General features: G+C 67.0%; 45 protein-coding genes, 2 tRNA genes and 2 pseudogenes (1 of these 49 running past the window's edge). 19 read left to right on the plus strand and 30 right to left on the minus strand.

What is annotated here, in order from left to right:
* From MKK58_RS20230 to MKK58_RS20240, 3 genes are all read left to right on the plus strand, one after another.
* Nucleotides 1–924, plus strand: a 924-nt coding sequence (locus MKK58_RS20230) for an IS3 family transposase (protein ID WP_243914264.1), incomplete at its 5' end; no start/stop codon positions are given.
* Between the two features lie 497 nt (nt 925–1,421).
* Nucleotides 1,422–3,791: a hypothetical protein gene (locus MKK58_RS20235; RefSeq protein WP_243914265.1), complete on the plus strand. Its 2,370-nt coding sequence runs from the start codon at nt 1,422–1,424 to the stop codon at nt 3,789–3,791.
* Between the two features lies 1 nt (nt 3,792).
* Nucleotides 3,793–4,824, plus strand: coding sequence for a hypothetical protein (locus MKK58_RS20240; protein WP_243914270.1), 1,032 nt, complete (start codon nt 3,793–3,795; stop codon nt 4,822–4,824).
* Nucleotides 4,825–5,179: 355 nt separating this feature from the next.
* On the opposite strand, the gene MKK58_RS20245 is transcribed toward MKK58_RS20240, so the two are convergent.
* From MKK58_RS20245 to MKK58_RS20280, 8 genes and pseudogenes are all read right to left on the minus strand, one after another.
* Nucleotides 5,180–6,126 (minus strand): IS630 family transposase gene (locus MKK58_RS20245; RefSeq protein WP_243914271.1). Its coding sequence is split into 2 segments (ribosomal slippage): nt 5,180–5,787 and nt 5,787–6,126, totalling 948 coding nucleotides; the frame shifts between segments, so codons are not numbered across the junction.
* Between the two features lie 74 nt (nt 6,127–6,200).
* Nucleotides 6,201–6,944, minus strand: coding sequence for an aminotransferase class I/II-fold pyridoxal phosphate-dependent enzyme (locus MKK58_RS20250; protein WP_243914273.1), 744 nt, complete (start codon nt 6,942–6,944; stop codon nt 6,201–6,203).
* 211 nt (nt 6,945–7,155) lie between these two features.
* Nucleotides 7,156–7,467: pseudogene (locus MKK58_RS20255) on the minus strand (nitrile hydratase subunit alpha); the annotation flags it as partial.
* A 43-nt stretch (nt 7,468–7,510) separates the two neighbouring features.
* Nucleotides 7,511–8,215 (minus strand): ABC transporter ATP-binding protein, encoded by a 705-nt coding sequence (locus MKK58_RS20260; protein WP_243914275.1) that lies wholly within the window; start codon nt 8,213–8,215, stop codon nt 7,511–7,513.
* Nucleotides 8,202–10,154: an ABC transporter permease subunit gene (locus MKK58_RS20265; RefSeq protein WP_243914277.1), complete on the minus strand. Its 1,953-nt coding sequence runs from the start codon at nt 10,152–10,154 to the stop codon at nt 8,202–8,204. The genes MKK58_RS20260 and MKK58_RS20265 overlap by 14 nt, the downstream gene beginning before the upstream one ends.
* Nucleotides 10,154–11,029, minus strand: coding sequence for a branched-chain amino acid ABC transporter permease (locus MKK58_RS20270; RefSeq protein WP_243914283.1), 876 nt, complete (start codon nt 11,027–11,029; stop codon nt 10,154–10,156). The genes MKK58_RS20265 and MKK58_RS20270 overlap by 1 nt, the downstream gene beginning before the upstream one ends.
* An 11-nt stretch (nt 11,030–11,040) precedes the next feature.
* A complete protein-coding gene (locus tag MKK58_RS20275; RefSeq protein WP_243914284.1) occupies nt 11,041–12,351 on the minus strand; it encodes a substrate-binding protein in 1,311 nt (436 codons plus the stop codon).
* A 69-nt stretch (nt 12,352–12,420) separates the two neighbouring features.
* The gene (locus MKK58_RS20280) at nt 12,421–13,437 is read right to left on the minus strand and encodes a carbon-nitrogen hydrolase family protein (protein ID WP_243914285.1); all 1,017 of its coding nucleotides are present in this window, start codon (nt 13,435–13,437) and stop codon (nt 12,421–12,423) included.
* 172 nt (nt 13,438–13,609) lie between these two features.
* Here MKK58_RS20280 and MKK58_RS20285 point away from each other — a divergent pair, with 172 nt between their 5' ends.
* Both MKK58_RS20285 and MKK58_RS20290 read left to right on the plus strand, forming a co-directional pair.
* Entirely contained in the window at nt 13,610–14,605 is a 996-nt protein-coding gene (locus MKK58_RS20285) for a LysR family transcriptional regulator (RefSeq protein ID WP_243914286.1), read from the plus strand.
* Between the two features lie 89 nt (nt 14,606–14,694).
* Nucleotides 14,695–15,322: pseudogene (locus MKK58_RS20290) on the plus strand (integrase core domain-containing protein); the annotation flags it as partial.
* Nucleotides 15,323–15,840: 518 nt separating this feature from the next.
* Here the strand turns inward: MKK58_RS20290 and MKK58_RS20295 are convergent.
* Nucleotides 15,841–18,513 (minus strand): ABC transporter transmembrane domain-containing protein, encoded by a 2,673-nt coding sequence (locus MKK58_RS20295; protein ID WP_243914287.1) that lies wholly within the window; start codon nt 18,511–18,513, stop codon nt 15,841–15,843.
* A gap of 160 nt (nt 18,514–18,673) precedes the next feature.
* Between MKK58_RS20295 and MKK58_RS20300 the strand changes: the two genes are divergently transcribed.
* From MKK58_RS20300 to MKK58_RS20340, 9 genes are read left to right on the plus strand one after another with little or no spacing between them, the layout of a single operon-like run.
* Nucleotides 18,674–19,933, plus strand: a complete 1,260-nt coding sequence (locus tag MKK58_RS20300) for a glycosyltransferase family protein (RefSeq protein WP_243914289.1) — start codon at nt 18,674–18,676, stop codon at nt 19,931–19,933.
* The gene (locus MKK58_RS20305) at nt 19,933–21,213 is read left to right on the plus strand and encodes a glycosyltransferase family 4 protein (protein ID WP_243914364.1); all 1,281 of its coding nucleotides are present in this window, start codon (nt 19,933–19,935) and stop codon (nt 21,211–21,213) included. The genes MKK58_RS20300 and MKK58_RS20305 overlap by 1 nt, the downstream gene beginning before the upstream one ends.
* Entirely contained in the window at nt 21,180–23,147 is a 1,968-nt protein-coding gene (locus MKK58_RS20310; RefSeq protein ID WP_243914291.1) for a glycosyltransferase, read from the plus strand. Before MKK58_RS20305 ends, MKK58_RS20310 begins: the two co-directional genes overlap by 34 nt.
* On the plus strand, nt 23,105–24,994 hold the full coding sequence (locus MKK58_RS20315; protein ID WP_243914293.1) for an ABC transporter ATP-binding protein: 1,890 nt from the start codon (nt 23,105–23,107) through the stop codon (nt 24,992–24,994). The genes MKK58_RS20310 and MKK58_RS20315 overlap by 43 nt, the downstream gene beginning before the upstream one ends.
* On the plus strand, nt 24,991–25,875 hold the full coding sequence (locus MKK58_RS20320; RefSeq protein ID WP_243914295.1) for a hypothetical protein: 885 nt from the start codon (nt 24,991–24,993) through the stop codon (nt 25,873–25,875). The genes MKK58_RS20315 and MKK58_RS20320 overlap by 4 nt, the downstream gene beginning before the upstream one ends.
* On the plus strand, nt 25,872–27,755 hold the full coding sequence (locus MKK58_RS20325; RefSeq protein ID WP_243914297.1) for an ABC transporter substrate-binding protein: 1,884 nt from the start codon (nt 25,872–25,874) through the stop codon (nt 27,753–27,755). The genes MKK58_RS20320 and MKK58_RS20325 overlap by 4 nt, the downstream gene beginning before the upstream one ends.
* Nucleotides 27,752–28,768 (plus strand): ABC transporter permease, encoded by a 1,017-nt coding sequence (locus tag MKK58_RS20330; protein WP_243914299.1) that lies wholly within the window; start codon nt 27,752–27,754, stop codon nt 28,766–28,768. The genes MKK58_RS20325 and MKK58_RS20330 overlap by 4 nt, the downstream gene beginning before the upstream one ends.
* Nucleotides 28,768–29,919 carry an ABC transporter permease gene (locus tag MKK58_RS20335; RefSeq protein WP_243914302.1) on the plus strand — a complete coding sequence of 384 codons (1,152 nt, stop codon included), beginning with the start codon at nt 28,768–28,770 and terminating at the stop codon, nt 29,917–29,919. The genes MKK58_RS20330 and MKK58_RS20335 overlap by 1 nt, the downstream gene beginning before the upstream one ends.
* Nucleotides 29,920–29,932: 13 nt before the next feature.
* On the plus strand, nt 29,933–31,267 hold the full coding sequence (locus tag MKK58_RS20340) for a nucleotide sugar dehydrogenase (RefSeq protein ID WP_243914304.1): 1,335 nt from the start codon (nt 29,933–29,935) through the stop codon (nt 31,265–31,267).
* Between the two features lie 266 nt (nt 31,268–31,533).
* Here the strand turns inward: MKK58_RS20340 and MKK58_RS20345 are convergent, their stop codons facing one another.
* The gene (locus tag MKK58_RS20345) at nt 31,534–32,274 is read right to left on the minus strand and encodes a 3-oxoacyl-ACP reductase family protein (protein WP_243914306.1); all 741 of its coding nucleotides are present in this window, start codon (nt 32,272–32,274) and stop codon (nt 31,534–31,536) included.
* A gap of 81 nt (nt 32,275–32,355) precedes the next feature.
* On the opposite strand from MKK58_RS20345, the gene MKK58_RS20350 reads away from it, so the two are divergent.
* Nucleotides 32,356–33,012: a TetR/AcrR family transcriptional regulator gene (locus MKK58_RS20350; protein ID WP_243914308.1), complete on the plus strand. Its 657-nt coding sequence runs from the start codon at nt 32,356–32,358 to the stop codon at nt 33,010–33,012.
* 236 nt (nt 33,013–33,248) lie between these two features.
* On the opposite strand, the gene MKK58_RS20355 is transcribed toward MKK58_RS20350, so the two are convergent.
* From MKK58_RS20355 to MKK58_RS20435, 17 genes are all read right to left on the minus strand, one after another.
* The gene (locus MKK58_RS20355; RefSeq protein WP_243914310.1) at nt 33,249–34,505 is read right to left on the minus strand and encodes an amidase; all 1,257 of its coding nucleotides are present in this window, start codon (nt 34,503–34,505) and stop codon (nt 33,249–33,251) included.
* 35 nt (nt 34,506–34,540) lie between these two features.
* Nucleotides 34,541–35,857: an amidase gene (locus MKK58_RS20360; protein ID WP_243914312.1), complete on the minus strand. Its 1,317-nt coding sequence runs from the start codon at nt 35,855–35,857 to the stop codon at nt 34,541–34,543.
* Nucleotides 35,858–35,926: 69 nt separating this feature from the next.
* Nucleotides 35,927–36,904, minus strand: a complete 978-nt coding sequence (locus MKK58_RS20365) for an ABC transporter substrate-binding protein (RefSeq protein WP_243914315.1) — start codon at nt 36,902–36,904, stop codon at nt 35,927–35,929.
* A 115-nt stretch (nt 36,905–37,019) separates the two neighbouring features.
* Nucleotides 37,020–37,655 (minus strand): ABC transporter permease, encoded by a 636-nt coding sequence (locus tag MKK58_RS20370; protein ID WP_243914319.1) that lies wholly within the window; start codon nt 37,653–37,655, stop codon nt 37,020–37,022.
* 284 nt (nt 37,656–37,939) lie between these two features.
* The gene (locus MKK58_RS20375; RefSeq protein ID WP_238280634.1) at nt 37,940–38,725 is read right to left on the minus strand and encodes an ABC transporter ATP-binding protein; all 786 of its coding nucleotides are present in this window, start codon (nt 38,723–38,725) and stop codon (nt 37,940–37,942) included.
* An 82-nt stretch (nt 38,726–38,807) separates the two neighbouring features.
* A complete protein-coding gene (locus MKK58_RS20380; protein WP_243914321.1) occupies nt 38,808–39,788 on the minus strand; it encodes a quinone oxidoreductase family protein in 981 nt (326 codons plus the stop codon).
* Nucleotides 39,789–40,201: 413 nt separating this feature from the next.
* Nucleotides 40,202–40,275: transfer RNA gene (locus MKK58_RS20385), tRNA-Gly, on the minus strand.
* Nucleotides 40,276–40,344: 69 nt separating this feature from the next.
* Nucleotides 40,345–40,428 (minus strand) — tRNA-Tyr (locus MKK58_RS20390).
* Nucleotides 40,429–40,496: 68 nt separating this feature from the next.
* On the minus strand, nt 40,497–42,317 hold the full coding sequence (gene recJ, locus MKK58_RS20395) for a single-stranded-DNA-specific exonuclease RecJ (RefSeq protein WP_243914323.1): 1,821 nt from the start codon (nt 42,315–42,317) through the stop codon (nt 40,497–40,499).
* Nucleotides 42,318–42,431: 114 nt separating this feature from the next.
* On the minus strand, nt 42,432–43,832 hold the full coding sequence (locus MKK58_RS20400; protein ID WP_243914325.1) for an NAD(P)(+) transhydrogenase (Re/Si-specific) subunit beta: 1,401 nt from the start codon (nt 43,830–43,832) through the stop codon (nt 42,432–42,434).
* Between the two features lie 3 nt (nt 43,833–43,835).
* Nucleotides 43,836–44,285 carry a proton-translocating transhydrogenase family protein gene (locus MKK58_RS20405; protein ID WP_108035050.1) on the minus strand — a complete coding sequence of 150 codons (450 nt, stop codon included), beginning with the start codon at nt 44,283–44,285 and terminating at the stop codon, nt 43,836–43,838.
* A gap of 17 nt (nt 44,286–44,302) precedes the next feature.
* On the minus strand, nt 44,303–45,442 hold the full coding sequence (locus MKK58_RS20410; RefSeq protein WP_243914328.1) for a Re/Si-specific NAD(P)(+) transhydrogenase subunit alpha: 1,140 nt from the start codon (nt 45,440–45,442) through the stop codon (nt 44,303–44,305).
* A gap of 64 nt (nt 45,443–45,506) precedes the next feature.
* Nucleotides 45,507–45,800, minus strand: a complete 294-nt coding sequence (locus MKK58_RS20415; RefSeq protein WP_243914329.1) for an aa3-type cytochrome c oxidase subunit IV — start codon at nt 45,798–45,800, stop codon at nt 45,507–45,509.
* A gap of 124 nt (nt 45,801–45,924) precedes the next feature.
* On the minus strand, nt 45,925–47,289 hold the full coding sequence (locus tag MKK58_RS20420; protein ID WP_243914330.1) for an ABC1 kinase family protein: 1,365 nt from the start codon (nt 47,287–47,289) through the stop codon (nt 45,925–45,927).
* Nucleotides 47,290–47,402: 113 nt separating this feature from the next.
* A complete protein-coding gene (locus tag MKK58_RS20425; RefSeq protein ID WP_243914331.1) occupies nt 47,403–47,804 on the minus strand; it encodes a type II toxin-antitoxin system death-on-curing family toxin in 402 nt (133 codons plus the stop codon).
* The gene (locus MKK58_RS20430) at nt 47,801–48,226 is read right to left on the minus strand and encodes a hypothetical protein (protein WP_243914333.1); all 426 of its coding nucleotides are present in this window, start codon (nt 48,224–48,226) and stop codon (nt 47,801–47,803) included. Before MKK58_RS20430 ends, MKK58_RS20425 begins: the two co-directional genes overlap by 4 nt.
* 81 nt (nt 48,227–48,307) lie before the next feature.
* Nucleotides 48,308–50,182, minus strand: coding sequence for a M3 family oligoendopeptidase (locus tag MKK58_RS20435; protein ID WP_243914335.1), 1,875 nt, complete (start codon nt 50,180–50,182; stop codon nt 48,308–48,310).
* A gap of 296 nt (nt 50,183–50,478) precedes the next feature.
* On the opposite strand from MKK58_RS20435, the gene MKK58_RS20440 reads away from it, so the two are divergent.
* The 4 genes from MKK58_RS20440 to MKK58_RS20455 all read left to right on the plus strand — a co-directional run bounded on the left by MKK58_RS20440 (nt 50,479) and on the right by MKK58_RS20455 (nt 56,482).
* Nucleotides 50,479–51,972 carry a sigma-54-dependent transcriptional regulator gene (locus MKK58_RS20440; RefSeq protein ID WP_243914337.1) on the plus strand — a complete coding sequence of 498 codons (1,494 nt, stop codon included), beginning with the start codon at nt 50,479–50,481 and terminating at the stop codon, nt 51,970–51,972.
* Between the two features lie 104 nt (nt 51,973–52,076).
* Entirely contained in the window at nt 52,077–54,062 is a 1,986-nt protein-coding gene (locus MKK58_RS20445) for a murein L,D-transpeptidase (protein WP_243914338.1), read from the plus strand.
* 278 nt (nt 54,063–54,340) lie between these two features.
* Nucleotides 54,341–55,843, plus strand: coding sequence for a DUF882 domain-containing protein (locus tag MKK58_RS20450; protein ID WP_243914340.1), 1,503 nt, complete (start codon nt 54,341–54,343; stop codon nt 55,841–55,843).
* A 480-nt stretch (nt 55,844–56,323) separates the two neighbouring features.
* Nucleotides 56,324–56,482, plus strand: coding sequence for a hypothetical protein (locus tag MKK58_RS20455; protein WP_243914342.1), 159 nt, complete (start codon nt 56,324–56,326; stop codon nt 56,480–56,482).
* A 53-nt stretch (nt 56,483–56,535) separates the two neighbouring features.
* Here MKK58_RS20455 and MKK58_RS20460 read toward each other — a convergent pair whose 3' ends face one another.
* The 3 genes from MKK58_RS20460 to MKK58_RS20470 all read right to left on the minus strand — a co-directional run.
* Nucleotides 56,536–56,802 (minus strand): DUF2312 domain-containing protein, encoded by a 267-nt coding sequence (locus MKK58_RS20460; protein ID WP_056180857.1) that lies wholly within the window; start codon nt 56,800–56,802, stop codon nt 56,536–56,538.
* Between the two features lie 84 nt (nt 56,803–56,886).
* The gene (locus MKK58_RS20465; protein ID WP_243914345.1) at nt 56,887–57,195 is read right to left on the minus strand and encodes a DUF1244 domain-containing protein; all 309 of its coding nucleotides are present in this window, start codon (nt 57,193–57,195) and stop codon (nt 56,887–56,889) included.
* A 51-nt stretch (nt 57,196–57,246) separates the two neighbouring features.
* A protein-coding gene (locus tag MKK58_RS20470; RefSeq protein WP_243914347.1) for an N-formylglutamate amidohydrolase crosses the window boundary here: on the minus strand, nt 57,247–57,671 show its 3' portion. 322 nt of this gene lie beyond the right edge of the window; only the last 425 of its 747 coding nucleotides appear in the window; its start codon lies beyond the right edge, outside the window; it ends in the stop codon at nt 57,247–57,249.

Below are 57,671 nucleotides of genomic sequence, written 5' to 3' on the forward strand. Positions count from 1 at the left end.
GTCCCGGGGAAACTTCTGAGCCCCGCGCGCCGACGTGCCTGTGTCGAGCACATCATGCGGACGATGACCGTCTCCGAACGCCGCGCCTGTCGGGCGCTCGGACAGCATCGCTCGACACAGCGCAAGGTACCGCGGGGCCGCGACGATGAAGAGGCGCTGACGGCCGATCTCGTGGCGTTGGCTGAAAAGTACGGGCGTTACGGCTACCGCAAGATCAGTGCGTTGCTGAAGGCGGCCGGGTGGTTCGTCAACGACAAGCGCGTCGAGCGGATCTGGCGGCGTGAAGGTCTGAAAGTGCCGGCCAAGCAGCCCAAGCGGGGACGGATCTGGGACAACGACGGCTCCTGTGTTCGTCTTCGCCCGGAACACCGCAATCACGTTTGGTCGTACGACTTCGTCGAGGCCCGCACGCACGATGGACGTAAGATCCGGATGCTCAACGTGGTCGACGCGTTCACGCACGAATGCCTGGCAATCCGGGTCGCACGTAAGCTCAAGGGGATCGACGTCATCGACGTGCTCTCGGACCTGTTCATCCTGCGTGGCGTACCGGGCCATATTCGTTCGGATAATGGGCCGGAGTTCGTCGCGAAGGCTGTGCAAGCCTGGATCACCGCGCTCGGCAGCAAGATCGCCTACATCACGCCAGGCTCACCGTGGGAGAATGGGTACGTTGAGAGCTTCAACGCGCGTTTGCGCGACGAACTCCTGAATGGCGAGATCTTCTACACACTCAGGGAGGCGCAGATCGTGATCGAAAGCTGGAGGCGTCACTACAACGGCGTGCGCCCACATGCATCGCTGGGATACCGGCCGCCGGCACCAGAGGTGTTCGTGCCAGCGTTCACCGCTTGGCCAGCAGCGCTCGCCCAACCAGCTTCGCAGGCCAAACTACCTGTGGTGCAGCGGCCTACCGCGCACTAACTTTACTTATGGACCACCGCGTGGGGGCCGATCATATCCATCACGCCCGCTTCATCACCCGGCGCGGTCAAGGGCCTGCCCAAATGGCCAAAGTCGAGCTTAGGCGAATGCCATCATCAGCCTATCGCTTGCAATCATTCCATCACGCAGCGCGCTTCACCATCAGCTCGAGTGGGCGAAGTCGAACTGGAAGCCACGCTCCATTGAGCAATCAAACCAATATGCATCTTATATAGATTTATAGCAAGAGCTATAATGCATTCCAGTAATCCTTGACAAAGCTCGATGCACGTAGGACAGCCCCCACACAGATTGAACGAATCACACTTCAAAACATAGCAGGAGACTCTTGCACGAATAAACATACATACGAGTAGGTTATTGCAATTTTCGGCAAACATATTTTATGATCAATTTACGAGTACAAATAGGCATTCTCAAGAGGTCAAACAGTATCAAAGAATGTGTCTCACGGAACTGAAAGGCAAAGAGGCGAAATGAAAAATTTGTTGAGTCGAATATTCCAAAAACGTATAACACATGAACCCATTCATAGCAAAGAGAAAATATCAGAGATAGACCAAGGGACTTATAGGTCTGGCCACGAAGCAAGCTCAGCGCATCAACCTGATTTATCGATTTACTCTAATAACAACAAACCACCTTTGGGGAAGGCGCAGGAGGTCAGTGGGCCCCAAAGTACTGTACGCGCCGTCCTTGAGGAGTATTTCGATGCATCTTTCTATCTCGACTCGAATCCCGACGTGGCGGCGTCAGGTTGCGATCCCTTGGACCATTTCCTGGAGTACGGCTGGCGGGAGTCTCGCAGTCCAAATTCATGGTTCGACACTAAAATCTATCTCGACAATCACCCTCAAGTGCAAAGTCAAGATATAAACCCTTTTTATCATTTTTTACTTAGTGGCGAATGGACGTATAAGGACAATAAATCACAAGAAAGCAATAGTTTTGCCTACAAGAAAAGCGTAGCAAGAGAAACTGAACGGTCGCTGGTTGGGGCTAATTTCGATGCGGCATTTTATCTTGCCTGCAACAGCGACGTCGCTGACTGTGGGCGAGACCCTCTAGACCACTTCCTTGAAATGGGTTGGCGAGAGCGGCGTAACCCAACCCCATGGTTCAGTATTGAGAACTATCTCGATAGCCGTCCAGATGTTGCCGCAGCAGGAATTAACCCGTTTTATTATCACTTGCTCAATTCCGAGAAACCAACGTTTGTCAAAGCGGTATCTGCTGGCACCAATGTTAGCCCTCTTCCCTTTGACTCTGCAATGCAGGATTTTGAGCGTAAAGTCATCGAACCATATTTTGACCGTGACTACTACCTGCTGTCACATGAAGATGTTGCAAAATCAGGGGCAGACCCGCTCGAGCATTTTCTTCAACAAGGATGGCGAGAGGGTCGCAATCCGTCACCGGATTTTATAATCAATGAATACTTAAGGCTTCATGAAGACGTTAGAAGGGCTGCTATAAATCCCTTTTATCATTACTTGATTCAAGGGAAAGCAGAAGGCCGCCCCATTCAGTCTCCAAATTATATAGAAAATCAGATCATCAACGCAGCTCGATCGATGGAAAAACGTAGCGAAGATGACCAGCGGCGTTCGACCTATCGGGTCGGGTTGAGCAACGACGTTTTGACGACCCTGCTGGATCGTCTGCTAACAATCAATCAGAAGATAATCTTCGTTAGCCTCAGCCACGATAATTATACACTGAACGTTGGGGGTATCCAAAACTGCATTGGCAATGAGCAGAAAATCTTAAATGCTAAGGGTCATAGTTATGTCCATCTTTCTCCGGCAGATCCGTCACTCCATTTTAATAGCAAAGTAAGCCGTGAAGGGCTTGTCACAATTATCATAGACGGCGACCGTGTCGGGCATGCTTCCCAAAAGGAACTTACGGTAGCACTTTGCAAAAAATTTGCAGCGCTGCAGGCAGAGGTGTCATTAACTGTACATTCGCTGCTTGGTTTTAGCCTAGACTTTATTCTGAAGTTACACACGTCAGTCAAACCTAGCAGAACGTCCGTTTGGGTGCACGATTTTTCAACTTTGTGCACAAATTACGCTTTACTTCGCAATGACATTGAGTTTTGTGGGGCGCCGGAGGTAGGATCAAGTGCGTGCACGATATGTGTCTACGGTCGAGAGCGTATAGATCATCTTGCAGCAGTGAGGGAGCTATTCGAGGTAACTAGGCCTTTGGTGCTTTTCCCTTCTGAGCCTGTACAAGACGTTTGGCATCAGCGATCAGCTTTCGCTATTACGGGCTCGCGTGTCGCGCCTCATGCAAGACTTCGCCTACACAAAACGACTAGAGCATCAAAGGTTGGCGCTTCTGCTAGAGTTGCGTTTGTCGGAATGGCGTCGCCGCATAAGGGCTGGCACATCTTCCAAGAAATTGTTGCGGCCTGCAGTAAAGATCGCCGTTACACATTTTTCCACTTCGCCACAAATGCTATCGCTCGATCGCCGTCGATCCGCTTCATTCCCACCACGGTCACGATGGAACATCCGGATGCAATGGTGCAAGCTCTCATCGAGCACGATGTAGACATCGTCATACAGTGGTCGCTCTGCTTCGAAACATTTTCTTTCAGCACCCTAGAGGCGATCGCGGCCGGAACAATGGTTTTGGCACGTGTCGACAGTGGAAATGCAGCCAAACTAGTGTTAGCTCATGAGGCTGGGTTCTTGCTTTCTGATAAATTCGAACTTCTAGATCGATTTGTATCCGGCGCATTAATTAGAGATCTCGAGAAATATCGGTCGAAGGGCGTGAGCACGGGAGAGATTGAATTGAACAAAATTGATATTGCTTATACGAGCGAGATTTAAAATGAGCATGCTTGATGTGCATTGCTACACTAGCATATCATTTTCTTATTTATCGAGGGCGCGCTTACTCAGTGAAACTCTACGAAAGCATCATCCTGACTGGGTATTGTGGCTTTGCATATCTGACTTAGAGCCCGAAGGTTTTGCGCTCGACACAACAGATCATGGCTTTGATCATGTGCTCTGGCTAAAGGACCTGCCAATAGAACGACTCGAGAGCTGGATTTTTCGTCACAATGTCGTCGAGATTTGCACTGCGGTGAAAGGTTTTTTCCTGGAGAAGATTCTTGATAGCGGTGCGGATATTGTATTTTATATTGACCCCGATATTGCACTTTTTAACGACCTGATGCCCGCCGTACAAAGGCTTAGCAAAGCCAATATTGTTCTGACCCCGCACTTGGTTGAGCCAGAGCTAATTTCCCGTCAGATGTGGGAAAATGAACGCAGTACCTTGCTTCACGGCACCTATAACCTTGGATTCTTGGGTGTGCAAAACAGTGTTGAGGGAAGGCGCTTTGCGGCTTGGTGGCGGGAACGTCTTCAGTATTACTGTTTTGAGACGGCAGCTGAAGGTATTTACACAGATCAACGCTGGTGCGATTTAGTGCCAGCCTTTTTCGACGGAGTTGATATCATACGCGACTCAGGTTTTAATGTGGCAAGTTGGAATTTGAGTAGCCGTCCCATCTTTTTTGACAAGGATGGGCGAATCTTTGCTGGCTCTGCGCTTCTGCGGTTTTATCATTTTACGAAAATTGCTAACGCCGGTGCAGCTATGGTTGATAGGTACGCCGGTCGAAGTAGCGCCATCTACGAACTTGTAAAGTGGTACCGGTCTTCTCTGGACCGATACGAGGATACGAGATTGAAGGGATATTGGGCTTATGGGGTGTATTCGGACGGAACGTCGATCTTGCATGAACATCGAGTTCTCTATCGAAGTCGGCCTGATCTTCAGGAGGACTTTCCAAACCCTTTTCGGGCCAACAGCTTTCTTCGATGGATTAAAGACAGAGAAACCGCCCGCTGATTTGAACCATTAAAACCAACGCATATTTGTTTTTTGTCGCAGATAGACAAGGTAGAAGCTTATGACAGTCGGCAATACTTGATATATAGTAGAGATAATTCGCGTTATAGCGATGGGTCCGGCTATCCAAACTACCATTTGCTCATAACTGTACTCCTTCTGCTTCGCGATTTATCATCAGCCGAAATGAATAGTTTGACTGCACTGTCAGAGGCTTTGTCCTGGAGAATCGGCGAATTATGAAGCACTGGCTGGCGGCGCGTATTGATGCTCAGAATTCCAATATCGTCGGCGACGGGTAAGATTGGCCTGCCCCTATCCTGTTGCCCAGGGTTGAAGTTAGAGCGTTTTCCACTTACTCCGGATCGTAGCCGGCGGCAGCGAAGTAGTTTGCGCACTCGGTTGGTGTGAAGGCGTCGAGCAGATCGCCGACGACACTCCAGAGCCGATTGACCGTGCGCTCGGCCGCTTTGCGCAGCAGCGCCTTGAGTTTGGCGAAGGCCATCTCAATCGGATTAAAGTCGGGTGAGTACGGCGGCAGGAAGCGAAGCCGTGCGCCGCTGGCCTCGATGGCGGCCTGGATCGCTGTGCCCTTGTGGGCGGGGAGGTTGTCGAGGATGACAGTATCGCCGGGCCTGAGGGTTGGGGCGAGCACCTGCTCGACGTAGGCCAGGAACCACTCCCGCGTCATCGGTCCGTCGAGCACCATGGGCGCGCTCATCCCCGACAGGCGCAAGCCCGCAACGAACGTCGTCGTGAGCCAATGGCCATGCGGGATGCCCGAGCGCAGGCGCTGACCGCGAGCACAGCGACCGCGCAGGCGCGCCATGCGGGTGGAGAGACCCGTCTCATCGATGAAGATCAGGCGCTCAGGATCGAGGTCGGGCTGTGCGGCAAACCACGCCTCACGGGATGCGGCCACGTCGGGGCGATCCTGCTCGGTTGCGTGCGCTGACTTTTTTTCCACGTCACCGCGCGGCAGGCGAAGAAACGCCACAGCGTGCCCAATCCGACCGAGACGCTGCGCTCGGTACGCAGGCGTTCCTGCATCTCGGCCAGCGTGATGTCGTCCTTCTCTTCGGTGAGGGCGAGCAGAAAGGCTTCATGCACGTCGAGCTTGGAGCCGGGTGGACGGCCCTGACGCTGAGCCCGCGTCTCTCCTGTCATCGTCGCATGCGCGGCCCAGCGGATCACCGTAGCGACGCCGACCCGATAGCGCAGGGCCGCGGCCCGGCGGGACAGACCTGCTTCCACCGCGTCCAAGACGCGAACACGCAGATCGTGACTGTAGGCACGGGCCATGGCGATCTCCCTGACGAACCTTCAGGGATCAACGCTCACCTGGCCGCAACGACTCAGGGATCGTGGAAAATGCTCTAGATCGCCGCCCTGAACCGGACGGTCGAGGGTGCTCCCGAGGCGGGTAAACCCGCGAGTTTTTCCAGCCCTTCGCTGAGTGATCTTCGGTCGGGGGCCCCGTTCACGCAGACGCGCACGCTCTCACTCTGATGCATCGCGGAGACCTCGAATAAGCTGAGTGGTGTCACCCCCACACCGATCTCCTCAGCGGCTTGCGTATAAGCTTCGGCAGACCAGGCGTTCCAGAGGTTTAGGCGGACGTAGAACGTGTTGGGATGAGCCATGATGGGCCGTTCCGGCAGTACGGATGCCACGAGCGCCTGTCGCGCTTCGGTTTCTGCGCGCAAATCGCTGACAACGTCATCGATCTGCGGGGACATCAGAAGGCGGGTTGCCCATTCCGCGGTGAAGGGAGACGCCATCAGGGTGGTGGCACGAAGGGCGATCCCGAACGCGTGGATCAGATGACGCGGTACTTTCATGAAGCCTATGCGCAGTCCCGGACCGGCGCGCTTCGACAGGCTCGAGATATGAACGACGCGATCCGGAGCGGACGCCGCCAGCGGTCGCAATGTTGGGTCGGGCAGGAAGCCGTAGACGTCGTCCTCGACGATCATGACATCGTGGGGTGCACAGACCTCGGCCAACTCCCGCCGCCGCTCCAACGACATCGTCGCCGTCGTCGGGTTGTGCAGCGTTGGCGTACAGAACAGGACCTTCGCCTTGGTCCGCTGGCAGACGACGTCGAGGTAGTCGGGCATGAGACCTTCGCGGTCCATGCGCACACCGACCAGCGAGCGGCCTTGCAAGCCTTCGGCCGATTTCAGCCCTTAGAAGCTCAGTTCCTCTGCCAGCACAGCCTCGCCGGGCCGGGTCAACGCCATAAGCAGGAGCAGCAGGCCGTGCTGACCGCCACAGGTGATCAGCACGCTGTCGGCCTGGGCCTCGCTTCCGAAGCGGGCGAGCCGACGTGCCGCGCCCGCCGATCCCGAGCTCGCGCAATGCCGGGGTGGCGTCGGCGAGGAGGCGCGCGCGGAAAGCGGGATCGACCCAGGCACGCGCCACCGCGCGAGCGCCGTTGTGTGGGCCGACCTTGGTCTCGTAGGTCTCGATCAGCGCATCGAGGGCGGCCGGGTCGACGTAGCCCTTCTCCACGAGGACGGATTCGAGGGCGCGCACGCGCAACTCCATCGGGGAGAGTTCGCTCGCGTGGTGCGGCGTCTGATGGGCATGGTCGTGTTGGTGATGATGGGCTTCATGACCGTCGTGGTGGTCATGTGCCATGCACAATCTCCGAGCGGCATCGTAAGGGACGGGGCCGCGACCCTCATGCGGCCAGCCCCATGAAGGCGCGCATCGGCGCCGGGTCGGTCCGCAGCGCCGCCGCCGACCCTTCGTAGACCACGTGGCCGTTGTTGAAGCCGTAGACCCGCTGGGCGAAGCTGAGCACAGCGGCCACGTTCTGCTCGACGACGACGATGGTGCGGCCCTCCTCCGCGAGGCGGCGCGTGAGCGCGATCAGGTCCTGCACGATCAGCGGTGCCAGGCCCTCGAACGGCTCGTCGAGGAGGATGATCCGGGGATCGCGGATGAGGGCCCGGGCGATCGCCAGCATCTGCTGCTCGCCGCCCGACAGGGTGCGGCCCCGCGAGGTCCGGCGCTCCTTCAGGCGCGGGAAGACCTCCCAGACCCGGTCGATGGACCAGCCGTTCGGCGCGGTGAGGCGGGCCACGCGCAGGTTCTCCTCCACCGTCAGGGTTCCGAAGACGGCGCGCTCCTCCGGCACCAGTTGCATGCCGACGCGGGCGATCTTCTCGGGCGGCAATCCCTGAATCGGTTTGCCGTCGAGGCGGATCGTGCCGCTGCGCGGCGCGAGCGCGCCCATCAGGGTCCGAAGCGTCGTGGTCTTGCCCGCGCCGTTTCGGCCGAGCAGGGCCACGACCTCGTTTTCCTCGACGTGCAAGGAGACGTCGAAGAGAACGTGCGAGTCTCCGTAGAGGGTGTTGATGCCCTCGACCTCAAGCAGGCTCATGCATGGCTCCCACGATCGCGGTTCCCTCGCCGGCGGCCTCATCCGACGCCGCGCCGAGATAGGCCTTCTGGACCGCCGCATCGCGGCGCACGACTGCGGCGGGGCCGTCCGCAAGGAGGCGGCCCTCGCTCAGCACGGTGATCCGCTCGGCCAGATCGAAGACGGCGTCGAGGTCGTGCTCGACGAGAAGGATCGTGCAGGAGCGGCCGATCCTGCGGATGAGCGCGCAGGTCGCGATGCGTTCCGAGGGGCTCATCCCGGCCAGCGGCTCGTCGAGAAGGAGGACGTTGGGGCTGGTCGCCAGGGCCATCCCGATCTCGAGGCGGCGCTTCTCGCCATAGGCCAGCACGCCGACGCGGGTCTCTGCCCGCATCCCCAGGTCGAGGACGCCCAGCATGGTCGCGACCTGAGCCTCGACGTCCGTCCGGCCCTGGACCGGGGCCAGGAGGTCGAGGCGGAAGCGGCCCCGCGCCCTGGCGAGCGCCGCCACCCGCAGGTTCTCCCGCACGGTGAGATTGAGGAAAAGCTGGTTGAGCTGATTGCTCTTGGCGACGCCGCGCTGCGTCGCCTCCGTCACCCCTGCGCCCGTGAGCCGCTCGCCGAACAGCAGGACCGCGCCAGCGCTCGGGCTCACCTCGTCGGAGAGCATCTTGAAGAGCGTGCTCTTGCCGGCACCGTTCGGGCCGATGACCGCGTGGATCGAGCCGCGGCGGACCTGGAAGCTCACGCCGTCCACGGCCTTGAGGCCTCCGTAATGCCGGGCGAGCCCCTGCGCCTCCAGGGCGATCTCCGCGTGGGCGGTGCGGCCGTCGATGACCGGGCGGGGCATTGGCAGAGTGACCTCGGGCAAAGTGATGTCGTACAGCGCGACCTCGGACGGACTGTGCGGCGCCACGGCGTCTCCCGAGGCGGCTGCCGCCTCGATCGCCTCGGTTCGGGCCTTCGCGGCCCGCAGGCGGGCAGCCTCGCTGCGCTGGCGCCAGCGATGCAGGATCTCTCCGCAGATGCCCCGCCGTAGCCCCATCACGAGGCCGATGAAGGCCACGCCGAGGATCAGCTTCCAGAGCGAGCCGAAGCCGGGGATGAGCTGGAGGTTGTCGCGCAGCCAGAGCCACAGCGCCGCGCCGACGAGGGGCCCGACGAGGGTGCCGACCCCACCGACGATCGTCTGCACCACGAGCTGGCCGGACGTCTCGAGGGCGAAGGCGTCGGGGGGCATGTAGCTCTGGAAGGAGCCCAGCATCGCGCCGGCCAGACCCGCGTAGAGGGCCGCGATGGTGAAGGCCGCGAGCTTGTAGGCCGGTACGTCGTGGCCGAGCATGGCCACGCGCGAGGTGTTCTCCTTGACGGCCTTCAGGATCAACCCGACCGGTGAATGCACGATGCGCCGGGCCAGCACGAAGCCGAGGAAGAAGGTCGCCGCGAGGAGGGCGTACATGGGCAGCCCGGCGGTGATCCGTACGGCCGACTCCCCGAAGCCGATCACCGGGACCGGAACGCCCGCGATGCCGTTCTCGCCGCCCGTGTAGTCGGAGAGCGGCGAGTTCTGAACGAAGTAGGCCATCTGCCCGAAGGCCAGGGTGATCATGGCGAAGTAGATGCCGATGCGCCTGACCGCGAGCCAGCCGACCGCGAGTCCGAAAAGCCCCGCCGCCAGCGTGCCGATCAGGAAGGCGAGCCAGACGCTCTGGACAAGGCCGGAGACCAGCAGGTAGGCGGCGACGAACCCGCCGGCCCCGTAGAAGGCCGCCTGTCCGAAGGAGAGCAGGCCGGCCAGCCCGAACAGGATGTCGAGGCCGAGGCCGAACAGGGCCCAGTTGAGCGCCCGGGACAGCAGGTCGTGCGAGAAGCCCAGGGGCGGCAGCAGCACGGGGGCGGCGAGGAGAACGACGAGGAGGGCGAGTTCGGGCCAGGCGGCGCGCAGCGGACGGGAGAGCATCAGACCCGGCCCTCCGTGCCGAACAGACCTTGCGGCCGCGCCACCAGGACGAGGGCCATCAGGCCGTAGAGCATCACCTCCGAGTAGGCGGAGTTGAAGGCGCTCGTCAGGCTGATGATCTCGCCCGCGATCAGGCCGCCCACGATGGCACCGGGAAAGGAGCCGAGGCCGCCCAGGACGATCACCACGAAGGACTGCACCATGAAGCTCGCGCCCATGTCGGGCGTGACCGCGACCACGGGGGCGTAGAGCATGCCGGCGAGGCCGACCGCGACGATGCCCACCGCGAAGACGAACAGGAAGGTGCGCCGCACGTCGATCCCGAGGATGCCGACCATGCCGGCATTCTCGATGCCGGCCCGCACCACGAGGCCGACCGACGTCCGGTAGAGGACGAGGTAGAGACCGACCAGCAGGGCCGCGATGATGCCGATGAGCTGAAGGCGGTAGGTCGGGTAGACCAGGAAGCCGAGCTTCGTCGCACCGGTACCCCAGGACGGGACCGGCACCCGCTGGCTGTTGCCCCCGAACCAGGTTCGCAGGCCCTCCACCAGCACCATGCCGATTCCGTAGGTGACGAGGATCTGGTCCTCGTCCGGCCGGGCGTAGAAGTGGCGGATGACGAGCCGCTCCATGGCGAAGCCGATGATGAGCATGACGGCGCAGCCGCCGAGCAGGGCGAGCACGAAGGACTGCGTCGCCTGCATCATCACGAAGGCGGTGTAGGCACCCACCGCGAACAGCGCACCGTGGGCGAAGTTGAGCACGCCGAGCGTGCCCAGGATGATGGTGAGCCCGCTGGAGACGAGCGCCAGCAAGCTGCCGAGGGCGAGTCCGTTGAAGGCCTGTGACAGGAGGATGGCGGTGCTTGGCATGATCGCGGGCCTCAGGTGTAGGGGCCGAGCTTGCACCCGAACAGGTCGGGCGGATTCATCACCGTCTCGCCTTCGACGAGGTCCACGATCTCGTAGAAATCCTCGGGCCCCTTCATGGCCGAGGGCGCCTTGCCGCGCAGGATCGGGATCGGGCGGACCATCTGGTGGTCCTCGGCGCGGTAGTAGACCCGGCCGATCGTGGTTTCGTAGGGTTGGGACTTCGAGCCCTCCATCACCTTGATGATGTCGACCGGGTTGAAGCTTGCCGCCCGCTCCACCGACAGGGCCCAGAGGTAGGTCTGCATGTAGGCGATGTGGGCGCCCCAGCGCGGGCGGTACTTGTTCTTGGCGTAGAACGACTCGACGAAGGTCTTGGCCAGGGGATAGCGGTCCTCCAGCGCCCACCAGAAGTCGCAGGATCCGTAGACGCCCTGCATCAACTCCGGCCCGACCTCCTTGTCCTGGAACGAGGACAGGTTGGGCACCACGAGCTTCATGCTGGAGAGGACGCCGAACTGCTCGGCCTGTTTCGTCGAAGCCACCGCGTCGGACCCGAAGCAGATGTTGACGAAGACGTCGGCGCCACTGTTGGCGATGTTGAGGAGGGCGGAGCTGTAATCGGCCGTGCCGAGGGGCACCGTCTCCTTGAGGACCTGCGTCCAGCCCTGCTCCTTCGAGAACTTGGCGAACGAGTCGTAGACCGTCTGGCCATAGGTGTAGTCGGGGACGAGGAAAGCCGCCTTGAGCTTCTTGCCGAGGGCCTTGGCGACGACGGGCGCGAGGGCCTTGGCGGCCATGTAGGCGTTCTGCTGTGAGCGGAAGCCGTAGCGCTGGCAGTTCTTGCCGGTGACGTCGTTCGAGCCGGCGATGCCCACCATGTAGAGGACCTTGTCGCGGCTCGCGAGTTCCTCGAGGGCGATGGCCTCGGCGCTGCTGACGGAGCCCTGGAACAGGATCGCCTTGTCGCGCTGGATGAACTGGGTCGCGGCCTGGACCGCGACGTTGGGCTTGCCCTCCGTGTCGGCAATCTTGTGGAGGATCTGGCGTCCGAGCACGCCCTTGCCCTTGAGGCCCCAGGTGGCGGAGATCTCGCCGCCCGCATTGATCTGCGCGATGGCCAGTTCGTAGCCGAGCTTGAGGTCGCTGCCGTCGCCGGAGAACACGCCGGTCAGCGGCATGTTGAGGCCGACGAAGACCGAATCCGTGCCGACCCCTTCCGGGAAGGTGCCGATCCGGGCGGGGCTCTGGGCGAAGGCCCCGCGCAGATCCGGCAGCATCAGGCCGGCGGCGCCTCCGAGGATGAGCTTGCGGCGATCGAGCATCTTGGGGCCTCTCCGGTGTGGCTTCAGGGATCGTGGATGACGGTCTCGGTCAGGTAAGCGGCGAGCAAGTCACGCGCCGCTCGCCACCGGCGGCACCGGTTCGGGGGCGGGCGCGGGGCCGTCGCGGAACTGGGCGGGCGCGAGCCGCTGGCGGTTCACCGCGAGCTCGAAGACGTCGAAGCGGTTGTAGTAGCCCACCACATCGTGGAACTGCTTGGGCTCGACGCAGGCGTTGAGGTCGATTTCCGCGTAGAGAATGCCCTCCTCCTGGAGCGCCTCGCCGATCTGCGCCCCGGTGGGATCGACGAAGAACGAGGCGGCGCGCGGGGTCCCGTCGAGGACGTCGGCGGCGCCCGGATCGCGTGCTGCCAGGAAGTCGTAGGCGGCCTCGTCCAGCACGCCCGCCGTGACGAGGCCGAACGCCTTGGCCTCGAAGCAGTGGGCGCTGGCCCGCAGGCGGTTGGCGGCGAGATTGTCGTAGTTGCCACCGCCCTTCGGCCGGCGCGTCGGCCAGACCGGAGGCCAGGACGAGATGTGGAACTGCTCGCCCTGCGCCATCAGGGCGTAGCGCGCGAGCGGGTTCGTGTTCTCGCCACAGATGAGCTGACCGATGCGGCCGATGCCCGTCTCCACCACCTTCAGCCCGGCCCCGTCCCCCGGCGCCCAGACGAGCTTTTCGTAGTAGGTCGGCATCAGCTTGCGGTGATGGTTGAGGATCGTGCCGTCCTCGCCGATGAGGAGGTTGGCGTTCCAGAGGCAGCCCACGCTGGCGGGTGAGCGCTCGCTGATGCCGATCGACACGAAGATGCCCGCCGCCCGCGCCGCCTGCCGGATGCGCGCCACCTCCGGCCCGTCGACGAGGACCGATTGCTCGGCCATGCGGGCGAACAGATCGTGGTTGTCGATCGGAGCCGAGAGAGCCGCCCAGACCGGGAAGGCCGGGATGAAGGTCTCGGGAAAGGCGATCAGCGCGGCCCCGGCCCGGGCGGCCTCTCCAATCAGGGCGACCGCCTTGGCGGTTGTCGCGGCCGCATCGAGGAAGACGGGAGCCGCGTGAACGGCGGCGGCCTTGAACCGTGGAAGCATGGGATTTCCCTTTCCACGGCGAGGTTACGGCGCGGACGCGCCCTGCAAAGCCGGCATTTCTGCAAGGCGCCTTGCAGGATGTCCCCGAGGGACAGGTTTAAGGGGCGATCGCGAACCGAGTCCGGCGTATATCTTGCCATTCTCTGGCGCGTATCTTGCTGCCCTGAAGACCATGCAGACGTTCGATCTCCTGGACTGGAACGACATCAAAGTCTTTCTGGGAGCGGCTCGGGGCGGAAGTCTCGCCGCCGCCGCCAAGCGCCTGAGGGTCGACCAATCCACCGTGAGCCGGCGGCTCGCCAGCCTGGAAAGTGCCCTCGGTCTCGCGTTGTTCGAGCGCTTGCCGTCGGGTTTGCGCCTCAGCGACGTGGGACAGCGCCTGCTCCAGCATGCCGAACAGGTCGAGAGCGCGGTCATCTCCCTCCAGCACGAGGATCACCCCGGGAACGGCTGCATCGGGGGCCGCGTCCGGCTCGCCACCATGGAGGGGATCGCCTCCCTGTACCTCGCCGAGCGTCTCTGGGGTCTGCGGGAGCGCCACCCCGCCCTGACGGTCGACCTCGTGACCTCGGCCCAGACCGTCTACGTCAACCGCCGCGAGGCCGACCTCTTTCTCAGCTTCTTCAAACCGCCCGGAAAAGGCTTGATCTCGCAGCAGATCGGGGCATTCCGGCTCGGATTGTATGCGGCGCCGAGCTACCTCGCGCGGCAGGGATGCCCCGTCGATCTGCGGTCGCTCAAACAGCATCACTTCGTCTCGTATGTCGACGATCTCGTTCAGGTCGACTGCGTCCGATGGCTGGACGACCTCATCGAGGAGCCTCAGACGGTGTTCCGGTCCAACAGCATGATCGCGCAGAAAAGTGCCGCACTCGGAGGCTTCGGCCTCGTTCTTCTGCCGAGCTTCGCGGTGACGGCGCGCGACGACCTTGTCCCGGTTCTGCACGACACCGCATTCACCGTGCGGGAACTCTGGCTCAACGTCCACGCGGACCTGCAATTCGCCCCCCGGGTCCGTGCCGTCATGGCCTACCTCAAGGATACCTTCACGTCGGATATCCAGTTCCGGCTGTCTGAAGCGAAGCCTCCCCGAAACCAAGCCTCCCTGCAGCCACCACCCTGTGCCGACCCATCGGCGCACGCGCGGTTGTTCAATTCGGTGACCTGATGGGGCGGCGTTCACGAACGGCAAGGGCGTTCAAGTCGGATCTGCCACGGAAGCGAGTTGTCCGCGGCAGTGCCCGCCGAACCTATTCGCAGAGTAGGTTTTGGACATCGCGCCGACACTACGGCGCCTGCCTGCGACTACGGCCCGAGCGGCCCGACCACGTCTGGTCCTACGACTTCGTCGAGCACCGCACGCACAACGGACGCAAGTACCGGATGCTGAACGTCATCGACGAGTTCACCCGCGAGTGCCTGGCCATCCGTGTCGCTCGCAAGCTGAAGGCGTATGACGTGATCGACGTGCTCTCCGACCTGTTCAGCCTTCGCGGGGTGCCCGGTCATATCCGCTCGGACAATGGGCCGGAGTTCATCGCCAAGGTCGTCCAGGACTGGATCGCGACGGTTGGATCCGCGACCGCCTACATCGAGCCGGGCAGTCCATGGGAGAACGGTGACTCACGAGAGCTTCAACGCGAAGCTGCGCGACGAACTCCTTAACGGCGAGGTGTCCTACACCCTCAAGGAAGCCAGCGTCGTGATCGAGCAATGGCGGAGACACTACAACACTGTCCGACCACACTCGTCGCTCAGCTACCAGCCGCCTGCGCCTGAGGTCGTCATCTGGCCAACGGAACCGAACGGCTCAGTGCCGCCCGCTCGCCCCGCCATCGTCACGCGACCGACGATGCACCAACTTCGAACCTGGGCCACCGGATAGGGGCAGGCCAGGAGGCCTCGCAAAGGATGTACCGCGCAGATCGCGCTCCGCATGACATCCCGGCTTTGTCGGAAGAAGAGCGAGCTGCATCGATAAAGTAGATCGCGAAGGGGCGAGAGCGCGTCAGCTCTTCGGAATTGGCCGGCCTCGGCAGGCAGCGCGATATTGCTGGCGGCTCAGGCCTTTCATCCCCCGGCGGTCAGCGACGCTCGTGCAGGCGACCTTTCGGTCGGCCTTGCTCAAGAAACGCGTACCTGTCGTCGGGACGTTTGTAGGTGCGGGTGAACTGTAAGATTGAGCAAAACTCGGTGCCGGAACAACAAGCAGGAAGACGGCTAAAGCGACTGGCTTGGTCATAATAAGGGGACTCCGACGATCGCATGCCCGAACATCGCTTGGCCACCTATATCCGTGGTCGGCTTACGGGTATTTTTTGTGAAGCAATAGTCAAGCCAACCTTCGGGAACTACTACACGAAAATTTGGGGGATGATGCCACCGAACAATATGCTTACATTCCTAGATGCAGCGGGTCCCGCTTTCTCCTTGTTGCGCCACGTCGGTGAGTGGCGTCAGATCAACGATTGTGGCGGCCGGATGCGCGTCAGCCAAGGTCGAGATGATTGAGACGTGCGTTGCGTCCGGCAGTGCCTCGGTCATAATTGCGCTTAAGGTCTCAGCCGCTCCCTCGAGGTGTTCGAGGGCGCCGTCGACCACAAGTATCTCCGGCATCCGGACGATCGCGCGCACCAGATCGATCAGGATCTGCTGCCTGAGGGTCAGGTTCCGCCCGCGGTTGCCGACTTCGTAGTCGAGGCCCCGGAGACGGATGGCGTTCTCAAGGTCGAGCTCCTGCACGACGGCACGGACTTCCCTCTGGATGAACGCCTCGCCATGCATCTGCGCCGTATCGATACGCCCGAACAGGAGGTTATCGAGGATGGAACTGCGGCTGTTGATCCGGCGCGGATCATAGGGCTCGACGTCATCTCCGTCCGGTCCTTGAAGGATCAGCCGCACGGGGCCGCGGGCCAGGATGAGGCGTGCCCTCATGGACTTGTCCAGGAGGCCAAGGCGCTGGCGCGGTTCGATGTAGGACAGAGCCAGGGCAAGGAAGGCTTCTGAATCTGCCGGGCTGAGCGCCCCGTCCCGGCCTAGGCCTACGAGCCGCCGCTCGAATTCTGGGAGTTCCTCAGGCGCGATGGTCGAGTACCGCCGGAACAATGGGTGGCCGGGCGGGACGTCGCGAAAGATCTCGATCAGGTTGCGTCCGATCGCAACGCCCATCTGCGCCAGTTCATCGAGGAGGCCTGCCGACGAGAGGGCCGCGCGGAACCGGGGTTCGCCGGCGAGCGATCGGCCAATCAGAGCGGCGTCGCGCGGGACACCGAACAACAGGTTTTCGGCGATGGCCGCCTGGGGGTTGTAGCGCTGTCGGTCGAACGGAATCACAAGATTCGCCCGGCCCGCCAGGGCGAAATGGCTGCGCAGATGCGTGCGGGCCGCGATCACCCGGCGGCCGAGGGGCGTATCGTGCCGCACCGTAGACCGCATCGTCAGGCCGAAGCGGTAGAGGTCCTCCCCGAGGCCGAGCCGTTCCAGCAGCTCGAGCATGCGAGCGTCGAGTCCGGCCATGTTCGCGACTCCCGACGCCGCGAAATCGATCCAGGGATCGTCGACGGTCTCGGCCGGATTGCCGCTCACCCGAGCCTCGAAGAGCCGCCGTCCGTCCGTATCGTCGTTGCGTTCATCCGCTCCCGGCGGGTGCCGGCGCAGGCCGTACAGGATGTTGTCCCGGATGGTGCCTGGAAACATCGCCGGTTCCGGCCCCGCATATGCGATCTGGCGTCCGCGGGCTGGTTGCGGCACGGTCGTGAGATCGTGCCCGCCGATCGACACCGTGCCGTTCCGCGGGGTGGCAAGCCCAGCGAGCACGCGTCCGAAGATCCGGGAAGCCTGGCCGCCGGGGGAGATTAAGGCGAGTTGCGCGGGCAGGGTCACGGTGAAATCCGCGATCTCCAGCGGCGAGCCCCCGTGCGGCTCATGGAGGCTCACGCCCCGGCTCCGCAGGGGCGTGCCGAGGGCGCCGACCGCAGGCTCGGCGTCGGCATCCGGCCGCAGACGGTGGGGTGCGAAATGGGCCGCCACCGTCTCGTACTTCACCTCGACGTCGAGGCGCTGCTGATCCCAGTCGATCAGTTCCTTGAGGGGCGGCGGCAGGTCGCGATAGGCCGCCAGCACCGCGACGAGCTGACCGATGTCGAGCTGGCCGCGTAGGGCGAACATCCCGCCGATGGCGTAGAACAAAAATGGCGTCACCTGCGCGAGCAGGTTGTTGAGGTACTTGACCAGGAATTTGCGCTTGTAGATCTTCAGGCGCAGGTCGAAGAGGCCGTAGAGCCGGCCGCCGATCTCGGCCCGTTCCCAGCGCCCGGCATCGTTGACCGTCACGGTCTCCAGCCCGTCCAGCACCTCGCCGACGCGCCCGGCGAAGCTGCGGGAGGCGAGCTGGCGCCGGCGGCTGAGCCGGATGATCTCGCGGCGCAGGCGCGGGATCACGACGATCTGGACGGCGACGATGCCGCCGGCGACGAGCCCGAGCCAGACGTTCTGCATCAGGATGAAGGCCAGCGCGGTGGCGGCCTGCGTGCCGAGGAAGGCCGGCACCACGACGGCGTCGCCGATGAAGGTGCCGATCGGCTCGACCTCGTCGCGGATGATGGTCGCGGTCTCGGACGACTTCACCTCCCGCATCGTCTCGGGGGTGAAGCGGAGCATCAGCGAGAACAGCTGGAAGCGCAGCCGGCGCAGCATCCGCTCGCCGAGGATGCCCTTGGTGAGATTGATGTAGAACTTGAAGGCGCCGTTGATCAGGACGAGCCCGAGGAACATCAAAGACAGCCCGAACAGCAATTCGGATCGTCCGAGCTGGAGCCCCTCGAAGACGCGGTTGACGGTGCCGTCGCCGCCGAGCCACGTCGGCCAGTGGATCGTGAGGTCGAGGAAAGGGGTGGTGGCGTTGCCGTGCTGGAAGGCCTTGCCCGCGATGGCGTCGTTGACGATCCGGCGCGGCAGGTCGAGGGAGGCGAAGTAGAACGGCAGCGACGCGAGGACGACGAGGCAGATCGCGAGCTGGTCGCGCCTGGAGTATCGCCAGATGTACCCGAAGAGCCTTGGCTCCAGATCGCGCATCGCACCGATGTCCCGGACGCGCGCCGCCTTCCCCGGGAAAAGGCGTGGCGCGTCGTCGAAAGGCCCTCGCCGACATAGCCCGGCGGCACGGCATTTGTAACCACGGCCCAGCTTGTGCGAACACTAACGCGACGCTCGGGTCCGGCTTCGGAGACTCCCGTTGATCAAGACGCGAACGCGTGACGCGGAAGAGACCTCGGCCCAGGGCCGACGCATCCTCATCTACAGCCACGACACCTTCGGGCTTGGGCATCTCCGGCGATCGCGGGCCATCGCCAACGCCCTCGTCGCCGCCGATCCGGAGACGCGGGTCCTGGTGGTGTCCGGCTCGGCGGTGATCGACCGATTCGCCTTCGCCAACGGTATCGCGCCCGTGCGCATCCCGGGGGTGACGAAGCGGCCCGACGACACCTATGCCAGCCTCGACGGGCAGACACCCCTCGACCGCACCGTTGCCGAGCGGGCGGGGATCATCGCCCGGACCACCGCGACGTTCCGCCCGCACTTGATGATCGTGGACAAGGAGCCGACGGGCTTCCACGGCGAGATGCTGCCCGCCCTGGAACTGGCCTGCGCGCACGGCTGCCGGGTCGTGCTCGGGATCCGCGACGTCCTCGACGAGGCCGAGCGCCTCGTGCCGGAATGGGAGCGCAAGGGCGCCTCGGCCGCCGTCCGGCGCTACTACGACGAACTCTGGGTCTACGGCGTCTCCCGCATCCACGAGCCCCTCGCGGCCCTTCCCATCGCCGCCGAGGTGGCCGACCGGCTGATCTATACCGGCTACCTACGGCGCGAGGCACCGGTGCCGCTCCCCGGCCGCCGCGAACCGGAGATCGCCCGCGCACCCTTCGTCCTCGTCACGCCGGGGGGCGGTGGCGACGGCGACGGGCTGATCGACTGGGTGATCGCCGCCTACGAGGCCGATCCGGGTATTCCACTTCCGGCGCTGGTCGCCTTTGGCCCGTTCCTGTCCGCCGACAGCCGCGCCGGCTTCCGCGCACGGATCGAGCGGCTGCCGAGCAAGCTCGCGGCGATCACCTTCGACACCGAGATCGAACTCCTGATGGAAAAGGCCGCTGGCCTCGTGGCGATGGGCGGCTACAACACGTTCTGCGAGATCCTGTCCTTCGACAAGCGCGCGATCCTGGTGCCGCGCACGCATCCGCGTCGGGAGCAGCGCATCCGGGCCGTGGCGGCGGACGCGCTCGGCCTCGCCCGCTGCCTCCTGGACGAGGAGCGGCGCGACCCCGCCCGCATGGCGGCGGCGTTGCGCGCGCTGCCGGAGCAGCCGCGCCCGTCATGCGCGATCGGGTCGGGCCTCCTCGACGGCCTCGAGGCGGTCACGGCGCGCGTCCGGGCGCTGACCGCCCCCTCCTGGGTCGACGCGTCCGCGACCCTGCGCCGGTGCGTGAGCGCCTGATGCCGCCGGCCCGGACCGCGATCGTTCTGAAGGGCTATCCGCGCCTGTCGGAGACCTTCATCGCCCAGGAACTGCTGGCCCTGGAGCAGCGCGGCCTGCCCTTGGCGATCTGGTCGCTGCGGCGGCCCACCGACGCGGCCCGCCACCCGCTTCACGACGCCATCCGCGCGCCGGTGGCCTACCTGCCGGAATATCTCCACCAGGCGCCGCTCCCCACCCTGCGGGCCTTCGCCTGGGCGCTGTCCCGGCCCGGGTTCGGCGCGCTGATGTCTCGCTTCTGGCGCGACCTGCGCCGCGACCCGAGCGCTGCCCGGCTGCGGCGCCTGGGCCAGGGGCTGATCCTGGCGCGCACATTGCCCGACGCGATCACTCATCTGCACGCCCATTTCCTGCACGCGCCGTCGAGCGTCGCCCGCTACGCCGCCCTCCTGACCGGACGGAGCTGGAGCTTCTCGGCCCACGCCAAGGACATCTGGACGACGCCGAACTGGGATCTGTCCGAAAAGATCGCCGAGGCCGCCTGGGGCGTCACCTGCACCCGCGACGGGCTCGGCCGCCTGGACGCGCTCGGCGGCCGGGGCCGCGTGCACCTGGCCTATCATGGCCTCGACCTGTCGCGCTTTCCCGCGCCGCCGACGCACCGGCCGGCGCGCGACGGATCGGATGCGGCCGATCCGGTCACCCTGCTCTGCGTCGGGCGTTTCGTCGCCAAGAAGGGGCACGACGACCTCCTCGACGCCCTCGCGGCCCTGCCGGCCGACCTGCACTGGCGCCTGATCCTGGTCGGCGGCGGCGAATTGCGGGCGGCCCTGCGTGCGCGCGTGACCGAGCTGGGCCTGTCCGGGCGCGTCACCTTCCGTGGCGCCCTCGCCCAGCCCGCCGTGGTCGACGCCCTGCGGAACGCCGACCTCTTCGTCCTGCCCGCGAAGGCGGCCCCGGGCGGCGACCGCGACGGGCTGCCCAACGTGCTCATGGAGGCGGCGAGCCAGCGCCTCGCGATCGTGGCCACGCACTTCGCCGGAACGCCCGAATTCCTGACCGACGAGGCCGACGCCCTCCTGGTGCCGCCCGGCGATGCCGCCGCCCTCGGCGACGCCATCTGCCGGCTCGTGCGCGATCCCGATCTGCGGGCACGCCTCGCGCAGGCGGCCCACCGGCGCCTCGTGCGCGACTTCTCGATGGAGGCCGGAATCGACCTCATCGCAGGCAGGCTCGCGGGCGGTCCACCCGCCGCTTCAATCGGGGCATGTCCGCGGGAGGCCTGCTCGTGCGGGTGCTGATCGCGGTCACCCACCTGCTGGGCGCCGGGCACCTCACCCGCGCGGCGGCCCTCGCCCGCGCGCTGGTCTCCGCCGGACACGCGGTGACGCTGGTCTCGGGCGGGGCGCCGTCCAGGCTGATCCGCTTCGACGGCGTCACCCTGGTGCAACTGCCGCCCGTCCATGTGCGCGGCACCGCCTTCGCCCGGCTCCTCGATGCCGAGGGGCGGGACGCGGCGCCGGAGCTTCTGACGCAGCGCAGGCAACGCCTTCTCGGGGCGCTGGCGGAGGCGGCTCCGGACGTGGTGGTGACCGAGCTGTTTCCCTTCGGCCGCCGGGCGCTCGCCGACGAGTTCCTGGCCCTCGTGGAGGCGGCGCACGCCCTGCGTCCGCGCCCCCGCGTCCTCGCCTCGATCCGCGACATCCTGGTGGCCCCGGACAGGCTAGAGCGGGTCGCGACCGCCCATGCGCGGATCGCGGCGCTCTACGATGCCGTCCTCGTCCATGGCGATCCCGCCCTCGTCCCCCTCGAGGCCTCCTGGCCCGTGGATGACGGCCTCGCGGCGCGGCTGCACTACACCGGCTATGTCGACGAGGGCGGGCCGATCTCGGAGAGTGATGCGTCGCGTGCGGGCATCCTGGTCTCGGCCGGGTCGAGCGCGGCCGGGCTCCCGCTCCTCGAAGCCGCGATCGGCGCCGCGCGCCTGCGCCCCGATCTCGGCTGGCATATCCTGGCGGGGCACGGCATCCCGGAGCCGGCGTTTCGCGCCCTGCGCGACGCGCTGCCCGACGGCATCGTCACCCGCGCCCGGCCAGATTACCGCGCGCTGCTGGCGCGCGCGGCGCTCTCGGTCAGCCCCTGCGGCTACAACACCGCCGTCGACCTCATGGTCACCGGCACGCGCGCCGTCCTCGTGCCCTTCGAAGAGGGCCGCGAGACCGAGCAGCGGATGCGGGCCGAACGCCTGGCCGCGCGCGGCCGCGCCCGCATCGTCCGGGAGGCGGAGCTGACGCCCGGGCGCCTGCTGGACGAAGTCCTGCGGGCCCTTTCCGATCCCGTCGCGCGCCACGCCCCGGTCGACATTGCGGGCGTCGCAGGTGCGGTTTCGATCATCGAGACCCTGGCGCGGCCCGCACGCCCGGCGCTGCGAGCCAAGCGGCCGGATTGGCGCCCCCTGCGGGCGGCCCTCGACCGCGCGGCGCAGGACGGCCGGCGCGTGCCGATCTGGTGGCGCGACGACGACGCCGTGGCGGCGACCCCGGCCCTCGATCGCCTGCTGCGCCTGTCCGAGACCTTCGCGGTCCCGATCCTCGTCGCGGCGATTCCGGCGGGCGCGGAGCCGTCGCTGGGTCGGTGCCTCGACGCAGCGCCGCTCGCCCGCGCGGCGGTGCATGGCCTGTCGCATGCCGATCACGCGCCGTGCGGGTCGAAGCCGGCGGAGTTCGGGGCCCACCGGCCGCCGGCGACCTTGCGCGCCGAGGCGGCCGAGGCCCTGCGCCGCGCCCGCGCCGCCTTCGCGCCCGACCTGCTGCTGCCCGTCTTCGTCCCACCCTGGAATCGCCTCGACGCCGATCTCGCGCAGGCGCTGCCAGGCCTCGGCTATGCCGGCCTGTCCGCGGTGCCGGGCGTGCCCGTGCCGGGACTCGCGCGGGCCGACATCCACCTCGATCCCGTCGACTGGCGCGGCACGCGCTCGCTGGCCGACCCGGCCGGCCTCGTCGCGACGCTGGTCCGTGCCATCGAGGCGGATGCGCCGGGGCCGCTCGGGCTCCTCAGCCATCACCGGGTCCACGACGCGGCGATCTGGGATTTTCTCGAAGCCCTCCTCGATCAGGTCCGGGCCCACCCGGCCACGATGATCCGCGATCCGCGAGACCTCTTTGCGCACCCGGTGGACGAAGCGACGACGGCATGGCCTACTGGAGCCCTGGCCCCGCGCGCGAGGATGCCGTGAGCCCCCTCCTGTCCATCCGCGACCTTCAGGTGGATTTTCGCGCTGAGGCCGAGCCGTTCCGGGCCTTGCACGGACTCTCCCTCGACGTGGAGCGGGGACGCACCCTCGCGCTGGTGGGCGAGTCGGGCTCGGGCAAGTCGGTGACCGCGCAGGCGATCATGCGGATCCTGCCCCGATCGGCGGCGATCACCGGCGGCCGGATTACGTTCGCCGGCGCGCGCTCCGGCGAACGGCCCATCGAGATCGCGGCCCTGCCGGCCGACGGGACGGCGATGCGCGCACTGCGGGGCCGCCGCATGGCGATGATCTTCCAGGAACCGATGACCTGCCTGTCGCCCCTGCACACGATCGGCGATCAGGTCGGCGAGGCCCTGCGCCTTCACACGAACGCAGGCCGGCGGGAGGCCGACGCGCAGGCGCGGGAGGCCTTCGCCTCCGTCGGCTTCCCCGATCCGGAGCGGGCGCTCCACACCTATCCGTTCGAACTGTCTGGCGGCCTTCGCCAGCGCGCGATGATCGCCATGGCGCTGATCATGCGCCCCGATCTCCTCGTCGCCGACGAGCCCACCACCGCCCTCGACGTGACGACCCAGGCCCAGATCCTGGCGCTGCTCGCCCGTCTCCAGGACGAGACCGGCATGGCGATCCTGCTGATCACCCACGATCTCGGCGTCGTTGCCAACATGGCCCACGACGTCGCCGTGCTCTACCGGGGCCGCCTCGTGGAATCCGGTCCGCGCGAGGCCGTGATGCGCCATCCCCGGCACGGCTACCTCCAGGCTCTGATCCGGGCCGTTCCGCGCTTCGCGATGCGCCCGGGCGAGCGCCTGACCCCGATCCGGCCCGTCGACGCCGTAATCCCGGTGCGCGCACCGCCCCCGCGCCCGGTCGGGCCGATCCTGCGGGTCGAGGGCGTGATGAAGAGCTTCGCCCTGCGCTCGGGCCGCTTCGGCGGCGCGTTGCGGCGGGTCCGCGCCGTCTCGGACGTGTCCCTCGCGATCGAGGCCGGGACCACCCTCGGCCTCGTCGGCGAGTCCGGCTCCGGCAAGACCACCCTGTCGAAGCTGGTGATGCGGGCGCTCGCCCCCGATGCCGGCCGAGTCCTGTTCGACGACGGGGCCGGACCGGCCGACGTGCATGCGCTGGCCGGGGCCGGCCTCTTTGCCTACAGGCGCGCGGTCCAGTTCGTGTTCCAGGACCCGTACGCCTCCCTCGATCCGCGCATGACCGTGCGTCAGATCCTTTGCGAGCCGATGGAGATCCACGGCATCGGCACGGCGGCGCGGCGCGCCCGCGCCGCCGAGCTGATGGCGATGGTCGGCCTCGATCCGGCGATGCTGTCGCGCTATCCGCACGCCTTCTCGGGCGGCCAGCGCCAGCGCATCGGCATCGCCAGGGCCCTGGCCCTGGAGCCGCGCCTGCTCGTCCTCGACGAACCGGTCTCGGCCCTCGACGTCTCGGTCCAGGCCCAGGTCCTGAACCTCCTGAAGGATCTCCAGGCGGCGCTCGGGCTGACCTATCTCATCGTCTCTCACAATCTCGCGGTGATCGATTACATGGCCGACACCATCGCGGTGATGTGCAGGGGCCGCATCGTCGAGGAGGCCTCGAAGGCCGCCCTGTTCCGCGACCCGGCCCATCCCTACGCGCGCGCGCTGCTCGCCGCGGTGCCCGATCCGAGCCTCGACCATCCCCTCGATTTCGCCGCCGTCAGCGGCGACCTGTCCGATCCGTCGGCGTGGCCCGCGCCGTTCCGCCTCGGCGAGGGCGAGGCCGGCACCATGCACGCCCTCGAGCCCGATCACTGGGTCCGGCACGGCGCCCCAGGGATGATGCGGGCGGCATGATCGCCTCCGGTCCGCACCCGCTGATGGAGCGCCTGCGCCGCCGGGTGCTGTCGCCGCTCTTCGACCGGCTGGGCTACGACCTCGTGCCGGCGGTGCCCGACTGGACCCACCGCCCGACCTCCGCCCCCGAGATCGAGTCGCTGATCGCGGCGGCCTGCGCGAGCCTGATGCGCGACCTCGCGGCGGCGGCCCTGCCGCCGCCGCCCGGCGGCGTCCGCGACGCCGTGGAGACGTTCTGGGAGTTGATCCCGGGGGCGCCCGTCCGCCAGCGTCGCGGCGGCAGCGGCTTCAACGGCGCGCTTCAGCTCTACGTGGCGATGCGGGCCCTGCGGCCGCGATCGGTCATCGAATCCGGCGTGTTCCGGGGGCTGACCACCTGGATCATCCGGCAGGCCTGCCCCGACGCCCTGATCCTCTGCCACGACCCGGACCTCTCCGGCCTGCGTTACCGCGACGCCCGGGCCCGCTACAGCCGCGACGACTGGTCTACGGCCGACCTCTCGGATCTCGATCCGGCCGAGACGGTGGCGTTCTTCGACGACCATGTGGCGCAGGCGCGCCGCGTCCTGGAAGCACGGGATCGCGGCATCGCGCGGCTGCTGTTCGACGACGATGCCGCGGGCCACCGCATTCACGCCCATGGCGGCCCCGCCCACCCGACCATCGCGATGATCGCGTCCCGCGCCGACAGGAGCGAGGCCGAGCCGATCCGCTGGTCGCGCAACGGCCGGCTCTTCACGCAGGCCGCCAACGATCCCTTGCTGCGCGAGGCCGGCGCCTCGATCGCGCGCCTCCACCCCTTCGACGACCTGCACGGCGCCACCGGCTATTCCCCGGCGCGGCTCACTTCCGTCACCCTCGATCTCGGGGGCCGGCGATGACGGGCCTCTCGCGGCGTGCGGTCCTGGCCGGCCTCGCGGCCACCGGACTCGAATCCCATCCAGGCTGGGGACAGCAGGGACCGGACGCCGGTCATTTGCCCGACCGGCCGCTGGTGGTCGATCTGGCCGCGCGGGGCCGGCGCCCGGGTGCGGCGGGCGGTACCATCCGCACCCTGATCGCGCGGGCGCGCGACGTGCGCTACCTCTCGGTATACGGCTACACGCGCCTCGTCGGCTACGATGCGGACCTGACGCTCCGGCCCGACGTGCTCGAGACCGTCGCAATGGAGGCGGGGCGCTTCACCTTCACGCTCCGGGCGGGACACCGCTGGTCGGACGGGGCGCCGTTCACAACCGAGGATTTCCGCTACTACTGGGAGGACGTCGCCAACGAGCCGACGCTCAATCCGGGCGGGCCGCCGGATTTCTTCCGCGTCGACGGGCAGTTGCCGCGCGTCGAGATCCTCGACGCCCTGACGGTCCGCTACACCTGGGACCGGCCGAACCCGCGCTTCCTGCCCGCGCTGGCCGCCCCGCGCGACCCGCTGATCTACCGCCCGGCCCATTACCTGAAGACTGTCCATCCGCGCTACGTGGGGGCGGAGGCCGCCGAGGCCCTGGCCAAGGCGCAGAAGCTGCGCGGCTGGGCGGCCCTCCACAACCGCCTCGACGACATGTTCGAGCTCAACAACCCCGATTGCCCGACCCTGCAGGGCTGGTGCCCGCGCACGCGGGCGCCGGCGACCCGCTTCGTCTTCACGCGCAATCCCCACTATCACCGCGTCGATCCCACCGGCCGCCAACTGCCCTACCTCGACACGATCGTCATGGATGTCGCGGCGTCCGGCGTCCTGGCCGCCAAGACCAATGCGGGCGAGGCCGACCTGATGTTTCGCGGGCTGTCCATGTCCGACATCCCGAGTCTGAAGGAGGGCGAGCGCGCCCACGGGTATCGCACGCGGCTCTGGCCGGTGGCGCGCGGCTCGGAACTCGCGCTCTACCCCAACCTCACCACCCTCGATCCGGGCTGGCGCGTCCTCAACCGCGACGTCCGCTATCGCCGGGCCCTGTCGCTGGCCATCGACCGGCGCACCCTCAACAACACGCTGCTGTTCGGTCTCGGGACCGAGGGCAACGACACGGTCATCGCCGAGAGCCCCCTCTTCGTGCCGGACCTGCGCACGCGGAACGCCGTCTACGACCCGGACGGCGCCAACCGCCTCCTCGACGCGGCGGGCCTCGGCCGGCGCGACGGTTCGGACATGCGCCTGATGTCGGACGGACGGCCCGTGGAGATCGTGGTCGAGACCGACGGCGAGGGTGCCACGATCCTCGACGGTCTGCTCCTCATCGCCGAGTTCTGGCGCGAGGTCGGGCTCAAGCTCATCGTGAAGCCGCAGGAGCGGACCAACCTGCGCCGCCGCTCCATGGCCGGGCAGACCGTGATGGTCGCCGCGCAGGGGCTCGATCTCGCCGTGCCCACCGCGATCATGCCGCCCACGGGCCTGAGCCCGGCCCAGCCCGATCATTATTCCTGGCCGCGCTGGAGCCTGTCGGTGGAGACGCACGGCGCGAGCGGCGAACCGTGCGATCTGGCGGCCGTGCAGCGCTTGCTCGCCCTCGACGCGCAGTGGCGCGGCACCGACGCGGCCGGAATCCAGGCCGGGATCTGGCGCGAGATGCTGGCGAACCACGCCGAGAACCAGTGGGTCATCGGCACCGTGGCCGGTGCGCTGCAGCCGGTGGTGGCCTCCGCCCGCCTCGCCAACCTGCCCGAGCGCGCGCTCTATGCGTGGGACCCGACGGCGTTCATCGGTGTCCAGCGCCTGGACGAGGTGTTCTGGGACAGCGCCGCCGACCGCAAGGCGTCGGCGTCGTGATCGGCGCGATCCTGCGCCGCCTCCTCACCATGGCGCTCACCCTCCTCGTAATCTCAGCGCTCGTCTTCCTCATCATCAAACTGCCGCCCGGCGACTATCTCAGCAACCGCATCGCGGAGCTGCGCGCCATGGGTGAAGCGGGCTCGGTGGCCAAGGCCGAATTGCTGATGCGGCAATACGGGCTCGACCGTTCGGTGCCCGAGCAATACCTGATGTGGCTCGGCCTGATGCCGGGCCCGGCGGGCTTCTCGGGCCTGCTCCAGGGCGATTGGGGATGGTCCTTCGAGTACGACCGGCCCGTCGCGGAGGTGGTGGGCGATGCCCTCTGGCTGACCCTGGTGGTCAACCTCGCGGCCCTGGTCTTCGTCCATGCGGTGGCGATCCCGGCGGCCCTCTATTCGGCGACCCATCGCCACTCGGCGGGGGACGCCCTCGTCACGGCGCTCGGCTATGTCGGGCTCGCGGTGCCGGGCTTCCTCCTCGCGCTGATCCTGCTGTTCTACGCCAATCGCTGGTTTGGCCTCTCCATCGGCGGCCTCTACGATGCGGCCTATACGGGCCGCCCGTGGGACGGGGACAAGCTGCGGTCGCTCCTTGCCCACCTCGTGGTGCCGACGCTGGTCATCGGCCTGGGCGGCACCGCGGCGATGATCCGGCGGATGCGGGCCAACCTCCTCGACGAACTCGCCAAGCCCTACGTCGTCACCGCCCGCGCGAAGGGGATGCCCCCCTTGCGGGCGCTGCTCAAATACCCGTTCCGGATGTCGCTGAACCCGTTCGTGGCCGATATCGGCAACCTGCTGCCGCATCTCGTCTCGGGCTCGGTGCTGGTCTCCCTGGTGCTCAGCCTGCCCACCGTCGGCCCGCTCCTGCTCGAGGCCCTGAAGAGCCAGGACCAGTTCATGGCCGGCTTCATCCTGATGTTCGTGGCCCTGCTGACCCTGGTGGGCATGCTGATCTCGGATCTCGTCCTGGTCTGGCTCGACCCGCGCATCCGGATGGGCAAGCGCTGATGCGGGCCCCGGCCGAGACCCGCCACTTCGTCGATCCGGCCCCGTTCGACCCGGATTCCGGTCCCGCCCACGGCTCCGGGCTCGGGCAGGCCTCGGCGTGGCGGCTGATCCTCCGGAAGTTCCTGCGCCACCGCATCGCGGTCGCCTGCGCGATCCTGCTCGGGGTGCTCTACGCCTCGGTTCCCTTCGTCGAATGGCTCGCCCCCTACGAGCAGGGCCGCCGCAACGGCGATTTCCTGCTCGCGCCGCCCCAGGGCGTGCACCTGTTCCACGAGGGCCGTCTCATCGGCCCCTTCGTCTATCCCTACCGGGCGCAGCTCGACCTCGACACCTTCCGGCGCGGATACACGCGCGACACCACCGCGCCCCAGCCGATCCGCTTCTTCTGCCGAGGCGGCGCCTATCGGTACCTGGGTCTGATCCCGGGCGACCTCCACCTGATCTGCCCGCCGGCGGGCGGCACGCTCTTCCTCCTCGGGACCGACCGCCTCGGCCGCGATCTCCTCTCGCGGATGATCTACGGCGCCCGGATTTCTCTCGTCATCGGTCTCGTCGGCGTCGCGATCTCCTTCGCGCTCGGCCTCCTGTTCGGCGGCATCGCGGGCTATTTCGGCGGCTGGATCGATGCCGCGGTCCAGCGCCTGATCGAGGTGGTGCGCTCCCTTCCGGAACTGCCGCTCTGGCTCGCCCTGTCGGCCGCCCTGCCGCCGAACTGGAGCCCGCTCTGGGTGTTCTTCGGCATCACCATCATCCTCGGGCTGCTCGACTGGCCCGGGCTCGCCCGCGCCGTGCGGGGCAAGCTGCTCGCCCTGCGCGAGGAGGATTTCGTGTCCGCCGCCGAGCTGATGGGCGCCTCGCCGACCCGGGTCATCGCACGCCACCTCATCCCCAATTTCATGAGCCATCTCATCGCCTCGGCGACGCTGTCGATCCCCACCATGATTCTCGGCGAGACGGCCCTGTCGTTCCTCGGCCTCGGCCTCCGCCCGCCGGTGACGAGCTGGGGCGTGCTCCTCAACGAGGCGCAGAACCTCGCGGCGGTTCAGCTCTATCCCTGGCTGCTCCTACCGGTGCTGCCGGTGCTGGTGACGGTGCTGGCCTTCAACTTTCTGGGCGACGGCCTGCGCGACGCCGCCGACCCCTATCATTGAACGAGATGTGCCCATGACCGACCCGCACGAGGCTCTCGGCCACGCCATCTGCACGCGAAGCGCCACCATCGGGATCATCGGCCTCGGCTATATCGGCCTGCCGCTGGCGCTGGCATCCGCGCGCGTCGGCTTCCGCGTGCTGGGTTTTGATGTGAACCCGGAGCGCGTAGCACGGATCAATGCGGGCGAGCCCGTCATCGCCCTGCTCGACACCGATGCGATGCGCAGCGCCCTCGACGGGGGATGTTTCCGGGCCACCGGTGATATGGCGCGGCTCGGCGAGGCCGACGCCATCCTGATCTGCGTGCCGACGCCGCTGACGCGCCAGCGCGAGCCGGACCTGACCTATGTCCAAGCCACCGCCGCCGACATCGCCCGCAGCCTGCGCCCGGGCCAGCTCGTCGTCCTCGAATCGACCACGTGGCCCGGCACCACGCAGGAGGTGCTCAAGCCCGCCCTGGAAGCGACCGGGCTCAGGAGCGGCACCGACTTCTTCCTCGCCTATTCGCCCGAGCGCGAGGATCCCGGCAATGCGATCCATACGCTCGCCGCGACGCCCAAGGTGATCGGCGGCGACGGCCCCGTGGCCCTCGCCCTCGCCGAGGCCCTCTATGGGCAGATCGTGGCGCGCACCGTCCCGGTCTCCTCCACCGGCACCGCGGAGGCGGTGAAGCTGACCGAGAACATCTTCCGCGCCGTCAACATCGCCCTCGTGAACGAACTGAAGGTCGTCTACGACGCGATGGGCATCGACGTCTGGGAAGTGATCGAGGCCGCCGCGACGAAGCCCTTCGGTTTCATGCCATTCCAGCCCGGTCCGGGGCTCGGCGGCCACTGCATTCCCATCGATCCGTTCTACCTGACCTGGAAGGCCCGCGAGTTCGACGTCGCGACGCGCTTCATCGAATTGGCTGGCGAAGTAAACCGGCACATGCCGCATCACGTCATCGAACGCCTCGCGCGTACCCTCGACAGCCGCTTCGGTCGCGCCCTCAGGGGCGCCCCGATCATGATGCTCGGCATGGCCTACAAGCGCAACGTCGACGACGTGCGCGAAAGTCCGGCGCTGAAGTTGATGGAGTTACTGGAGGAGCGTGGGGCGGTGGTCCATTTCCATGATCCTTACGTGCCCGAAATTCCGCCGACGCGAGACTATCCTCATCTGACCGGCCGCCGGTCGCAACAACTCGATGTCTCGCTCCTCGAAGACTGTGCGGCGGTCCTGATCGTCACCGATCACGATGCGATGGACTATGGTCGCGTCGTGGCACACGCACGCTTGGTAGTGGACACGCGCAACGCCTGCGCCCGGGCGGGTCTGACCGGTGATCACATCGTCAAGTGCTGAGCGCGCCTCCTACGCATTTCTCCTGGGGCGATGCTCTGCTCGATCGTGAACATCTCAAGAAGGAGATATCTCGGTATCGCGATGAAGCAGATTGTCCTGACTATGGCTCTCTTTGAGAGTCTTGGATGTGTAGAAGTTTTTATGAAAAATTCGTAATATCCTATAGTCTCAGTCTGTTGATGCTGAGACTATAGATTTTTGAATGTACGTTCAGCTTTTAAGCGACGCGACGAAGCCTGAGTTTGGTCGCCGTTCGCTGAAGAGTCTCATGCGTTCGCGCCACCATCGACCGTGATGGTCGTACCGGTGATCTGGCGCGCCGTCGGGCTAGCTAGGAACGCAACCGTCGCCGCAATGTCTTCGGGTGTTCCGTAATGGCCGAGAGCGGTCATTGCCCGCTGCATGTCCGATTGTGCGCCATCCGCCGGATTCATGTCGGTGTCGGTCGATCCCGGCTGCACGAGGTTCACGGTTATGCCGCGCGGACCAAGTTCACGGGCGAGCCCCCGCGTGAACGAGAGCAAGGCGGACTTCGACATGGAATAGACCGTCACTCCAGGGAATGGGACCCGCTCCCCGAGACATGAGCCGATCGAGATGATCCGGCCACCGTCCGTGAGGTGCGAGATGGCCGCCTGCGAGGCCAGAACGACTGAGCGGACGTTGACGTCGAGAATGGCGTCGATGTCGGCGAGGCTCATCTCTGCCACTGCGCCACCCCGGGCGATGCCGGCGTTGTTTACAAGGATGTCGAGGCCCCCGAGGCCCTCAACCGCTTCATCAACCGAGCGCTTCACCGCCGATGCGTCGGCACTGTCGGCCTGAATGGCGATGGCGTGGCGGCCCTTCGCCTCGATGGCGCGGACGACTTCGGCCGCACGTTCGACGGACCGCTCGTAGGTGATAGCGACGTCCGCGCCTCGATCAGCGAGCGCCAGAGCGATGGCGGCTCCGATGCCGCGTGATGCGCCCGTCACCAAGGCGCGCTTGCCGACCAGTTCGCTCATGGCTCAATCTTTCTGTGTTAAATGACACAGAAATTGCTAGATGCGTTGTTGGTTTGGGTCAAGCGGATTATATAGTGATCGATGCAAAAATCGTATTCGCCATCAATCGCGGCTGAGGTCGCGCCGGTCCGCGGACGCGGTCGCCCCCGCGCCTTCGACCGTGAGGCAGCTCTGGGACATGCGATGCGACTGTTCTGGCGCAAAGGTTTTGCCGCGACATCCATCGCCGATCTGACGGCGGTCATGGGGATCGGTTCACCGAGCCTCTACGCAGCCTTCGGCTCGAAGGAGGGCCTCTACGCCGAGGCGCTGCACCACTACGGCCAGTTGTACGAAGCGAAGGCCTGGGCGAACTTCGCCGCAGCAACGACCGCCCGCGAGGCCGTCGCGGCGCTCCTGATGGACTCGGCTGCTGCGCTCACAGGCTCTTGCGAACGCGAGGAGCCGCTTGGCTGTATGGTGACGCTCTCGGCAGCCGACAGCGAAGGACATGCAAACCTTGGCGATTTGGTGCGAACGGCCCGCGCTCAGGGGTTCAAGAGAGTCGAGGAGCGGCTTCATCGCGCGGTCGCAGAGGGTGAGCTCGATGCTTCGGTCGACGTTCCCGCGCTCGCGCGCTTCGTGCTGACGGTGCAGAATGGCATGTCGCTCCAGGCCCGCGATGGTGCGAGCCGCGAGGAGCTCGAGGCGGTCGCAGAGCTCACGATGTCGGGGTGGGATGGGCGGGTCGGCCGCTGAGGTGATTGGCCGCTCCGGTGAGGCCGCCGTAATCCGCTGAAAGGCCGCGATGGGTGGCGAGCGTGCGCACCGACGGCTCCGCTTCCCATTTCGACCCACCCAAAGCGGACTGACGCCAATCCACCCCAGGCCGCCATTCGGCTACCGACACAACCTTGCTGTAACGGTCCCTCCTCGTGAAACCCAAAGGCGGTCGTTCTCTGTGACGAATCAAAAGCTAACGAGGATCGCTCGCATCAGCGATGGTGCTCGTGCATCAGCGTCTCGACGAAGCGCGCGGCCGTGAGGGCCCGGGCATCGTCGCCAAGGCGCGCAATGATCTGCACGCCGAGCGGCAGCCCGGCCGGGGTGCTTTCCACCGGCACGGTCACGCAAGGAACACCCATCAGCGTCCACAGGCGGTTGAAGCGAGAATCGCCCGTGCTTGCATAGCCTTCTGGCGCCGGGCCGGGTGCCGAGAACGTCAGGATCACGTCCAGGTCGTGCTCTGCAAACAGATCGGGTAATTGCCGCCGGGCGCGATCCGCCACCTTCAGGGACGCATCATAGGACTTGGGCGACACGCCTTGCGCGGCATCGAGATGCGCCCCCAGGAGGGGGCCAAGGTCCGCGCGATGGCTGGTGTATTCCCAGTCCAGCGCCTGGGCCGCCTCGAAATCCTGGATCGTGCCGTGAAGCCCGAGGGCTTCGGCGAAGATCGCCGGCAGGACCAAATCGCTCAGACGGGCTCCGGCAGCTTCGGTCGCGGCACGCACGCGTTCGAGGGCATCCAGCGCCTCGGGCTCCGCAGTGGCACAGAAATTCTGCAGGACGACACCGATACGCGGCGTGCCCGGCTCGGTAACGGGAAGGTCGAGGCTGGGACGCCCCGTCATCAGCGCGAGGGCGTGCGCGGCATCGGCGACGCCCGCGGTGAAGAGGCCCAGCGTGTCGAGCGTCCAGGAGAAGCACTTCATACCCACCGTGGGCAGCAGCCCAAAGGACGGTTTCATCCCAACGACACCGCAATAGGCGGCCGGGCGGATCACTGAGCCACCGGTCTGAGTGCCCAGCGCCAGCGGCAGCATCCCTGCGGATACAGCGGCGGCCGAACCCGCCGACGAACCGCCCGGCGTATGCCCAGGGTGGCGCGGATTGCGGGTTTGCGTCGGGTCCAGGAAGGCGAAGGCCGTCGTGGTGGTCTTGGCCAGCGGCACTGCACCCAGCCGCTTCAGGCGCGCCACGGCGGCCGCATCGGCGCGTGGGCGCCAGCCGTCGTAAATCGGCGAGCCCATCTGCGTCGGCAGGTCGGCCGTGTCGAGGATGTCCTTCACGCCCACGGCGATGCCCGCGAGGGGGCCTCGCTCCGGCACGACCGGATCGAGATCGCGGCTGACCAGGGCGCGGATGTCCTGCTCGCGCTCGGCGATCGCGGCCTCGGAGAGGGCAATGGCCTCGCGCGGCGTGAGCGAGCCGGCATCGATCTGCTTGCGCAGCGACAGGAGCGAAAGCATGGTTCAACGTTCCGATGGTCGCGATGTGCGCGTTTTCAGGAGACGGGGCAGAAGGCGGGAAAGGGGACCGGACGGGCCAGAACCATCTCGCACCAACGCGCCGTGCGGAGCAGCGCGAGATCGTTGCGGTAGGTGCCCACAAGCTGTATACCGAGCGGAAGCCCCTGGCTTTCCCCAGCCGGAAGCGCGACGGCCGGAACGCCGAGGCAGGTCCAGGGTACGCAGAAGGCAGGATCGCCGGTCGAGGCCAGCCCTTCCGGGGCAGGGCCGGAGGCGGGCAGGGTCAGGACCGCATCGTAGCCCGCCAGCACCGTATCGAGGTTCACCCGCAGATCGGCCTGACGCCGGAGGGCTTCCACGTAGGCCACGGCCGCGATCTGCGCCCCTTCCGCGACGAGATCCTTCAGCGGCTGGCTCGTCCGGTCGGGGAAACGCTCGACCAGCGTTCCGAAGCGGGCGCTCGCCTCCACGGCGAGGATGGTGCGCGCGCAGTCCCACAAGCCTTCGAAGGCCGCCGGGAGCACGAAGTCGGACACATGGGCTCCGGCCGCTTGAAAATCCGCTGCCGTCGCGTCGAGCAGCGCGCGCTGCTCCGGTTCGGCCCTGTCCCAGATCGCAGTCCGAACCAGCGCGAGGCGCGGCGCTTCACGGGGCGCCAGAGCCATGTCGAGGTCGACGGAAAAGTCCGGCAGCGGGCGGCCGTGCGGGTCCGCCTCGTCTCGGCCGATCAGATGCGCCAGGGCGAAGGCGGCATCCGTCACCGAGCGGGTGAAAAGGCCGACATGGTCGAGGGAGGGGGCCAGCGGGTGAACACCAACGCGTGGGATGGCGCCGTAACTCGGCTTGACGCCGACGACCCCACAATAGGCGGCCGGCCGGATCACCGATCCGAAGGTCTGTGTCCCGAGCGCCAGGGGAACGATCCCGGCTGCGACGGCGGCGGACGAGCCGCTCGACGAGCCGCCCGGCGTGTGTCCGCGCTTCCAGGGATTGTGCGTCGGTCCCGGGTGGCGCCAAGCGAACTCGGTGGACACCGTCTTGCCGAGAACCGAGGCGCCGAGGGCCTTCAGCCGAGCAACGATCCAGGCATCCGCGGCGGGCACGTGGTCGGCATAGACGGGTGAGCCGTTCGTGGTCGGCAGGTCGGCGGTGGCGATGATGTCCTTCACCCCGACGGGGATGCCCGCCCAGGCGCCCACTCCCGGTGCGAGATCCGCCGCGAGGACGGTGAAGGCGGCAAGATCCGAGTGCGCCCGCGCTGCATCATGGCTGGCCGCGAGGTAATCGCCGGGCGACACGTGTCCATCGCGGAACGCTCGCAAGGCGTCGACGAGGCCGAGGTGGTGGAGCATCGAGGAGTCCGTTGTCCTGCGGAGCCGAACACCGCGCTGCATCTGCGCGGCGTTCGGAGGGTCGCGGCCTCAGTTCGCCGCGAGGCTCTTCTCGATGAAGTCGCGACGCACGAACGTGGCGTAGTCGGGCAAAGCCGAGAGATTACCCAGCGCGACCTGCGTCTCCATTCCGGTCTTCAAGGCCTCGGCGGTGATGTCGACACTGTCAGGATAAACCTTCTCCCGCATCATGCGCTTCACCGCGGCTTCGACGACGGCGGGGTCGAGGTTCGGGAACTGCTTCTTGGCGATGGCAATCGTCTTCTCAGGCTCGGCGTGCATGAAGCGGATCGCCTTCTGCATGCCGGTCACGACCTTCTGAGTGATGGCGGGATCGACGTCCTTGCGGGCGCTCACGGACGAGAAGGCGTAGGCGCCGTAGCGCTCCGGAAAGCCCAGTACGACCTTCATCCCCTTGGCCACCACCTGGTCGAGACCGGGCTCGTACATGACCGCGATCTTGGCCTGGCCGGCGAGGAGCGGCCCCGGCTCGGAGCCGAGCTGGACCTGAGTCATCTCCACGTCCTCGGGCTTGAGGCCGTTCTCCTTGAGGAGCTTCAGGAACAGCGAGGTGCTGGTGGTCGGCATCAGCCCGGTGACGATCTTCTGACCCTTCAGGTCCTTCACATTGTTGAAGATCACGTCCGGGGTCGTGGCGATCCACACCGCGGCTCCATTGACCACGTTCGCCACGACGTTCACCGGCGCGCCCTTCGAGGCTGCGATGGCGGTCCATTCGGGGCCGTGGATCGAGTACTGCGCGCTCTTCGAGATCACCGCCGAGAGGGCCACCGCCGGGGCGCCCGCCGTTTCCTTGGTCACTTCGACGCCCTCGCCGGCGAAGAATCCCCCATCCATGGCAACGTAGAAGGGCAGGTAGAGCATCGACTGGAAGGCCTGCGAGATCGTGACCTTGTCCGCCGCGCGGGCCGGCGGCGCCACGAGGCTGGCGAACCCCAGAATTGCCGCCACGGAGGCTGAGAGACGCAGGCGTTTGGAACGAATCATCCGTGGTGCCCTTTTTCGAGAAAGTCCCGAGTCTGCGGGAGGTTGGAGAGCCTGTGTCCCGGTGCGCGTCACGCGTTGCGGCTGAGGCCGGCGAACCCATCGACGCGTGACGAGATCAGACTTGCACTTGGCCGGCGGTGGTGATCTGCCGCCAAGGCAGGATGCGACGCTCGGCGAAATCGATGACGTGGTAGAGGAGGAAGCCCACGAACATCAGCACGAACAATCCGACCCAGACCGTATTCAGGTCGTAGAGGCTCGAGGCCGAGTAGATCAGGTGCCCGAGGCCGCGCTGGGACGAGATGAACTCGCCGACCACCGCGCCCACGAGGGCAAAGCCGATGTTGATGCGAAACATCCCGATGATGGCCGGCAGGGTGGAGGGCACGATCACGCTCTTGAAGATGCGATTCTTCGAGGCGCCCATCGAGGCCAGAAGGGCCTGCAGGTCGGGGTCGGCATCGCGCGCGGCCTGATAGGCGGCGATGAGGGCGACGAGAGCGGTCAGGGAGACCGCGAGCGCCACCTTCGAGACGAAACCCGTGCCGAACCAAAGGATGACGATCGGGGCCAGTGCGATCTTCGGCACCGAGTTGATCGCCACGATGAAGGGCTCGACGAGCCGCGCCACGAAGGCCGAGTACCAGAGGCCGAGGCCGGCCAGCGACCCCAGGAGCGTGCCGATCAAGAACCCGATGATCGCTTCGATCACGGTGTACCAGGTATCGACCGGCAGCGATCCGTCCAGCATCGAGGCGAGAAAGACGCGCCAAATGCCTGACGGTGCGCCGACCAGAAACTCCGTGAGCCAGCCGGCTCGGACCGCGACCTCCCACGCAAGAAAGAACACCGCAACCGCCAGCAGCTGAATGATGCCGCGCCCGAGTGTCGTGTCGGCCGCCCGGGCAAACGCACCCGGCTTCGCGCGGGGCCGAGCAGCGGGTTGCCGGGTGGGCCTGGACGAGGCTAGAGAGGAGGACTCGAGGCTTTGGGAGGTCTTCAAGGCTTCCGACGTTCTCAAGGTGTGCGTCGCCATCAGGCTGCCCTCTGACGGGTCTGGATCTCGAGTTCGCCACACAGGGTCTGGAAATAGTCGGAGAAACGCGGATCGCTGCGCGCACCGATCGGCGAACGGGCATCGAGCCCGATCTCGTGAACGGACTTCACCTTGGTGGGGCGATTGCCCAGAACGACGACGCGCTTGGACAAGGCGACGGCCTCGTCGATATCATGCGTCACCAGCACGACGGTCTTGTGGAAGGTCTCCACGGCGTCGAGGAGAACGCCTTCGAGGTAGAGACGCGTCTGGTAGTCGAGGGCCGAGAACGGTTCATCCAAGAGTAGGATATCGGGATCCATGATCAGCGTCCGGATCAGGGCGGTCCGCTGCCGCATGCCGCCGGACAACATCTTCGGGTAGGCATTCTCGAAGCCCGACAGGCCGAAGGTCGAGAGGTATTCGCGAGCCGTGTCGAGAGCCTGAGCGCGGTCGACGCCCTTCATCTCCAGGCCGAGCATCACGTTCTGCAGGACCGTCCGCCAGGGGAACAGCAGGTCCTTCTGCATCATGTAGCCGACCCGGCCCTGCAGCCCCGGCACAACCTCGCCGCGAAACGTCATGGTGCCGCTGTCGGGCTCGAGAAGTCCGGCGATGACGTTGAACACCGTCGTCTTGCCGCAGCCGCTCGGGCCGATGATGCTGACGAAGTCGCGCTCGTAGATATCGAAGCTGAGCCCATCGAGCACCGGAACCGGCCCGCCCTTGCCGGGAAAGGATTTGCGGATACCGTCCAGGCTGAGTTGGACCCCAGGAGCCGTCATGAACCCTCCGTGTGTGCGGGGCGACCCCAGCAAACTTCAGGCCAATATAATTATGGATACAGAAAGCTGACGGGGCGACCGCCTATGGAGCAATCAGCAAGGCGCCGCCAAATCGACGCTCCTCCGCCGCGACGTGGGCCTCGACGACGTCATCGAGCCTGAAGCGGCCCCCGATATCGACGCTGACATGACCCTGGGCGACGGCGTCGAACAAGTCGGCGGCATTGGCGCGGAAGGTTGCCGGGTCGGCATTGTGGGGAAAGACCGAGGGGCGCGTCAGGAAGAGGCATCCCTTCTTGTTGAGGAGTTCCGGGTCGACCGCGGGAGCCTTCCCCGACGAGGCACCGTAACAAACGACGAGACCGAACGGTGCCGCACAATCGAGCGACTTGATCAGGGTGTCCTTGCCGATCGCGTCGTAGACGACACGCGCTTTTCGACCGCCGCTCGCCTTCAGGAAGGCTTCGGGCCATTCCGGATCGTTGAGGTCGATGACATCCACGCACCCAGCGGCGAGCGCGGTCTCCCGCTTTCGGGGAGAGCCCGTGGTACCGATGACCGTGGCGCCCAGCGCCGTCGCCCACCGTGTCAGGATCTGCCCGACGCCGCCGGCGGCCGAATGCACGAGCAGGACGTCGCCAGCCTGCACGGCGTGCGTCTTGCGCAGGAGGTACTGGGCCGTCATCCCCTTGAACAGCAGGGTCGCCGCGGCCTCGTCGCTCACCGTGTCCGGCAACGCGACAAGCTTGTCGGCAGGGACGTTTCGAAGGTCTGCATAGGCGCCGACGCCGGCGTTCATGTAGGCGACCCTATCGCCGCTTCGGATGTGGGTGACACCCGAACCGACCGCTTCGACGACGCCCGCTGCCTCGAAGCCAAGGCCTGTCGGTAGGGGAAGCGGATAGATGCCCTTGCGTTGGTAGATGTCGATGAAGTTGAAGCCGATGGCCGTCTGCCGAACCCGCACCTCACCCGGCCCCGGTGAGGCAAGCTCCTCCGTCACGATCGAGAGCACCTGGGGCGAGCCGAACTCGGTCAGCGTGACGACACGTCTTGTGACCATGCGAATACAACTCCGTGACAGCCTGATGCGATATGGGGCGGCAAACCTCGTCGAAGGCTGTCGGACACGTCGACTCCGGCTGCCACGGCCGAGGTGTCATCCGACGGCGACCGCAGTTCTGGCGGGCCGGCGACTGATCATTGATGGCATACCATCGTTCAGCTGGAAGCGATGTGGCCGCCAGGTTAAGCCCGGATGTTCGAGGTTTTCGTTGGCCTGGTGTTCTCACGGCCCACGACGGCCGAGTCCAGCGGAAGGCTGCCATCACGGTCGAGACCATTACGCTCGCAGGGGCCTGCTTCGATCCGCGGCTGGTATCAGGCTGGTATCAAGGGAGTCGCGCCGATACCGGCCGCGCCTCGCCCGAAAAGGTCAAGGTGCTGATCTGATTGATGTATCGGCTGTGATGGGAGTGGAGCGGGTACCGGGAATCGAACCCGGGTATTCAGCTTGGAAGGCTGCTGCTCTACCATTGAGCTACACCCGCATCGATGACCGAATATCCTGGCCTTCGACGTTTGAGATCTCGGCGCGAGGCTCGATACCTTCAGAAGTTTGGTGGGGGAAGTAGGACTCGAACCTACGAAGCTTACGCAGCGGATTTACAGTCCGCCCCCTTTGCCGCTCGGGACATTCCCCCAAACCGGCCGCCTCTCGGCGGTGCGCCGTCCTTATGATGAGGGCTCGGGCGCGAGTCAACCGCGTCGCTCACCCGAAATGCGCGAGATCGCAGATCCGCACCTGGGCCCGCTCCGCGCCCCGCCACGTGTCGATCGAGAGGGTGCCCGCCACATGCAACTCGGAGCCGATGCCCGAGAGGAGCGCCTGCCCGAGCGGGCCGTGCGCGGCCCGGAACGCGATGGCGCCGATGGCCTGGCCGTCGCGGCTGCGCAGGCGGGTGCGGACGTGGCCGTTGCCCACGATTCCGGCATCCACGATGCGGTGGCGTGGCAGCGCGAAGGTCGGCTCCGGCGCGGCGGAGCCGAAGGGGCCGGCGCGGTGGATCATGCGCACCATCTCGGCCGTGACGCCGCCGGCGCTGACCGTGCCGTCGACCAGGAGCGCTTCCACCGCGCGCGCCTCCGCCACCGTGTCGCGGAGAGCTGCGTCGAGATGGGCGCCGAAGCCGCTCACGTCGAATCCCTTAAGCGTGACGCCGGCCGCCATGGCATGGCCGCCGCCCTTGAGCGCGAGACCCGCCTCCACCGCGGAGCGTACGGCGTGGCCGAGATCCGCCCCGGGTATCGAGCGGCCCGAGCCCGTCGCGGTGCCGTCCGGACGCAGGGCGAAGGCGAAGGCCGGCCGGCCGAAGCGCTCCTTGAGGCGCGCCGCGATGAGGCCGACCACGCCGGGATGCCAGTCGGCCGACGCGGCGACCAGGACGGGACGGTCCGGGTCGAGGCCGAGGGCGTGGTCCATCTCGGCCTCCGCGGCGGCGACGGCCTGGGCCTCGATGACCTGACGCTCGCGATTGAGTCGGTCCAGTTCGGCGGCGATGCGGGCGGCTTCCGCCGGATCGGCGGTGGTGAGGAGCCGCGCGCCGAGACCTGCGTCGCCGATGCGGCCGCCCGCGTTGATGCGCGGCCCGACGAGATAGCCGAGATGCCAGGCCTCCGGCGGCTCGCTCAAGGAGGCCGCGTCGAGGAGCGCGGCGAGGCCGATGCGGCCGCGCCCGCGCATCACCTTCAGGCCTTGCAGCACGAAGGCGCGGTTCAGCCCGGTCAGGGGCACCACGTCGGCGACGGTGGCGAGGGCCACGAGGTCCAGGCTTTCCGTGAGGTCGGGCAGGCACCCGGCGTCGAGCCCGTCCCGCCGCAGGCGACGATTGAGGGCGACTAGGGTGAGGAAGACCACGCCCGCCGCGCAGAGATGGCCGAGGCCGGAGAGGTCGTCGAGGCGGTTCGGGTTCACCAGGGCTCGCGTAGGGGGAAGATGCTCGGGTGCGCCGTGATGATCGAGCACGACCACGTCCAGGCCGAGGGCCGCCGCCGCCTCCAGGGGGGCATGCCCGCTGGTGCCGCAATCGACGGTGACCAGGAGGGTGGCGCCGGCCGCGTGCAGGTCCGTGACGGCGGCGACGTTGGGGCCGTAGCCTTCCGTGATCCGGTCCGGAATATGGATGCGGACATCGAGGCCGAGACCGCGCAGGTAAGCGGCGAGCAGGGCGGCGCTCGCGGCGCCGTCGACGTCGTAATCGCCGAAGATCGCCACGCACTCGTTCGTCGACACGGCACGGGCGAGGCGCTCCACCGCGGCCTCCATGTCGACAAGGCAATCCGGGTCCGGCATCAGGTCGCGCAGGCGCGGCTGCAGATGCGCCTCGGCGCCCGCCGGGCGGATGCCGCGCCCGGCCAGCACGCGGGCCAGCGGTTCCGGCAGGGCATGCGCCTGCACCATCGTGGCCGCATAGGCCTGGAGGGCCGGATCCGCGCAGCGGTCGCGCCAGGGGCGCCCGAGGACGGAGCGGGTGACATCGAGGAACGCGCGGGGCGCGTCGAGGGCATGGGCGGCTGACACGGGCGGGATCATAGCCGCATGCGGCCCCCGGGGCTGCATCCCAAACGACAAAGGGGCCGGCGATCGCGCGCCGGCCCCCCTGCCCTGCCGCGGGTCGAGCCCGGGGCGTCCGCGGACGGGATCCGCTCAGAGGTTCTTGACGATGCTGTCGACGACCTTCTTGGCGTCGCCGAAGAGCATCATGGTGTTGTCGCGGAAGAAGACCTCGTTCTCGACGCCGGCGTAGCCGGAACCCATGCCACGCTTGATGAAGAGTACGGTCTTGGCCTTCTCCACGTCGAGGATGGGCATGCCGTAGATCGGCGAGGTCTTGTCGGTCTTGGCGGCCGGGTTGGTGACGTCGTTGGCGCCGATCACGAAGGCCACGTCGGCCTGCGGGAAGTCGCCGTTGATGTCCTCCAACTCGTGGACCTCGTCGTAGGGCACGTTGGCTTCGGCCAGCAGCACGTTCATGTGACCGGGCATGCGGCCCGCGACCGGGTGGATGGCGTACTTCACCTCCACGCCTTCCTTCTTGAGCAAGTCGACCATCTCGCGAAGGCTGTGCTGGGCCTGGGCCACCGCCATGCCGTAGCCCGGCACGATGATGACGCGCTCGGCGTTCTTCATGATGTAGGCCGCGTCGTCCGCGGAGCCCTGCTTGACGGGACGGGTCTCCACCGCGCCGCCCGCACCGGCCGCGGCGGCGTCACCGCCGAAGCCGCCGAGGATGACGGAGATGAACGAACGGTTCATCGCCTTGCACATGATGTACGACAGGATCGCACCCGAGGAACCGACCAGCGCACCCGTGATGATGAGGGCGAGGTTGCCGAGCGTGAAGCCGATGCCGGCCGCCGCCCAACCCGAGTAGGAGTTCAGCATCGAGACGACGACGGGCATGTCGGCGCCGCCGATCGGGATGATGAGCAGGCCGCCCAGGACGAAGGACAGAAGCACGATCACCCAGAAGACGAACTTGCTCTCGTTGCCGATGAAGACGGCGATCAGCACCACCAGCAGCACGCCGAGGACGATGTTGATGACGTGGCGCTGCGGCAGCATGATCGGCTTGCCGGACATGCGCCCGTCGAGCTTCAGGAAGGCGATGACCGAGCCCGTGAAGGTGATGGCGCCGATGGCGACGCCGAGGGCCATCTCGAACAACGACTCCTTGTGGATGTGGCCGTTCTCGAGGATGCCCACCGCCTGCGGCGCGTAGAGGGTCGCCGCCGCGCCCATCACGGCCGCGAGGCCGACGAGGGAGTGGAAGGCCGCGACCAGCTGCGGCATCGCCGTCATGGGCACGCGCTTGGCGATGACAGCGCCGGCACCGCCGCCGATGGCGAGGCCGAGGATCACCAGCAGCCAGGCGCCCAGCCCGGCCGGGGGGTGCCCGACCAGGGTGGTGAGCATGGCGAGCCCCATGCCGATCATGCCGTACAGGTTGCCCTGCCGCGACGTGGTCGGGTGCGAGAGGCCCCGCAGCGCCATGATGAACAGGACGCCGGAGACGATGTAGAGAAGGGATGAGACGTTCTGGGACATGTCTCAGGCCTTCTTCTTGTACATGCCGAGCATACGCTGGGTGACGAGGAACCCGCCGAAGATGTTCACGCTGGCGAGGATGATGCCGACGAAGCCGAAGAACCGGGCCCAGCCGGTGCCGTGCTCGACGTAAGGGACGCCGGCGGCGAGAAGCGCGCCGACGATGATCACCGACGAGATCGCGTTGGTGACGGACATCAGAGGCGTGTGCAGGGCCGGGGTCACCGACCAGACCACGTAGTAGCCGACGAAGATCGCCAGCACGAAGATCGCGAGCTGGAAGACCGTCGGGTCGACGGCGCCGTGGGTCACGGCGCTGAGGCCGTGGCCGAGGCCGTCGGCGTATTTCTGCGCCTGGAGCGCGTGCTGCTGCGCGATATCGGCAGCGGTTCGGGCCGCGGCGGCGGCGGCGCGCGCCTGCTCGGCGGCCTGATCGGGGGGAAGCGTGGCCATCGTGTCCTCCGGCGGGATCAGGATTTGGGCTGGAACGAGGGGTGCGAGACCTGGCCGTCACGGGTCAGGTTCGTCGCCTTGACGAGCTCATCGTCCCACTTCACCGCGAGGGTCTTCGCTTCCTTGTCGACCAAGGTCTCGACGAAGGCGTAGAGGTTGCGGGCGTAGAGGCTGGAGGCCGTGGCGGCGAGGCGGCCGGGCACGTTGAGGTGACCGACGATCTTCACGCCCTTGTCGGTGGTGACGACCTCGCCAGGCTTGGCGCCCTCGACGTTGCCGCCGCGCTCCACCGCGAGGTCGATCAGGACCGAACCCGGCTTCATCGAGGCGACCATGGCCTCCGAGACGAGCTGCGGCGCTGGCCGGCCCGGGATCAGCGCCGTCGTGATGACGATGTCCTGCTTGGCGATGTGGGTGGCGACGAGATCCGCCTGCTTCTTCTTGTACTCGGCCGACATCTCCTTGGCGTAGCCGCCCGAGGTCTCGGCCTGCTTGAACTCCTCGTCCTCCACGGCGACGAACTTCGCGCCCAGGGACTCGACCTGCTCCTTGGTGGCGGGACGGACGTCCGTGGCGGTCACGACCGCGCCCATGCGGCGAGCGGTGGCGATGGCCTGGAGGCCGGCGACGCCGACACCCATCACGAAGACGCGGGCGGCCGGAACGGTGCCGGCGGCGGTCATCATCATGGGCATGGCACGCCCGTATTCGGACGCGCCGTCGACGACCGCGCGGTAGCCGGCGAGGTTGGCCTGGCTGGAGAGCACATCCATTACCTGCGCGCGGGTGATGCGGGGCATCAGTTCCATCGCGAAGGCGTCGAGCCCGGCTTCGGCCATGGCACCGAGTTCGGCCTCATGGCCGTAGGGGTCCATGATGGCGATCACGGTCGCACCTCGCTTGAGGAGACCGATCTCGTCGGACGACGGGCGCCGGACCTTCAGGACGAGGTCGGCGGAGCCCGCGGCGTCCTCCGCCGAGCCCGCGATGGTGGCGCCGGCGGCCTCGTATTCCGAGTCCGGTACGCCGGCCTTCAGACCGGCGCCGGACTGGACGGCCACCTCGGCCCCGAGGCCGATGAATTTCTTGACCGTTTCTGGCACCGCCGCGACCCGCGGCTCCGCGGGATCGGTTTCCGATAATACAGCGATGCGCATGCAGGAATGCTCCTTAAAGGACGGCCCGAAGGCGACCCGCAAAACCAGTCAGAGGAGGGGAAATTCAGGCGAAGGCGAGGTACAGGGCAAGAAGGATGCCGACCGCCAGAGGAGCCTTGTAGCCGACCGCCGGCGCAAGCGCGCCGACCGTTCCGGCGATGCCGGACAGGATCACGCCGAAGATCGCCGTCAGCCACGCCTCGCGGATACCGCCGATGGCGAGCGCCAGAACCCAGCACAGCACCACGCCGGTGCCGATTTCGACGAAACGAACGAAGCCGCGATAGGTCTGCTCGTGGGTCTTCTCATCCATCGCCGGGCTGTAATGTGCGCCGGACACGGTCTTGGAATCGGCCATCGTGTGAGCGTCCCCTTGGGCATCGTCTTGATTTGTTCCAAGGGGATTTAGCGCAAGCCAAGGTCGCTCGCAATCGACATGCGCGCTCGCCAATCACCCTGAGCGGCTTTTTCCGGCCATGTTTTCAGATCGGCAGCGGCAGCCCCGCAGATTTCAGGGCCTTGCCCTGGCGCGCCTCGAGGTCCGCGAGGGAGAACCGGTCGATTTCGCCCTCGAACAGCCGGTGGTAATTCAACTCGGAGCGCAGATGCAGGAACACGGCGCCGAGGCCGACGGCCGCCCGGTCCATGAAGACGAATTCCTGCGGGATCGTGACCGGTCCACGTTGCTTGAGAGCTTGGTGCACCTCGAAAGCCTGACGCCTGCCATACTCGCCGGGCTTGACACCGTCCGCCACCGTCCGGGTCCGATCCTCGAGGATGGGTCCGTAGATGAAGCGGGCCCAGATGTTGAGGATCTCGACCAGCTCCTTGTTCAGGTTCTTGAAGCCCCAGGTTTCGTAGGCGTGGACGATGCGGGCGTTGTCGTTCGTGAGCAGGCCCCGGTAGAGATCGACCACACCGCCGACGAAGCGCGGATGGAAGATGCGCACGCAGCCGTAATCCAACAGGTTGATGCCCTGGGCCTCGCCGCCCTCGGAGAACACCGTGTAGTTGCCGAGATGGGGATCGCCGTGGATCACGGCGGCACGGCTGAAGGGATGCCACCATGCCTTGAACATCGACTGGGCGAGGCGGTTGCGGATCTCGATCGGCGCTTGCGCGAAATCCAGGATGCGCTCGCCATCGAGCCAGCCGAGGGTCAGGAGGCGCTTCGTCGAGAGATCCTTGTGGATGGCCGGCACGCGCACCGCATCGATGTCACGCAGCACGTTGCCGTAGAGGACGGCGTGCTTGGCCTCGCGCTCGTAATCAAGTTCCTCCCGGACCCGGGCGCCGATTTCCTTGGCGATCTCGCGGGTGTCGAGCCAGGACGACATCCGGCGATGCAGGGCGAACGCGACCTCCAACTGCTTGAGATCGGCCTCGACGGCCGATTGCATGTCCGGATACTGGAGCTTGCAAGCGAGCCGGGTTCCGTCGAGGGCGGTGGCGCGGTGGACCTGACCGAGCGATGCGGCGGCGGCGGGTTTGAGGTCGAAGCTCTGGAAGCGCGTCTGCCAGTTGGCGCCGAGTTCGGCCATCATGCGGCGCTTGACGAAGGCGGCCCCCATCGGCGGGGCGTCGGCTTGGAGCTTCTGCAACTCGGTGGCGTATTCGGGCGGCAGCAGGTCCGGAACCGTGGCGAGAAGTTGCGCCACCTTCATGATCGGCCCCTTCAGGCCACCGAGGGCCTGAGCGAGCGCCGCCGCGTTGGTGGGGGCCTCCTTGCCGCCGAATAGCTTCGCGCCCGCCATCCGGGCGGCGACCCCGCCGACATTGGCGCCGACGCGCGCGTAGCGGCTGGCGCGGGCGGAGAAGCGGTTGGCTTCGCGATCGGTGTCGGCCATCGGGTTCTTCGGATCTCGGCGAGGACGCATCCGGCGATTCGGCTGCCCCCATGAGATAAGCCCGACGACCCTGCCTGCCAGGGCTCTGCGCCGTTGCGGCGCGGCGGCGCGTGTCAGGCGGCCGGCCAGTTGTCACGGATCCAGCGGGCGAGGCCAGCTTCCCCGACCTCGCCGGCGGCGAGCGCCAGGATCACCGCCGTCGCCTCCACGGGATCCGGCGCGAATGGAATGTCGTTCAACAGCAGAAAGCCCAGCATCGCCATGAAGCCCGCGCGCTTGTTTCCATCCGTAAATGGATGATTGCGCACGATGCCGAACGCGTAGGCCGCCGCCAGATCCGGCATCTCGGTGCCCTCGTAGCGCCACTTGTTGATCGGCCGGCCTACGGCGGATTCGAGCGCGCCTGGATCTCGAATTCCGGATGCCCCGCCGAAGACCTTAAGCTGACGGTCGTGGGCGTCGATGACGTCCTCGATGGTCAGCCAGTCCGGCTCGTCGTCGACTTCCAGCGTCATTTCGCTAGCTCGGTCAGAGTCTCGCGATACTGGACCATGATATTGTCCATGATCGCCGCGACCTTGCTGCGGTGATCGCCACCCTGCTGAGCGGGCAGTTCCCAGATCGTGCCGGATTTCACGAACCGTGCCTTGCGCACGCGGCCGCGCCGCTTCTCGCCCTGGGCGTCACGGGCGATGCGAAAGCCGCGCGCCGTCAGGAGGTCCCCGATCAGAGCACCGGACGACTGGATCGCATGATTGCGGGTGGCGGGATCGAACTGCTCGAGTATCGGCTCGATCTCCCAGACCGCAGCCTGCACCGCCGGCATCTCAAGTCGGCTCAGGAGCTCGTACTGCGGGAGCATGTCGGGACGGATCAGCACGTCCCTGAGAGGACGAGCCTCCGGACGCTCGAAGAAGGCGGCATGGGTGGGGTTCATCGTGACCTCCATGGGAAGCCGCTGGTTATCCCCACCCATCGAATACGTCAACGTTGCGTTTTGCAACGTTGACGTATTCGTTCACCCCTCCATCGCCTCCAACTCCACGATCATCCCCTCGATCATTGACAGACCGATCTGCCAGAAGCCCGGGTCGCGGGCGTCGAGGCCGAAGGGGGCCAGCAATTCCCCGTAGGGCTTGGCGCCGCCGGCCGACAGCAGGGCGAAGTAGCGGTCCACGAAACCGTCCTCGGCCTTGGCGTAGACGCCGTAGAGGGAGTTCACGAGGCAATCGCCGAACGCGTAGGCGTAGACGTAGAACGGCGAGTGGATGAAGTGCGGGATGTAGGCCCAGAAGGGCTCGTACCCGGAATCGAGGGTGATCGCCGGGCCGAGGCTCTCGGCCTGCACCGACATCCAGAGGCCGTTGATCTGCTCGGCGGTCAGCTCGCCCTGCTGGCGGGCGAGGTGGACCTTGCGCTCGAAGGCGTAGAACGCGATCTGGCGCACCACCGTGTTGATCATGTCCTCGACCTTGGCGGCCAGCATGGCGCGGCGCTGCGAGACGCTGGAGGTGGCGGCGAGCAGGCGCCGGAAGGTCAGCATCTCGCCGAAGACGCTCGCGGTCTCGGCGAGCGTGAGGGGCGTCGGCGCCATCAGGGCGCCGTTCGGGCCCGCCAGCACCTGGTGCACGCCATGGCCGAGCTCGTGCGCGAGGGTCATCACGTCGCGCGGTTTGCCCTGGTAGTTCACCAGCACGTAGGGGTGCGCCGAGGGCACGGTCGGGTGTGCGAAGGCGCCCGGCGCCTTGCCGGGGCGGGTCGGCGCATCGATCCAGTTCCGGTCGAAGAAGGTCCGGGCGATGTCGGCCATGCGGGGCGAGAAGGCGCCGTAGGCATCGAGCACGGTGTCACGCGCCTCCGTCCAGGGAATCGTGCGCTGGTCCACCTTCGGCAGCGGCGCGTTGCGGTCCCAGTACGGCAGCGCCTCGACGCCGAACCACTTGGCCTTGAGGCGGTAGTAGCGGTGCGACAGGCGCGGATAGGCCGCCTGCACGGCCTCCACCAGCGCGGCGACCACCTCCGGTTCGACCCGGTTCGAGAGGTGGCGGGCATCCGCCACGTCGGTGAAGCCGCGCCAGCGGTCGGAGATCTCCTTGTCCTTGGCCAGCGTGTTGGTGATCAGCGTGAAGGTGCGCAGGTTCGCGCGGAAGACCTCGCTGAGCGCACCGGCCGCCTCGCGGCGCACGGCACCGTCGATGTCCTGAAGCTTGTTGAGGGTCGGCTCCAGGGTCAGCTGTTCGCCCTGGACGGGGAAGCGCAGGGACGCGATCGTGCCGTCGAACAGTCGGTTCCAGGCCGAGCGCCCGGTCACGGACTTCTCGAGGAAGAGCTTCTCGGTGCGGTCGTCGAGCTGGAACGGCTTCTCCCGGCGCAGGTCCTCGATCCAGGGTGCGTAGTGCGTCAGCGGGCCCTCGGCCATCGCCCGGTCCATGATCGCGTCCGGGATGCGGTTGAGTTCGAGGGCGAAGAACAGCAGGTGGCTGGAGGCCGTGGTCAGGCGCTCCTGCGTGTCGCCGTAGAACTTCTCGCGGCGCTCGTCCGTGGTGTCGCCCGAATAGACGAGGCCCGCGAAGGACATCAGCCGCCCAAGCAGGTCCTCGATGCCCTCGTAGGCCGCCACCGCCTCGGCGAGGCCGGCCGAGGCGTCGGGGCCGGCGGCGATCTCGGCGAGGCGCCCGGCATAGAGCTCCGAGAAGCGGGCGCACTCGGCCTCGGCGCGGACGAGGTCCGCCGTGAAGTCGGGCGAGTCGATTCCCGCGTAGAGGTCCGTCAGGTCCCATTCCGGCAGGGCACCGAGATCGGCCGCGCGGGCCGCGGCCCTGGCTGCGCTGGACCCTTCCGCATTCGCGACGATGCCCGAGAGAGTGGCATGGGCGACGGCTCGGCTCGGCATGATGGTCTGCTTTCCTGGCGACACGACGGGTGCCGTGCGGGCTGATATCGAGCGCGGACGCGATGCGATCAATCCGCGATCGACAGAATCCTCTCGTACAGGAGGCTTTGTCGGACGGGACCGACAAAGCGTCACAGCGGCGGCGGCGGCGAGGTGCGAAAAGTCCCATCGTCGTTAAGCGCAGCTTTACGCATCTGGCTCACCCTGCGGTTCGAAACGAAACAAGCCGATGGTCGAGGGCCCGGGCGACACCGCGTCGCCGGTCCTCCCCGCTCGGCGAGCATCGAGGCCACCCCATGTCGACAACGATCCTCATCGTCGACGATGATCCCGTGCAGCGCCGCCTCGCCGAGGCGATGGTGCGCCGCCTCGGCTTCGAGGCGCGGGTGGCCGAGAACGGCGAGCAGGGCCTGAACCTCCTGCGCTCCGGAGAGACCTTCGACGTGGTGCTCCTCGACCTCGTCATGCCCGGCGGCCTCGACGGTCTCGGCGTCATGGCGGAGATGCGCCGGACCGGCCTCGACGTGCCGGTGATCGTGCAGACCTCGAATGGCTCCATCGATGCCGTCGTCAACGCCATGCGGGCGGGCGCGGTGGATTTCGTGGTCAAGCCGGCCGGGGCCGAGCGCCTCCAGGTCTCGATCAAGAACGCGCTCAGGGTCGACCAGCTGGAGGAGGAGGTCCGCCGCATGCGCCGGCGCGCCTCGGGCTCCCTCAGCTTCAAGGATCTCACGTCCCGCAGCCCCGACATGGACCGGGTGATCCGGCTGGCCGAGCGCTCGGCCAAGTCGAACATCCCGGTGCTGATCGAGGGCGAGTCCGGCGTCGGCAAGGAGGTGCTGGCCCGGGCGATCCAGGGCTCGGGGGACCGCCGCGGCCGGGCCTTCGTCACCGTCAATTGCGGGGCGATCCCCGACAATCTCGTCGAATCCACCCTGTTCGGCCACGAGAAGGGCGCGTTCACGGGTGCCACCGAGCGCCATGTCGGCAAGTTCGTGGAGGCCTCGGGGGGGACGCTCTTCCTCGACGAGATCGGCGAGCTCCCCCTCGACGCCCAGGTGAAGCTCCTGCGCGCCCTGCAGGAGGGCGAGGTCGACCCGGTCGGGGGCAAGCGCAGCGTGCGCGTCGACATCCGCTTGATCTCGGCGACGAACCGCTCCCTCCTCGACCTCGTTAAGCAGGGACGCTTCCGCGAGGACCTGTACTATCGCCTCAACGTCTTCCCCATGACCCTGCCGCCCCTGCGGGCGCGGCGCGAGGACATCCCGGACCTCGTGCGCTCGTTCTGCGCCCGCTTCTCGGCGGAGGAAGGCAAGAAGGTCCGCGCGATCACCCCGGAGGCGATGTCGCTGCTGACGCGCTACGGCTGGCCCGGCAACGTACGCCAGCTGGAGAACGCGCTCTTTCGCGCCGTGGTCCTGGCCGACGGCGACGAGCTCACCATCGCGGAGTTTCCGCAGATCGCCGCCCAGGTCGAGGGCTTCGACGTGCGCATCCCGGCCGCCCCCACCCAGCCGATGGTCCAGCCCGGCGCGCCGGAACCGGTGCGGGAGATCGTACGGGTGGAGGTCCGCGATCCCCACGCCATGAGCCTCGTCGCCGAGGAGACCGGTGAGATGAAGACCATGGACGGGCTCGAGGCCGAGATCATCCGCTTCGCGCTGCAATTCTACCGGGGCCGCATGTCGGAAGTCTCGCGCCGCCTCGGAATCGGCCGATCCACCCTCTATCGCAAGCTCAAGGACCTCGGTCTCGACGGCGACGCGAAGTCCGACGAGGCCGCGGCCTGACCGTTTCCGCCCGGGTGCGGCCTGCGTGCGATTGCACACGCTCGCGCTTGGCCCGATTATCTAATGCCATCGGCCGGCCCGGTCGGTTCCGAAGGAGTTCCCCCATGGGCGTTTCGCGCTCCGCTGCCGTCGCGCTGTCCGCCCTGCTCGCGGGTGCCTCGGCGCAGGCCCAGACGCCCGACGCGGCCCCGGTTCCAGTTCCGCAGGTGCTCCGCAACGCGGCGGCCGATCCCGGCGCGATCCCGGCCGAGACGAAGTCGCCGGCCGCGGCTCCGGAAAGCCCGGGCGTCGCCGTGCCGGCGCCACCCTCGGCGCCCGAACCGGCTGCCCCTCCCCCGGCGGCCGAGGCGCCCGCGCCGCCGCCGTTGCCGAGCGACCCCCAATCGGCGGCCGTCGCCCAGCGCCTCGCGGACCCGGCGCCCCTCCTGGCACGCCTGTCGACGAAGGAGCGCGAGGCGATCCAGGCCTTCTACGCGCTCGGTGCCTTCAAACCGGTCTGGATCGTCGACGGCGCCTTCACGCCGGCGGCGAAAGCGGCCGCCGCGCGCTTGGCCGCGGCGGGCGAGGACGGGCTGAACGCCTCGGCCTATCCCGTTCCGGTGCTCGGCACCCAGGGCACGACGGAGGCGCAGGTCGCCGAGGCGGAACTGAAGCTGTCGGCGGCCATCGTCCTCTATGCGCGTGACGCACGGGGTGGGCGCCTCAACCTCGCGAGCATCGCCAAGCTCATCACCCCGACCCTCGACATCCCGGCTCCCGATGCCGTCCTGGGCCGCATCGCCTCCGCGGGGCCCTCGGCCGGTGCGCTCCTGCAGGGCTACAATCCGAGCCAGCCGGGCTACCTCGCGCTCAAGGGCCGCCTCGCCGCGTTGCGGGGCCACAGCCACGCCCCGGGTGCCCCGAGCGTGCAACTGCCCCCGGGCCCGGTGCTGAAGCTCGGCATGACCGATCCCCGCGTGCCGATGCTTCGCGCGCGCTTCGGCCTCGAGACCCGCACCGCTGGAACCCTGGATGCCGGTCCGGGCAACCCCGAGACCTACGATGCCGGCGTGGCGGCGGCCGTGACGAGCTTCCAGCGCGGACGCGGACTGCCGGCCACCGGCACGCTGACGGCCCAGACCGTCGCGGCCCTGGGCCGGCCCGACACCGCGACCCGGACGGACGAGGGCGAGGCCGCCCTCCTGGTGAACATGGAGCGCTGGCGCTGGCTGCCTTCCGACCTCGGCCGCGACTACGTCCTCGTCAACGTGCCGGAGTTCCGCCTCCGCGTGGTGCGCGACGGGCGGCAGCGTGACGAGGCTCGGGTCATCGTCGGTAAAGTCGAATCGCCGACGCCGATCTTCTCGGGGATGATGGAATATGCCGTCGTCAATCCGTCCTGGAACGTGCCGCCCTCGATCCTGAAGAACGAGTTCCTGCCGGGGCTCGCCCGCGATCCCAACTACGCGGCGCGGCGCGGCTACGAGGTGGTCTACCGGAACGGCAACGTCTCGGTGCGTCAGCCCCCGGGCGAGCGCAACGCGCTGGGCTTCATCAAGTTCATGTTCCCCAACAACCACGCGGTCTACCTGCACGACACGCCCAATCGCACCCTGTTCGGCGCCTCCCAGCGGGCGCTCAGCCACGGCTGCGTGCGCGTGGAGGACCCCTTCCGGTTCGCCGACGCGGTGCTGCCCGAGGCCTGGTCCAGCGAGCGGCTGAAGAAGCTGATCGGAAAGGGCGAGCGCCAGATCCGCCTGTCCGAGAAGCTGCCGGTGCACTTGGCATACTTCACCACGTCGGTGGATGAGACCGGCACCGTGAGCACCGCGCCCGATCTCTACGGCTACGACGCGCGGATGAAGATCGCCCTCGGCCTCAGCCCGGGCAGCCTCCTCGTCGCCAAGGCCCCCGCCGCGAAGGCGACCGCGAAGGTCAAGCCGACCACGGCGCCGAAACCCGTTGCGGAGGCCCGCCCGAGGCCCGTGCGGGAGGCGCATTCGGACGTGGAGCCGGGCCGCCGGAGCGCGGCGCCGCGACCGCCGGCCGATTTCGGTGAGCCCGACCTGTGGACGCCGCGTCCGGCCCGTACGTCGAGCGGGTGGTGGTAGGGCACGCGCCGTTCGGCACGGTCTCGCCACGGTTCGAACGTGTGTCGGATCTGCGCGTCGCGCACCGGTTGTCCGAAGCGCGGCGGTCGCGACGTGGCGGCGCTTCGCGTGCGCCCGCGCACCCCGGGCACGTTTTTGCCACGGTTGCGACCTAACCGTTAAGCCTTCGATCAGCGAAGCGCCGAGGAGTCGGTAAACCGATCGTTTACGGTTTTCGGCAACCTTGCGTTCACCACGATTCGCGCTCCGCGCGCGGTCTGGCAGGGGGTGAGACCACGGTGCTGAAGCGTCTGCGAGCAAGGGTCTCGGACTCCCTGCGTTCCAAGCCTCTCCGGCGCCTCGCCGTCGTCGCCTCGGGCATCGGCCTCGCGCTCCTTAGTGGGACGCGCGGCACGCAGGATGCCGTCGCCAACGGTGACACCCGAACCCTCTCGATCTTCCACAGCCACACCAAGGAAAGCCTCACCGTCACGTTCAAGCGGGACGGGCGCTACGACCGCGCGGCCCTGGAGCAGCTGAACTGGCTTCTGCGCGACTGGCGCGTCGACGAGCCGACCAAGATGGACCCGCGCCTGTTCGATACGGTCTGGGAGGCCTATCGCTCCGTGGGTTCGCAGGAGCCGATCACCGTCGTCTCGGCCTACCGCTCGCCCGGCACCAACGCCATGCTGCGCCGGCGCTCGCGCATGGTGGCCGAGTACAGCCAGCACATGCTCGGCAAGGCGATGGATTTCTACCTTCCCGACGTCTCGATCGACCAGATCCGGGCCGTGGGCATGCGGATGCAGCGCGGCGGCGTGGGCTGGTATCCGCGCTCCGGGTCCCCCTTCGTGCACCTCGACGTCGGCTCGGTGCGCTCCTGGCCCCGCATGACCCATGACCAGCTCGCCCGGCTCTTCCCAGACGGGAAGACCGTGCACCTGCCCAGCGACAATCGCCCCCTGCCCGGCTACGAGCAGGCCCGCGCCGAGATCCTGTCGCGCGGCGGCACGGTGCTGGGTGTGACGGAAGTCGCCCAGATGGACGAGGATGACGGCCCGAGCATCAAGGGCTTCTTCGCCAGCCTGTTCGGCGGCGGCTCCGCCCGCGAGGCGGCGCCACCCGTGGCCGTCGCGGCCAAGGCCCCGGCGCGGGGCCGGAGCAAGCCGGCTCCGGTCGTGGTCGCCAGCGCCGATCCCGAAGATCAGTCCGGCACGCGGGCGGCCCTGGCCTATGCCGCCCCGGCCGCCGACGAGACGCTCAAGACGGCCCTCCTGCAGCGCGAGACCCGCGATGCCCAGAGCCTGCTCACCGCCGAGGCACCGGCCGCGGCGCCGGCTGCCGCCGTTGCCCTCCCGCTCCCGCCGCGTCGCCCCGCGGAGTTCGCGGCGGTGACCGCAGCCCTGACCATGCCCCTCCCCCCGCCGCGCCCGGCGGTCCAGGTGGCCGGCCTCGGCAGCGCCGGCATGGCCAACCTGTCGAGCACCCCCTCGCCGGTTACCTCGACTCCGAGCCCCGCCACCCCGAGTCGTTCTGCTGCTCCCCTCGTGCCGGCCAACGCCGATGCGCGGACCCAGCTACGCGCGCTGTTCGCCGCGGCGGCGGCGGATGCGGCGCCGGCGAGCCGCGCCGCCCCGGTCAAGCTCGCGAATGCCAAGGCCAAGCTCGACGGCGGCCCCGCCGCGATCGCGGTTCCGGCCACCGGCGTCGTCTCACGCTTCTCGACCCGCAGTCCCGGGGACGACCTGACCGCCGCGCGGTTCACCGGCTCCGCCACCCGCGGTGTCGCCGCATCGCGCTGAGCCGCGCCGACTCCGAATCATCGCTCCGGCCGTCCGGTGGCGGTAATGCCCGCCTCCGCATGACCGCCGGGCGTACAGGACGAGGGGTCCGGTCGGTCGACGCCCCTGCATCGAGGCCGGATACGGGACTGGATGTCGCCGCTCTGTGACATCGCCGATCCGTGGCCGGGTGCGTCGGCGGCATACAACTGGAGATAGGTGTCCGCCCGAAGGATCAAGCACCGGGGGCGCCCACCTGCATGATAGCGTCGACCAGAGCGAGCGTCGTAACCGCGAATATTGATGTTTCGGACGCCTCTTCTTGAAGAAGTCGGCAGTCCCGGCATTTTCATTGCTGTGGGATACGGGCGGCATCCCCCGTTTGGAGTAAGACACGATCGGTCCCGTCCATCAGAACGTCGACCTGCTGGCGTTGGGAAGCCTGGGGATTCCCGAGCGCCTCATCGGCTCGGTCGATGCCGCGGAGGGAGGCGGTTCGCGATGTTTGCCTTGAGCCTGACGTGCCTCTCCGCGGGCCTCGGCCTCGCGGCCGTATCGCGAAACTATCCGCATCACAGCGCGGCCCTCGAACGGGCCTGCGGCGCCCTGCTGATCGCGGGGCTCGGATTGCTCGGGTTCGGCCTCCGGTTGTTCCGGTAGGCCACCCCCGCCGCCGGCTGGTGTCGCGGAGAAGCGTCCGCCCGGAGGCCCGGTCAGACCATTCCGAGGGCCTGCATGTAGAGTTCCAGGATCGCCTCTTCCTCCTGGCGCTCGGCATGGTCCTTCTTGCGAAGGGAGATGATCTTGCGGAGCGCCTTGGTGTCGAAGCCGGTGCCCTTGGCCTCGGCGTAGACGTCCTTGATGTCGGAGGCGAGGCCCGCCTTCTCCTCCTCGAGACGCTCGATGCGCTCGATGAAGCTCTTCAGCTGGTCGGCCGCGACGGAGGAAGCGTCGACGGCGGGTGCGGCGGATGCGGCCATGGTCGTCTCAAATCCCAGAATGCGAGGCGCAGCGTTCGCAGGGCGCCGGAACCGCCTCGTTAAGCCGTCAAGCTTACCGGGACCTTAGTGCGGCTCGGCCGCGGCCTTGGTGAAGGCTGCCTGTTGCTCGGGCGTCGCATCCGATTGGTGCAGGCGCTTCCACTCGGAATACGGCATGCCGTAGACCGCCTCGCGACTGTCGTCCTTGCTCATGGGGAGCTGCCGCTCGTCGGCCGCGTCCTTGAGCCAGTTCGACAGGCAGTTGCGGCAGAAGCCGGCCATGTTCATCAGGTCGATGTTCTGCACGTCGGTGCGGGTCTGCAGGTGCGCGACGAGGCGGCGGAACACGGCGGCTTCCAGTTCCGTGCGGGTGGCGGCGTCGATCTCGGTCATGATGCTGTCTCCTCGAACTCGCCTCACAGGTCGGCGCGCCGGGGCGCCCCGTCAAGCGCGCATGGGCAGGATCGGTGCGAGGAGGCGGTCGAAGCGCTCGGCCCATTCCGACTGGCCGGCTTCCGCCACGATGAGGTCCTGGCGGATCTCCACAAGCGCGTTCGGCAGGCCGCGCGCGCTGGCGTGCCGGTCGATCGTGTCGCCCGGCAGGCCGCCGCCGTAGGGCTCGTTGTCTCCCACCGTCAGCCCCGCCGGGTCGGCGCGCAGGCCCGCGATCAGCGGCGCGCTCATGCGGTCGTCGCGATCCCACAGGATGCCGACCTCCCAGGGACGCGGCACGCCGCGCCAGTAGGGCGTGAAGCTGTGCATGGTGAGAATCGCGGGCCGGATGCCCGTCGCCTCGGCGCTGGCGATTCCGGCATCGATCGCCGCGTCGAAGGGCGCGTAGAAGCGCCGGATGCGCTCGGCCTTGCCGG

Source organism: Methylobacterium sp. J-078, assembly GCF_022829285.1.
GTDB lineage: Bacteria > Pseudomonadota > Alphaproteobacteria > Rhizobiales > Beijerinckiaceae > Methylobacterium.

Coding starts and splice junctions, on each gene's coding strand:
- MKK58_RS20420 (WP_243914330.1), bottom strand. CDS start 47,289: ATGGCCGACACCGATCGCGAAGCCAACCGCTTCTCCGCCCGCGCCAGC.
- MKK58_RS20285 (WP_243914286.1), top strand. CDS start 13,610: ATGCAGACGTTCGATCTCCTGGACTGGAACGACATCAAAGTCTTTCTG.
- MKK58_RS20275 (WP_243914284.1), bottom strand. CDS start 12,351: ATGCTCGATCGCCGCAAGCTCATCCTCGGAGGCGCCGCCGGCCTGATG.
- MKK58_RS20250 (WP_243914273.1), bottom strand. CDS start 6,944: ATGCCCGACTACCTCGACGTCGTCTGCCAGCGGACCAAGGCGAAGGTC.
- MKK58_RS20235 (WP_243914265.1), top strand. CDS start 1,422: ATGAAAAATTTGTTGAGTCGAATATTCCAAAAACGTATAACACATGAA.
- MKK58_RS20280 (WP_243914285.1), bottom strand. CDS start 13,437: ATGCTTCCACGGTTCAAGGCCGCCGCCGTTCACGCGGCTCCCGTCTTC.
- MKK58_RS20305 (WP_243914364.1), top strand. CDS start 19,933: ATGCCGCCGGCCCGGACCGCGATCGTTCTGAAGGGCTATCCGCGCCTG.
- MKK58_RS20445 (WP_243914338.1), top strand. CDS start 52,077: ATGGGCGTTTCGCGCTCCGCTGCCGTCGCGCTGTCCGCCCTGCTCGCG.
- MKK58_RS20440 (WP_243914337.1), top strand. CDS start 50,479: ATGTCGACAACGATCCTCATCGTCGACGATGATCCCGTGCAGCGCCGC.
- MKK58_RS20460 (WP_056180857.1), bottom strand. CDS start 56,802: ATGGCCGCATCCGCCGCACCCGCCGTCGACGCTTCCTCCGTCGCGGCC.
- MKK58_RS20365 (WP_243914315.1), bottom strand. CDS start 36,904: ATGATTCGTTCCAAACGCCTGCGTCTCTCAGCCTCCGTGGCGGCAATT.
- MKK58_RS20240 (WP_243914270.1), top strand. CDS start 3,793: ATGAGCATGCTTGATGTGCATTGCTACACTAGCATATCATTTTCTTAT.
- MKK58_RS20325 (WP_243914297.1), top strand. CDS start 25,872: ATGACGGGCCTCTCGCGGCGTGCGGTCCTGGCCGGCCTCGCGGCCACC.
- MKK58_RS20375 (WP_238280634.1), bottom strand. CDS start 38,725: ATGACGGCTCCTGGGGTCCAACTCAGCCTGGACGGTATCCGCAAATCC.
- MKK58_RS20335 (WP_243914302.1), top strand. CDS start 28,768: ATGCGGGCCCCGGCCGAGACCCGCCACTTCGTCGATCCGGCCCCGTTC.
- MKK58_RS20310 (WP_243914291.1), top strand. CDS start 21,180: ATGTCCGCGGGAGGCCTGCTCGTGCGGGTGCTGATCGCGGTCACCCAC.
- MKK58_RS20435 (WP_243914335.1), bottom strand. CDS start 50,182: ATGCCGAGCCGAGCCGTCGCCCATGCCACTCTCTCGGGCATCGTCGCG.
- MKK58_RS20415 (WP_243914329.1), bottom strand. CDS start 45,800: ATGGCCGATTCCAAGACCGTGTCCGGCGCACATTACAGCCCGGCGATG.
- MKK58_RS20400 (WP_243914325.1), bottom strand. CDS start 43,832: ATGTCCCAGAACGTCTCATCCCTTCTCTACATCGTCTCCGGCGTCCTG.
- MKK58_RS20465 (WP_243914345.1), bottom strand. CDS start 57,195: ATGACCGAGATCGACGCCGCCACCCGCACGGAACTGGAAGCCGCCGTG.
- recJ (WP_243914323.1), bottom strand. CDS start 42,317: ATGATCCCGCCCGTGTCAGCCGCCCATGCCCTCGACGCGCCCCGCGCG.
- MKK58_RS20345 (WP_243914306.1), bottom strand. CDS start 32,274: ATGAGCGAACTGGTCGGCAAGCGCGCCTTGGTGACGGGCGCATCACGC.
- MKK58_RS20265 (WP_243914277.1), bottom strand. CDS start 10,154: ATGCTCTCCCGTCCGCTGCGCGCCGCCTGGCCCGAACTCGCCCTCCTC.
- MKK58_RS20355 (WP_243914310.1), bottom strand. CDS start 34,505: ATGCTTTCGCTCCTGTCGCTGCGCAAGCAGATCGATGCCGGCTCGCTC.
- MKK58_RS20350 (WP_243914308.1), top strand. CDS start 32,356: ATGCAAAAATCGTATTCGCCATCAATCGCGGCTGAGGTCGCGCCGGTC.
- MKK58_RS20270 (WP_243914283.1), bottom strand. CDS start 11,029: ATGCCAAGCACCGCCATCCTCCTGTCACAGGCCTTCAACGGACTCGCC.
- MKK58_RS20360 (WP_243914312.1), bottom strand. CDS start 35,857: ATGCTCCACCACCTCGGCCTCGTCGACGCCTTGCGAGCGTTCCGCGAT.
- MKK58_RS20410 (WP_243914328.1), bottom strand. CDS start 45,442: ATGCGCATCGCTGTATTATCGGAAACCGATCCCGCGGAGCCGCGGGTC.
- MKK58_RS20455 (WP_243914342.1), top strand. CDS start 56,324: ATGTTTGCCTTGAGCCTGACGTGCCTCTCCGCGGGCCTCGGCCTCGCG.
- MKK58_RS20405 (WP_108035050.1), bottom strand. CDS start 44,285: ATGGCCACGCTTCCCCCCGATCAGGCCGCCGAGCAGGCGCGCGCCGCC.
- MKK58_RS20295 (WP_243914287.1), bottom strand. CDS start 18,513: ATGCGCGATCTGGAGCCAAGGCTCTTCGGGTACATCTGGCGATACTCC.
- MKK58_RS20260 (WP_243914275.1), bottom strand. CDS start 8,215: ATGAGCCTGCTTGAGGTCGAGGGCATCAACACCCTCTACGGAGACTCG.
- MKK58_RS20380 (WP_243914321.1), bottom strand. CDS start 39,788: ATGGTCACAAGACGTGTCGTCACGCTGACCGAGTTCGGCTCGCCCCAG.
- MKK58_RS20340 (WP_243914304.1), top strand. CDS start 29,933: ATGACCGACCCGCACGAGGCTCTCGGCCACGCCATCTGCACGCGAAGC.
- MKK58_RS20315 (WP_243914293.1), top strand. CDS start 23,105: ATGGCCTACTGGAGCCCTGGCCCCGCGCGCGAGGATGCCGTGAGCCCC.
- MKK58_RS20320 (WP_243914295.1), top strand. CDS start 24,991: ATGATCGCCTCCGGTCCGCACCCGCTGATGGAGCGCCTGCGCCGCCGG.
- MKK58_RS20370 (WP_243914319.1), bottom strand. CDS start 37,655: ATGCTGGACGGATCGCTGCCGGTCGATACCTGGTACACCGTGATCGAA.
- MKK58_RS20430 (WP_243914333.1), bottom strand. CDS start 48,226: ATGAACCCCACCCATGCCGCCTTCTTCGAGCGTCCGGAGGCTCGTCCT.
- MKK58_RS20425 (WP_243914331.1), bottom strand. CDS start 47,804: ATGACGCTGGAAGTCGACGACGAGCCGGACTGGCTGACCATCGAGGAC.